The following is a 57,671-nucleotide window of genomic DNA, read 5'->3' on the forward strand; positions in this document are numbered from 1 at the left end:
TAGGGCTGTTGGGGTATGTTCTCTGGCAGTTTGTGCAGGCAATTAAAGATCCAGAGCACCAGGACAGCGGAGCAGCAGCCATCGGCAGACGCCTCGGCTACGCGGCTAGCGGGCTAATTTACAGTGGCTTAGCCTTCTCTGCTCTAAAGCTAGTCTTTGGCAATTCTTCGGGCAGCGGTGGTGGCAGTGAACAGCAAACGGCCACATTGCTCTCGCAACCCTTTGGTCGATGGTTGGTAGCCGCCGTTGGCGTAGCCAGTGTGGCCTACGGGTTTTACTCGTTTTATCGGGCCTATTCTACCGAGTTTCGTCGCAAGCTTAAGCTGTCTGAGATGAGCGCTAACACCGAGAAGTGGATCACTCGCATTGGCCGATTTGGCTATGCTGCTAAGGGAGTTGTCGCCGTCATTATTGGCTATTTCTTTATTCAAGCGGCCCGGGCCGCTGATGCCAGCCAGGCCGGCACCACTGAAAGCGCTTTACAGGCCATTCAGAAACAGCCCCACGGAGCCTGGCTCATGGGAATCGTTGCCCTTGGTCTGGTTGCCTACGGCATTCATCTTGAGGTTCAGGCCCGCTATCGCCGTATTTCCCCTTAGCACCTCGCTGTATCTAGGTACATTGCCGACAAATAGAGGTGCTACCATACACCTCTTCTGGTTGTGGCGATAAGTAGTTGAACGCGGCATGGCACGTTGGGTAGCAGCTCAAACTTTCAGGCAGGGTTGGTATCGATTTTGGCAAGACTGCCGCAAAGTGCCTCAAGCGGTATGGCGGCGGTGGGCGGGCACGTTAGCAATCGGTCTAGGGCTGTGCGCGTTGGTCACTTTGGCACTCACCGTCTGGGCTAAGGGGCATGTCGACCAGGGTCTACAGGAGTGGGATGCGCGGCTGCTGCCAGTGCTGGCTGAGGGGGTGCCGCTGAGTTTTTCGAGGGCAATCACCTGGGAATCGCCGGGTAATTTACTCGGTGTGGTGCCTGTAGTGGGGGTATTTGTGGGGGTGATGGTGGCGCGATCGCGCCCTCTCCTGGCCGCCACTATGATGGCCGCCTACGGGCTACAATTTGCGCTGGTGTGGATTGGCTGGGGCTACTGGAACCGGGAGCGGCCCGATTTGGTGGCCGGTGGCATCGCGGCTCCGGGTCTGCATTCGTTTCCGTCGGGGCATGCGGTGGTGGTGATTACGGTCTATGGGCTGCTGGCTTACCTGTGGTGCCAAGCCTCTCGCAGCTGGATTGAGAGACTGCTGGTTATCCTGGGCGTGGTGTTTTGGATTGGCCTGATTGCTGGCTCACGCCTGGTGCTGGGGGCTCACTGGCCCAGCGATATAATCGTGGGGGTCATCGTTGGGTTGCTGTGGCTGACAACGGTGATTGTGGCCCTAAAACGGGTGGAAGACGCAATTTAGCGGCAGGACGAGGGGAAATTAGGGCTGGAGCAACTCGGCGATCGCCCGCAGTAGGGTCGCAGGTTCTACTGGTTTAGAAATGTGCCGCTGAAACCCGGCGGCGAGGGATTGCTCTCGATCAGTCTCTCTGACGTAGGCGGTCAGTGCGATCGCCGGCACCTGTCCGCCCTGCTCGACCGGCAACGCTCTAATCTGCTGCATCAGCATGTAGCCATCCATGTCGGGCATGCCGATGTCGCTGACTAAAACCTGGGGTCGGGCCTGCTTGAGAGCAGCTAAGCCTTCCTTGGCCGAGGCGGCAGCGACGACATGGGCCCCGGCCTGTTCTAGCAAGAAGGTGATGAAGGTGCGGGTATCGTCATCGTCATCCACTACTAAGACTTGAGTGCCTGGCAGGCTTAGGGAGGGCTGCTGGAGGGGGAGGTCTGGCTGGGCCAGGGCCTGGTGGGCGAGGGTTGGTAGGCTGACGGTGAATGTCGCTCCCATGTTTTCGCCAGGGCTGTCCGCCTGAATGGTGCCGCCGTGTAGCTCGACTAGGTGGCGCACGATCGCCAGCCCCAAACCCAGCCCGCCAAACTGTCGGGTCGTAGCGCTGTCGGCTTGGCGAAAGTAGTCAAAAATCAGCGGTAGAAACTCAGGCACAATGCCCTTGCCCGTGTCCTTGACAACGATTTGGGCCTGATTGACGTCACCCCGCACTAGACACACATCAATCCGCCCGGTAGCGGGGGTAAATTTAACGGCGTTAGACAGCAGATTCCACACCACCTGCTGTAGCCGGGTGGCATCGCCCGAGACCAGGCCAACGTCAGTTTCTAGGTGAGCTTCGATGTGAATTGACTTAGCGTCTGCCGCCAAGCGCACGGTTTCGATCGCGGCCCGGATGATGGTAGCTAAATTGACCGGGCTGGCCGAGATCTGGAGCTTGCCCCGCAGCATGCGAGACACATCGAGCAGGTCATCGATCAGTTCGGTTTGCAGCTTGGCGTTGCGCTCAATTACCGAGAGCGCCTGTTTGGTTTTGGTTTCGTCTAGGGTGCCGTTTTTGAGCAGGGTGGCCCAGCCGAGAATGGGGTTGAGGGGCGACCTGAGCTCGTGGGAGACCACCGCCAGAAACTCATCTTTGGTGCGGCTGGCGGCTTCGGCGGCGGCGCGGGCCGCCTGCTCCTGCTGGAGCAGCTGGCTGCGCTGCTGCTCTAGTTGTTTTTGGTCTTCAATATCGGTGGCGGTGCCAAACCACTTGAGAATTCGCCCCCGTTTTGTTTTGAGCGGTACGGCCTGATGCAGGTGCCAGCGATAGACGCCATCGGCCCGGCGCATGCGGCCCTCGGCCTGGTAGTTGCTGCCCTGCTGCTGGGCGATCGCCCAGTTTTGGCTGAGCACGGGAATGTCGTCGGGGTGCACTACGGCCTGCCAGCCGGTTGTTTTGATCTGCTCTGGGGTGAGCCCGGTGAAGTCGCACCAGCGCTGGTTGGCGTCGAGCAGTACCCCCTCGGCGTCGGCCGTCCACACCAGCTGAGGAATGGACTCGACCAGGTAGCGGTAGCGCGCTTCGCTCTGGATCAGGGCTTCTTCGGCCTGGCGACGATCGCTGAGATCGTTAATTAGCGCCACAAACCCTTCTACAACGCCCTGGTCATTGACGCGGGGCACGTAGGTGGCGCTCAGGTAGCGGAGGCTGCCGTCCTTAAACAAGATCGATCGCTCAAAGGTCACCTGCTGTCCAGCCAGCACCTGCTCTATGTAGGGGCGCACGTTTTCGTAGGCGGCGTCTCCCACCACCTCGCGAATGTGCTTGCCGTAGAGGTCGGTGGCAGACTGGCTAAACCAGTCTTCGTAGCCTTGGTTGTTAAAGCGATAGCGCTGGTCAGCATCGATAAAGGCAATCAGCGCCGGCACGGAATTGGTGACCAGCCGCAGCTCGGTTTCGCGCTGCCGCAGGTTTTCTTCTATGTGTTTGCGATCGCTGATATCCAGCACTGAGCCAATGTAGCCTTTGAACTGACCGTCTGCCCCAAACCAGGGGCTAGCCGTATCGATTGCCCAGCGATAGGTGCCATCCTTGGCTCGCAGGCGATATTCCAGCTGAAAGCCTGCCTGGTGCTCATTAGCATTAAGAAATGTCTGGCTAGATGTTGCTTGGTCGTCTGGGTGAACCACCTCTAACCAACCCAGTCCCAGCCCGGTTTCCTCAGTTTGCCCGGTGAAGTCGTACCAGCTTTGGCTGAGGTAGGTGCAGTAGCCGGTCGAATCCGTCACCCAGACCATGACGGGCGCGTTGTCGGCCATGCTGCGGAAGCGTTCTTCACTCTCGCGCAGATTCGATTCCATGCGCTTGCGATCGGTGATATCAATGGCAGCGCCGTAGAGCACCTGCCCGTTTGAGTGAAACCGAGCATTCCAGAGAAACCAGCGGTAGGAGCCGTCTTTGTGGCGATATCGGTTTTCAAAGGCCAACGTTTCGCTGCCGGCAAACCCTTGGCTAGCTTCCCTCACCGATGCCGTCACGTCGTCGGGATGGACAAACTCTACCCAGGGGCGAGCCAGCATCTCCTGAGTAGTCCAGCCGAGAATGCGCTCAAAGGTAGGGCTGACCCACTGAAAATAGCCGTTAGAGCCAGTGATGACCTGCAGATCTGAACCCACCGCGAGAAATCGCTCCCGGTCCAGCTCAGCTTTTCTGCGATCGCTGATATCGGTAAACAGAATGGCAAACCGATGGCTCTGGGGTTTACCCACAACAAAGGCGTTGACGTCAAACCAGCGGCCTATAGCCGCAGATTCATGCTCAAACCGATGGGGCTTCCCTGTCAGCACAATTTGGCCATAGGTCTCGACCCAGAAAGGCTCCAGGTTTGGCACCAGTTCCCGCGCCGTTTTGCCGATCGCGCCTTGCAGCCCCGTCAGCGTTTCAAAAGCGGGGTTGACCTCTAAAAAGCGATAGTCCACTGGTTTGCCACTGTCGTCAAACAGCATCTCACAGGCACAAAAGCCCTGATCCATCGACTCAAACAGGGTGCGATAGCGATACTCACTGTCGCGCAGGGCCAGGGTGGCGCGATCGCGCTCAACGGCAATGCGGGCCATCTGGTTGCCGAAGCTGGCCAGCTGGTATTCCCACAGGGTGGGCTGTCGAGCCTGGCCAAAACAGAGCATGAGTGACCCCACGGGCCGCCCCTCCAGGTCTAACAGCGGGGTAGAGTGGCAGGCGCGAATGCCGTGGGCCAGGCAGAGATCGCGCCAGGTAGCCGACCAGCGATCGTCGTTGGCAATGTCTTGGCAGGTAACGGGCTGCTCCGTATACACCGCCTCACCGCAGGTGCCGATGTAGAGGTCATTAGTGGGGGCACCCTTGAGTGCTTGGCCAAAGGACGGCGGAAAGTCTGGGGTAATCACCCCAACAAACTGCTGCTGTTGAGTATCGCTCAGCAGCACACCAGCCCGAATCTGGGGATTGAGCCGCGATACCGCGAGGCAGACGGCGGTCAGACAATCCTCCAGGGGGTGCCCTGAGGCAACCAGCTCTAGCAGGCGGTTTTGCTCTGCCAGCAGCAGCTCGGTCTGCTTGCGTTCGGTGATATCGAGAGCGGTGCCCAGCAGCTCAATCGCCTGCCGCGATTCGCCCTCCCCCGCAAAAAGAGCTTGACCACTGGCCATAATCCAGCGCTCGGTGCCGTCGTCCCACACAATGCGGTAGTCAATTTCGTAGGTGCCCATCGATGACGGTTTCAGAGCCGCACTGACGGCGCTGATCACCCGATCGCGATCGTTGGGGTGCACCCGCTCTGTGATCTGGGCCAGTGACAGCGGCGTCGCTGTCTCGCCCCAAATTTCCTGCATGCGCTCGTCTAGCTCGACCAGATTGGTTTGCAGGTCGTAGCGCCAGGTGCCCAGCTGCGCCACCCGAATGGCCAGCCGCGATCGCTCCTCACTCCGTTGCAAAGTGGCTTTAGCCTCTTGCCGCAGCTGCGCCAGCTTCAGGGTGGCCTCAACTTTAGCCAACAGCTCCCGCGCCGAAAACGGCTTAATCAAGTAGTCATCGGCCCCTGCCGCCAAACCCTCAATGCGGGACTCTTCCCCCGCGCGGGCCGACAGCAAAATAATCGGCAACTCCTGGGTCTGACTGTCGCTCCGCAGCTGCCGCAGCAGCTCGAAACCGTCGAGCTCGGGCATCATCACGTCCGTCAGCACCAGGTCGGGGCGCTGCTGGCGGATGGCGGCGATCGCGGCTCGGCCATCCCTAGCCGTCTCGACGGTGTAATGCGGGCTCAGCAGCCGCTCGACGTAGTCGAGCATGTCGGCGTTGTCGTCGGCGAGGAGGATGTGGGGGAGTGAGGGGGTGGGGAAGGTGAGGAGGGTGAGGGAGGGATTTTGGGGCTCGGTGGGGTGCCAGCGCAGGGCTTCTTGGAGGTAGGGGGTGGCTCCGGTGGCGGTGGAGGGTTGGGTGCGGGGGCTGTGGATGCGTTCGCTAGGTAAATGGTCAGACCCGGTGGGCAGGGTAATGGTGAAGCAGGTGCCCTGGTCAACCTGGCTAGTGACCTCGATGGTGCCGCCGTGCAGGCCTACCAGCTCTTGCACCAGCGACAGCCCGATGCCTGAGCCCTCGTGGGTGCGGCCCCTGGCTCCCTGCACGCGGTGAAAGCGCTTAAAAATATGGGGCAGATCCTCGGGCGGAATGCCCGTCCCCGTGTCTCGCACCTCCAGCTGAATCTGGTCGGGGCTACCGTGCAGAGCCACCGCAATTTCGCCCTCAAAGGTAAACTTCAAGGCGTTAGAGAGCAGATTCAGCACGATTTTCTCCCACATGTCGCGGTCCACGTAGGCAGGGGTCGCCAGGGGAGGGCAGTCTACGATCAACCGCAGTCCGGCCTGCTCCACCGCCGACTGAAAGACCCCCGCCAGGTCCGTTGTCAGCTGGGCCAAGTCGGTAGGTTCATAGCTGGCCTCAATTCGCCCCGCCTCAATCCGAGAGAAATCGAGTAGGGTGTTGACCAGCTTTTGCAAGCGCAGCGCGTTGCGATAGACCAACTCCAACCGCTGCCGCTGGGCGGCATCTTGGGTGTCTTGCAGGGCTGCTTCCACCGGCCCCAGCATCAGGGTCAGCGGCGTGCGAAACTCATGGCTCACGTTGGAGAAAAAGACCGTCTTGGCGCGATCGAGTTCGGCCAGCTTGTCAGCCCGCCGCCGATCTTCCTCGTGGGAGCGGGCATTGGCGATCGCCGCCGCAATCTGCCCGGCAACCTGCTCAAAAAAATCGCGATAGACCGCGTCCACGCGACGGCGGGGGTTGGCTACCGCCACTAATACCCCCACGGCTTTGGCCTGCCCCGGCACCAGGATGGGCAAGACCATGGCTTCCTGGGGGGGCTCCGGCCAGGGGCTGCCCGGCAGATGGCCAAAGCGGCTGACCAGGTCATCGATGGTATGAGCCTGACCGGTCTGCGCAACTGAGGCGATCGGCCAGCTTCCGGCCTCATCCTCAACGGTCAGGTCAACCTGATCAGGCATCGTGGGCAACCCCAGGGCAGACCCAGTGCTCCCGCCGAGATGGGCTGTTTTGCCATCGGCGTTGACGATATAGAGCAGCGCCAGCGGCACGTCGGCCGAGCCAGACTTAAGCGCCTCTGCCATCAGGCCACAGGCATCGTCAACGGTCTTGGCGCTGCCTGTGCGCGAGGCCAGTTCGCGCAGCAGTTGGGCGCGGCGATCGTTCAACACCCGATAGGTGGTTTCACTGACCACGTTGAGAATGCCGTCAATTTTGCCGCCCTCCCCTTGAATCGGGTTGAACGTATAGTCAAAAAAGCATTCTTCGTCATAGCCAAACCGATGCATCACTAACAGCGTGTCGCTGTAAAACACGCCCTCGCCTGTAGCAAACACCTTGGCAAAATCTGGGCTAATGTCGTCCCAAATCTCGGGCCAGACTTCGTCGGCCGGGCGGCCCAGCGACCAGGGGTGCTTGTCTCCTACGATCGGTCGCCAAGCGTCGTTGTAGAGCAACCAGCAGTCTGGTCCCCAATAGATAGCCATGGGGAAGCGGGAATTCAGGCAAATGCTCAGGGTCGATCGCAGACTCTGCGGCCACTGCTCAACCGCGCCCAACGGTGTTTTTGACCAATCGTAGGAGCGCATCAACGCCCCCATCTCACCACCGCCCCCAAACAAATGATCAGCCGCCTGCTGATGCTGGACCATTTACAGCTCTCTCCTATCCATACCCAAACAAGCCAGGGGCAACCAGAATCTTCAGCCTCTAATCGACTGAGACGATGACAGCGATCGAGGCACCTTCCAGCTTTCGGTTTCCTCAAGCTGCCCGTCCTAAATTGCCCGGAAGTAGTGGTCTAAGTGTTGGCTTGGAAAAAAGAGTATTTTATAAAAAGAGTCTGGCTAAATGAACGCAAGCCGCTCAAAAAGCCTAAAAGAGAAGCTGTAGTTTTCTTGGGATTTAATTTATTCTCGTTATAAGATTAGCAGCAAGAATCCGTCCGAAGAGAGATAAAGTACCGCCAACCCATGTACCTAAGTTTTCACCGCTGCCTAGGCTGCTGCCCAGGCATTGATGCCCCACCGCCAGTCTAACCGAGCTTTGAGGCTGGCAAATGCTTCATGGTTTCTCTAGCTATAGAGCAAACCGTGACCGCTAAACACCACCGGAACGTTGAAAATAGAAAAACCCGGATTGCAGTAGCCCGATCGCAAACCCTAAAATGCCGCCCAGATTTACGATCGCCTGCAGCTCACTGCGCACAATGCCCTGAATTGCCAGCTCCAGATCCTTGGCCGAGGTGCCCCGCACCCGGTCGATAATCACCTGGTCAATATTTAAAATTGGAATGATCTGCGCCACCAGTGATTCTAGATCCCGCTCTAGGTAGCGCTCTAAAATCAGCGCCAACTCTTCACTCACCGGGTCTAAGGACTGGGTGATCACCTCAGAATTTTGCAGGCGATTGAGCAGCTGGGTAGCCAGGGTTTCCCAATTGACCGAGTTGCCTAGATTTCTGACGAACTCTGGCCCCAGGGTGCGGATGTAGCCCTGCAATGACTCGCGCAGGTTGCGGCGCACCTGGCGCACCGTTGACACGGGCAGATTTTGCAGCGACACCCGCTGGAGTGACTCTTTCAAACGCTTCTTGAGCTGAAGGGCCACCACTAGCTCGGCAATGCGCGCGTTGCTGACCTCTCGCTCGTCGAGGCAAAAGGCCCGCAGGCGGCTCAGGGCGTTGCGCACGCCAAACAGGTTGGCCACCACCCAGTAGGTGCCGCTAGTGCGTTCCCGAAAGATGGTGTCGATCACCTGAATGTTGCGATCGGTGAGAAAGTCGACGGTCAGCTGGCGCAGCTTATCAGGGGGGAACACGCCGCTGAGTAGCCAGGTGGCGATCTGGTCAGCTTGGTCGGCCGTGAGCTTAAAGTCGAGCAGCACCTGGTCAAACAGCTGGTTGAGCTGGGGCTCTAAAAAGTCTTCGCGCCGCGCCCAAACGCGAACCAGGCGAGGCAGCGTTTTGCCAAACAGGTCTTGCAAAATCGCCCCGGCAATTTTGGTGGTGCGGTCTTGGGCGCGGCTCTGCACCTGATCGAGGGCGAGCTGCAACAGCCACTTGATAGCCGCCTGGGTGCGATCGGTCTGCAGCAGCCGCCGGGCCAGTTTTTGCAACTCCTCAGGGGTAAGCAGTGACCCCATAATGGTGTCAGAGATGCGCTGGGCCAGCCGCTCCTGGTTGCTGGGGATTAGCCCCGGGGTAAAGGGCAACCGCCGCTTGCCCAGGTAGATAGGGCGGTAGGGGCGAAACAGCATTTTAATGGCGATGTCATTGGTGAAATAGCCAATGATGCCGCCCACAATGGGCGGCGCCAGCAGTAGCCACAGCTCAGACCCGGTCATGGCAACTCACCACCAGCACCCCCATTAGCCCCCCGGCAATGGGGTAGTGAACGGCCTGCTCAAACCCAGCCTGGCGGGCGAGCTTCACCTGTTCTGGCCCGGTTGGGAAGCGATCGACGCTGGGGCCGATATAGGCGTATTCGTCGGTTAACCCCATTTGCTCAGCGGTGGGTACTACTAACGTTTCTAGGTACCAGCGCTGAAACTGCTCGGCTACCCAGCCCTGGGGTCGATGAAAGTCGAGGATGGCGGCGCTGGCACCGGGCTTGAGCACCCGTCGCAGCTCGGCTAGCCCCTGGGGAATGTCGGTGAGGTTGCGCAGGCCGTAGCCCATGGTAGCGGCATCAAAGGTGTTGGCCTCAAAGGGCAGGGCCAGGGCATCGCCCTGCACCCAGTGCAGCGGAGCGGGCAGGTGGGCACGGCGGGAGCGCTCCTCAGCGACCGCTAGCAGTTCCGCCGAGAAGTCAAGACCGTACACTGCACCTGTGGCGCCTGCTTGGTGGGCCAGCAATAGCGCTAAATCGCCGCTGCCGCAGCAGACATCCAGCACCTGCTGCCCGACAGCGGCACCGCTCCAGCGTACGGCCATGCGCTTCCACACCCGGTGCAGCCCAAAGCTGAGGCGTTCGTTCAGACTGTCGTACACCGGGGCAATGCGATCAAACAGGCCCTGAATATCGGTAGCGGTGGGTGGGGCGGTTGGGGGTGGCTGGGCAAATCCCACGGTGAGTGCAGTAGAAGAGTAACCTTTACTGTAACGCTGCCCCTGTCCCTCAGCCACGGTAGTTCGTAGTGTTTGTTACATCTGCGATCGCAATCGGGTCAGCCGTGGCAAATTTGGGGACACCGCTGAGGTCCTAGAGATAAGGTTCTGTCTCCCACCTCAAGCTTTAGACCTGACACCGCCTACCTCATATTCTGCCCACCGCCCTAGCGCAGCGCTATAGCGTATTGCAGTTGGCAATTTGCACCTGCCCTGCCACCGCGATCGGCGTTGGAGCGGGGACGCCTGCGGTACTGCCTTGGCAGATGGCCGTGCCTAGTCGGGCCAAGCCGTTGGGATCAACGGTGGCAAAGACGACCCCGGCATAGCCTCGCAACGCCGGGTTGGTAGGCATAGCTTGGGTGCTGGTAATTTCTAGGCCGGCACCTCCGGCGGTCATCGTATAGGTGTAGTCGGGGGGAGCATTCTCCCTAGCAAAACCCAGCTCGTCGGTGGAGGTGGCAAAGCGAGAATGTTCTACAAAAAATGCCTGCTGGGCTCGATTGACCGTACCAACATATTTCAGCGCTCTGGCCTGTTTGGAGCGGGCCGCTTGATTGAGAAAGCTAGGAAGGGCTACAGTTGCCAAGACCCCGAGGATCACGACCACAACCATTAGCTCAATGAGGGTAAACCCTCTATCCCTCTGAACAGAGATCGAGGATGGGCGATGGGCAAACTTATAACGGCTTAGGTCAACCATAGCAACGAAAATCAGGATAGAAATTGCAATGCCGTCTACGCAATTTCTCGTAGAAAACCGGGAATCTTTGCTGAGTTTCATCTGATCTTTAAAGCGGTTGCGGGCCGCTGCGAAGAAAAACCCAAAGACAGAAATTATGCTTTGGTGAGGCCTTCAGCTCCGAACAAACGCCTAGCTCTGCCAAAACCGTCTAAACTGTCTGACTATAGCTGTTGAACCTGAGCGATTTGGACACTCTTTCCTCTACCGGCCCAAGCCCTGACTGCCTGCGTGTATTTATGACGGGGGCCAGCGGTTGCATTGGCCACTATATTCTGGAGCTGCTGCTGGAGAGCGATCGCTACGAGCTATTTTTGCTGCTGCGTCACCCCGAGAAGCTACAGCTGCCCGTGCAAGGCAACCCCAGGGTGCACATTCTCCAGGGTGGCCTCGAAAATATTGAACCCTTCGCTGACCTGCTACCTACCATCGACATCGCTATTCTGACCGCTGCGGCTTGGGGTGGCGACCCCGCCTACGTAGAAGCGATCAACGTTGAGGCCAACCTGGGGCTACTGGCCCGCCTCGATCGCGATCGCTGCCAGCAGGTGATCTATTTTTCCACCGCCAGCATTTTGAGCCAGCGCAGCGAACCTCTGCCCGAAGCCGGGGAAATTGGCACCGACTACATTCGCACCAAATACGAATGCCACCACCGCCTAGGTGAGCTGCCGGTCTACGACAGAATTACGACGGTGTTTCCCACCCTGGTATTTGGGGGCGACAAAGAAAAGCCCTACTCCTTTATCTCAGCAGGGCTCAAGGATGTCACCCGCTGGATCGGCCTAGCGCGCTTCTTTCGAGCCGACGCGGGGTTTCACTTTGCCCACGCCCAAGACATTGCCACCGTGGTGAATTATCTCGTCGAGCACCCCTCTACCCAGGGCTACCGCGAGTACGTGCTCGGCAACCCGCCGCTGACAGTGAACCAGGCCGTCGAGCAAATCTGCGACTACTTTGGCCAACGCATCTGGTTTCGTATTCCCCTGTCGATGTGGTTGACCGATGTGCTGATTAAGCTATTTCGGGTGCAGATGGCTCCTTGGGACTATTTCTGTCTGCACTACCGCCACTTCGTCTACGCTGGAGCCGTCAGCCCGGCCAGCTTTGGCATGGAGCCCTACTGCTCGACCTTAGCCGATCTAATGCGGGTGCATGGTCTGCCGGGGGTGCGGCGGCGGAAGAAGATTAGGGGGTGAGGCGGATAGGGAAGATGAGGCAGCTGGGGAGGATAAGGCAGGTGGGGAAGTTAGCAAACTGAGTTCTCTCTTCCCTCATCCCGCCATTCCCTCATCTTCCTCATCCCGCTACAGCTCTACTTCACCACAAACTGATAGGGCATCAGCATATAGGCGCCACGGGGATCGTTGAGGGCGCGCAGGATTTGGGCATCGTCAACGAACTGGAGCACCTGGGTCGTCAGCGGGTCGTGGGTCTCGGTCTGGGCGACTTCGGTGCTGAAGAAGCCGCGCAAGAATTGCTGCAACTCGCTGGGTTCAGGATATTCTTGCAGACGCCAATCATCGCCCAGCTCGGCCAGCTCAACAGCGGTGGTAATCGCTGCATTCACCCCCCCCAGCTCGTCCACCAGGCCCAGCTCGAGGGCTGCTTGGCCTGACCATACCCGGCCCTGAGCCAGCTCGGCCACCGCCGGTCGCGCCAGGTCGCGGCCTTCCGCCACCCGGTCGAGAAAGCTGTCGTAGATGGTGTCGACGGTGCGCTGCAAAATCGCTAGCTCAGCCGCGGTTTTGGGCCGGGTGCTGGAGAAAATATCGGCCAGCTCAGAGGTTTTGACCCCGTCCCAGTTGACCCCTACCTTGGTACCAAGCTCTTCAAGGTTGAGAAAGATGCCGTACACCCCGATGGAGCCGGTGATTGTCGTGGGCTGGGCCAAAATGGCGTCGGCCTGGGAGGCAATCCAGTAGCCGCCGGAGGCCGCCACGTTGCCCATCGACACCACCACGGGCTTACCCGCCTCGCGCAACAGCTGAACTTCGCGCAGAATTATTTCCGAGGCGGTGGCGCTGCCGCCGGGGCTGTTGACCCGCAGCACCACGGCTTTGACCTCGTCGTCCTGGCGCAGCTGGCGCAGCTGCCGGGCCAGAGCATTGCCCTCAATAATGCCGGTCTGGCTAAAGTCGCCGTCGCCGCCGTCGACGATGGGGCCTTCGGCGTAGACTAGAGCCACCTGATTGGCGGAGCGGCGGCTGGTGAGGGGGTCGTCAACGGTGGCAGCATAGCCTGCCAGGCTGATCTGGCGAAAGTCGAGGTCGCTGTCTTCTACCTCCTTATCTCCCTCGCCGGTCAGCTCCCGTAGGGCGGTGATCACTTCGTCTTCGTATGCGATCGCATCGGCAAGCTTCTGCGTTTCAGCTTCGGCCCCAAACAAAAACCCTTTAGTATTGGCGATGGTTTGCAGCTGTTGGGTCGACAGGTCGCGCGGTGTGGCGGCGGCAGTCAGCAGGTTTTGCCATACATCCCCCAGCAGGCGCTGGGTTTGCTCTCGCTCCTCGGGGCTCATGGTGTCGCGAATCAGCGGCTCGACCGCCGACTTGTAGCGGCCCACGCGGGTGACCTGCACTCCCACCCCCAGTTTCTCCAGGGCGTCGGCCTGGTACATGGTCTCGGCGTAGAGGCCGTTCATTTCGATCTCCCCAAACGGGTTGAGGTAGATCGTGTCGGCCAGGGCAGCCACCGCATACTCCCGCTCGCTCCAGGAGATGTCGTAGGCAAAAATCGGCTTGCCCGCCGCTTGAAAAGCCGCGATCGCTGGCTGTATTTCGGTTTGGTTAGCTAGCCCAGCGCCCAGCGCGGTGCTGCCTTTCAGGTAAAGGGCTGTGATGCGATCGTCGGTGGCTGCCTCTTCGAGGGCCAGCACTGCCTGGCGCAGGGTCAGCTCGCTGGGAACCTGGGTGCCAAACACCAGGGCGCTGGGGTCAATCGCCTCTGGCGAGTCAGGAATCACCGTGGAGAGGTCGTAGACCAGCACTGTGTCTTTCTCGACGGTGGGGGCATCGCCTTCTTTGCCCAGGCCCGCCACGATCACTCCCACTAGCCCCACCGCCCCCAGAGTGAGCAAAAAGCCCAGCAGCAAACAGAACAAAATCGACCCAGTCAGGCTGGCCAGGGTGTACTTCAAAAATTGCCGCATGGGGATAACGCTAAGGGGTTAAAAAGGCAAACTATCGATATACGTCAGCGTCTTCAGCGTCTTCGTAGGTGTCTATAGCCGCGTCGTCGGGGGTTTGACTCATTTCTTCTTTAAAGCCGCGCAGGGTTTTGCCCAGGGCGCTGCCCAGTTCAGGAATTTTCTTGGGGCCGAAAATCAGTACGGCCACTCCGATGACGAGAACGACTTCAGTCCAGCCGAGGTTAAACATGGCGCTAGGGAGGTTGGAGGTTTGTCTAACTATACAGCCTGGGGCCAGAGGCCGGGCCAGAAACCGAACTAGGGGCAACTAGCACCCCAGTTCGAAGCCTACACCGCCGCTGTCTCAGGGGCGAAGCGGAAACCCGCCTGACGAATGCGATCCATGGCGACAGCGAGGCGATCGCGTTCGGCAATTAGGCTGACGCGAATGTAGCCCTCGCCGCCCGGGCCGAAGGCGTTGCCGGGGGTGACCACCACCCCAGTTTCTTGCAGCACTGAGAGGGCAAAGTCGGTCGAGGTGCTGTCGGGGGGGCAGGGCACCCACAGGTACATGGTGGCCTGGGGTTTTTCCACCGTCCAGCCCAGGGAAGCAAACTCGTCGACCAAAAAGTCGCGCCGCGACGAATAGCGCTGCTGCACCTCTTCTAAGTAGTGGTCGGGCAGCGACAGGGCTGTTTCTGCCGCCCGCTGTAGGGCCGCAAAAATGCCGTAATCAAGGTTGGTCTTGAGGGTGCGCAGGCCCTGAATAATGTGGGAGTTGCCCACTACAAAACCCACCCGCCAGCCGGCCATATTGTAGGTCTTTGACAGGGTGTGAAACTCAACACCGACCTCCCTGCCGCCAGGAATCTCCAGTAGGCTGGTGGGTTGGTAGCCATCAAAGGCCAGCTCGGCGTAGCAGAGGTCATGCACCAGCAAAATCTGGTGGCGGTGGGCAAACTCCACCGCGGCCTCAAAGAACTCACGGGGGGCCGTAGCGGCGGTGGGGTTGTTGGGATAGTTAAAAAACAGCGCCTTGGCCCGCTGGGCCACCTCCACCGGAATAGCGTCGAAGTCGATTAGCCAGTTGTTGGCGGCGGTGAGGTGCAGGTTGTAGATCTCGGCCCCAGCGATCGCCGGGCCGCGGAAGTGGGCTGGGTAAGCCGGAGTCGGCACCAGCACCAGGTCGCCAGGGTTAATAAACGCCATGGCTAGGTGGGTAATACCCTCTTTAGAGCCCAGCAGGGGTAGGGCCTCAGCGGTGGGGTCGAGGGCCACTCCGTAGCGGCGACCATACCAGTCGGTGATGGCGGTGCGGAAGCTGGCGGTGCCCTCAAAGGGCGGGTAGCCGTGGGTGGCAGCGTCGCCGATCGCCGCTCGGGCAGCCTCCACTACTGGCGCCGGGGTAGGGCCGTCGGGGTTGCCCATGCCTAAGTCGATTAGATCAAGTCCCTGTTCGCGGGCGCGGGCCTTGAGTTCATCTAGGCGGGCAAACACGTAGGGGGGTAGAGCGCTAAGGCGGTGAGCGGTGGGCATCCAGTCGAGGGTCATGGCTGCACCTCCGGGGCAACACTAGAGGACGAACGGGCAGAGGCAGAGGCGCGGGGCTTTTCGCGCAGTTCAGGACACAGAGGCGACACCATAGCCGCCATTACCGCTTCGGGGGTGACGGTAAACGGCAGATGGTGAATGTCAGACCCCTCGCGGCAGGCAAACTCGGCCACCTGCTGCAGCTGGCTCAGGGTCATGTCTCCCAGACCCAGGTCAGCCAGGGTTTGGGGCAACCCGGTCGCCTGATAGAAGGGCAACAGCTGCTGCCGAGCGGCCCGCGCCAGGGAAGCATTGCCCCCCATCTCTTCGAGGCGCAGTTGCACCAAAATGCCGTAGGCTACCTTTTCGCCGTGGAGAATGCCGTGGCTGGCGGGTAGCTGAGTGAGGCCATTATGCACCGCGTGGGCCGCCACGGTACGGCACTGGGCACCGCCGATGCCCCCCACAACTCCGGCCAGCAGCACCGTGGCATCTACAACCTCCTGCCACTCGGGACCGCCCCACTGGCGCAGGGCCGCTGGGGTTTTTTGCAGCAAAATGTCGCGCAGCACCCGCGCCTGCTGCACCGCCGCCACCATTAGGGTCTGCTGGCTAGTGCCACTGCTGATCGCAGCCTCGTACCACTTGGCCAAGCCATCGCCAATGCCTGCCACCAAGGTGCGTTGGGGTGCAGTGCGAATCAGGGCGTAGTCCAGAATAAGAAGATTAGGGCAGGTGTCTAGGGCCACGTCGTAGCGGAAGGCTCCCTGGTCAGAGTACACATTCGACAGCGCTGTCCAGGCGGCGCAGGTAGCCCCAGAGGTGGGCACCGTCACCACCGGCTGATTAATCTGGTAAGCCAGCAGCTTAGCGGCATCGAGCGCTTTGCCACCGCCCATACCAATCACCACATCGGCCTGGTGCTCCGTGGCGACAGAGTGCAGGTGGGTCAGGGTCGCTTCGCTACAGTCGTGGCCGTAGGCTACCGTCTGAGGCTTTAGGCCCGCTTCGCCCAGGGCCTTGACCAGGGGAGCAGCTAGTTCCAGACTGTGGCTGCCGCCAACAATCAGAGGACGCTGCCCCAGCCGGGCGATTTGTGCAGCGAGCCCCCCAGGCATCGCTGCCTGGGCCGTCAAAATGCCGTCTCCTCGAACAACCTGGGCCGGGGAAATGGCAAGGGTGGGCAGTTGAGCGGTGGTCATAGGTGGAGAGAGAGGGGATGGGTAGGTGGGTAGTTAGAAATAGTGAGCCTAGCTTTGGGTTTGGGTTGGGAGCTTAGCCCAGGAATCGCGGTTGAGCTGCACCTGAAACGGTTCCTCTGAGCCCTTGGGATTGGGCTGAATTTGGCCTAGGTAGAGCAGCCGAGAGATGCCATCGGGGTCATGGACGACGGTGCGGGCGCGAATGGTGGCGACCTGCCCTGGCAGACCTAGCCGGTAGGGCTTAAACAGATTGCTGGCGGCCTGGTTTAGAGTGGCATCCAGCGTCTCAGGGGTGATGGTCGGCGGTACCGTAATTACAATCTGGCTGGCTCCGGAGTCGTAAACCGTGGTGTAGGGAATGGCGCCGGGCACAGCAATGCGGCTAAAGGGCTCAAAACTCAGCCCCAGCAGCCCCACGGTGAGCACGGCGGCAAACCCCGTTGCCCCTACCAGGCGAAAACGCAGACCCCACTTCAGCCCAAAGGCCAGCGCCGTCAGCGCCGCCAGGGCTAGAGTGCCAATGCCAGCCCACTGGGTGGCAGTTAAGAATTCAGCGGGGCTGAGCATGGTGCGATCGCATCCTATAAACTGAGACGGCCAAAGTATTCACCAGAGTATCCAAGATATCGCAGAAGGCCTGGCCCAATCGGGAAAAGCCTTCCACTACGGCGATGCAGCCTAGACTTATAGCCATCCCAAAACCACGGCCCTGGTATCTAGCAATACCCTTTAATACCCGATCCTATCAGCAGTTTTCCAGTCTTTGCGAAGCGGGGCGAGAACTGGAGTTGGTGGCGCAGCCTCTCCAAAGGAGAATCGCGGTGGCTGAACGGGCAATGGCGCAGCCTCTCCGAGAGAGAATCGCGATCGCCATCACCGCTGTTCCAGCGAAGCTCAACTAGAGCCGCAAACCCCTTCCTTAGTTACCCCTATATTCCACTACACCCCACCATCAAAACTCAATAAATTAGGTTGTAAACCTACCCAAGACAGGGTAAAACTTGAAGCCGTAGCAATAAACAACGGCGGCAGCGATGACACAGGTAGCAGAGATGGGCATAGGTAAATGGCGACGGGGCATGGGTCGGGCAGTGCTCTTGTTGCCGCTGCTGCTGTTCGGCTGTGGGTCATCTAAGGTCGCCCAGTGCAACCAACTCGCCGAAGTGGTCAACCAAACCCAGGGCTTCATGCAGGAGTTTGAAGCCGAGATTCAAACCTTTAGCGAGAGCGCCGCCCAGGTCAAAAACCTAGATGACATCAAGCTAGCCGCCAGCCAGTACACCACTGCCGTCGATAAAGTAGTCACCAACCTAGACGGGCTGGTCGGCGATCTCCAGTCCACCACCCTGCGCGACGAAGACCTCAGCAAGTTTAGAGACGACTATGTAGGGGTTGTGCAGGGCTTCAGCACCGCCCTCACCGATGCCCGAGAAGCCATGGATCTCGTGGTGCAGGTCGAGTCAGAGGCCGAACTGCCTGCCAAAATCGAAGAATCTCAGCAGCAAACCATGACAGCGGTATCCTCCATCGAGACCCTCTCCCAAACCGAATCACAGTTGATTACTGAGGTCAACGGCTACTGCGGTGCCGCCCAACCCGCCGACACTGGGTCGTAGCCTCATTTTTGGAGCCAATGCCTGCGGCCTTCTATAAACGAGAACGAGCTTGCGACCCGTAGCCGTCCTGGGCTTGCCCTACTCCAGCGTCGAGCCGCCTAGGTCTGGGGTCTATTTTCCAGGCATTAAGCCTCAGCGATCGCTTAGATACACAAGCGGGTAAAGTTCATGCCCTCATGCCCAGGTCGGGCTGAATGAAGACTGACTCCAATTTCTTGGCAGGAGACGATTAACTTCTGAGCATTTTGCTCCCCATATGAAGCATTTTCTTCAACTAAACCTATACTTTGAATTCTGATTAAACCTGCCAATATAGAAAGCCGCAAGAGCGATGAGCTTGGGCTATGTTGGGGGCATAGTAGCGCTCTGCAGCTAAGGGCTGCGGCCGTGGAGCACACTCTGCGCCTAGACCAAATTAGGTTAGCTTTGCAAGGGCGGGTGGGCAAACGGTGCCCGATGCTTACTACTCAATGCTTACCTGTCCAGTGCTTGTATTGGGTTTCTAAATCACTGAGTAAGGCAATTTTAAGCAGCTCAAACGCGGTTGTTTTGTCCTAAGTAGCCATCATCGTCACCTTGGTGTTATCGGTAAGTTACTGAGGCTAAAAATTCTGTAATTTACCTAGTCTGAGTAATTTTTATCCTGTGACCCACCCGTCCCAAGTTCCGCCCGATTTGAAAGATGACTTGCTGCGAGCCGTAGACAGTAGCCCCGCAGACTGGATTTTGCTAAACCTCGCCCTCAGCACCATGAAAATGGGCGGGCACCGCTACGGAGCCTTTTTAGACGCCGCTACCACCGCCGCTAAACTGGCGATCTACAGCACCTTTGTCGAACAGGGCAACAATATTCGCAAGACGGGCTTTTTGTACCACGTTGAACCCAAGCGGGTCAAAGCCATCGTGCAAGAGATTCAGGTTGCCCTAGCGGAAGGGCAAAGCCTCAAGGTACTCAATTCAAAGGAACCCTATTATCTCATTGCCCTCCCGTTTCTCTGGCAAGAGCACTTTCCCTGTGCCCCTGGCGCGACGCGGGTGCGACTGCAGGGGCTGACCCCCGGCGAGCGCAAGACCATTGAAGAGAGCCTGCCCTCCAGCGCCCCTCGGGCCCGCATTTTGGACCAGGTCGAGTTCGCCGAGCTGATGGAGCTGCTCCATCAGATGTCCCAGGAGGAGCTGCCCTCAAGCCAGCGCATGCCCTTTAGCGATGCCCTGATGTTGCACATTAAGTTTCGGCTGCTGCACTCTGGCACCGTGATTCAAATTGACTCTCCCCTAGTAGATATTCCGCTGTATGCCCTGGCTAGCGAGTCATACTCGCCCAAGGGAGAGCAGGAGCGAGTCTTCGCCATGATTGACGATGTGGCCAGATTCTTCAGCTTGCTACAGGCCTGGGTGCGAGAAGATGAGGGCGTGCTGCGGGGGGTAGAGGTGTTTGATGTCGCCCCCCAGGACCGCAATGCCGCTCTGGAAGAACTCGATGCCATGCTGCGGGCCTGGGCCGACAAGTATCACCAGGACGGCGGCCTGCCCATGGTGCTTCAGTTCGCCGCAGGCCGCCGCGAGCACGACTAGGGGCCTAGGTCGCAATTTAGTGGCAACGGTTGAAGCGGAGGAGCTGAGGAAACGATGAGCTTAATCAGTTAGGTACACGGCTGGCTGAACGCATAACCGGTTAACCTGCCAACCTTTAACCCTGTGAGCTCCATTATTATTCGCCCGAAGAAATCGGCCAATCTCACCTCCAGGTTGAGCTAAGCTGAGAGTATCGTAAAGAAATGTAAAGCTATGGGCCATACCTCTTCATCGTCTGGCCGCAGGGTAGTGGTGGTTGGCGCTGGCATTGGCGGATTGACCGCAGCGGCCCTGCTGGCTCGTCGAGGTTATGCGGTGCGGGTGTTTGACCAGGCCCGGGTGGCCGGGGGCTGTGCCTCAACCTTTAAGCGGCGAGGCTTTACCTTTGATGTAGGGGCAACTCAGGTGGCAGGGCTAGAGCCCGGAGGCATTCACCATCAAATTTTTGGCGAGCTCGATCTGCCGCTGCCGGAGGCGACCCCCTGTGACCCGGCCTGTGCCGTATTTTTGCCCGGCGAAACTGAGCCCATTCAGGTATGGCGCGACCCTGTGGCTTGGCAGGCCGAGCGCCAGAGGCAGTTTCCGGGCAGTGAGCCCTTCTGGCAGCTGATGCAGACTCTGTTTCAGCCCAGCTGGCGGTTTCAGGCTCGACAGCCGGTATTGCCTCCCCGCAGCCCGTGGGATCTGTGGCAGCTCACTCAGGCCCTGCGTCCCGATACCCTGGTGACGGTGCCTTACACCTTCAGTACGGTGGGGCAGGTGCTGAGGCAGATGGGACTGGCGGACGATTCGCGCAGCGATCCCTCTGGGAATCGCCGCCTCAAGACCTTCCTCGACCTTCAGCTCAAGCTCTACTCCCAGGTGAGCGCCGATGAAACGGCAGTGCTCTACGCCGCTACTGCCCTCAGTATGTCTCAGGCACCCCAGGGGCTTTGGCACCTCCAGGGCAGCATGCAGGTGCTCAGCGACAGTTTAGAGAAAGCCCTGGTGCGTGATGGTGGCTTGCTCCAGCTCAACCACAGGGTGTTGCAGATTCATAGGGCGCAGGGTCGAGTGAGCGGAGTAACGGTTGCAGATCAAAAGACGGGCAAAACCTGGGTAGAACCCGCTGACCACGTGGTCGCCAATGTAACGGTACAAAATTTGGTGCAGCTGTTGGGCGATCGCGCTCCCCAGGGCTATCAGCAGCGGGTTGAGGCGCTGCCCGAGGGCAACGGCGCTTTTGTCCTATACCTTGGGGTAGAGGCGGCAGCGATTCCCGATGGTTGCCCGCCCCACCTACAGTTTCTCTACAGCTACGACGGCCCCATTGCCGAAAACAACACTCTGTTTGTGTCGGTCAGCCGCCCCGGAGACGGGCGCGCTCCTGAGGGACGAGCCACCATTGTGGCTTCATCGTTCACTAACCTTGCTCCCTGGTGGCAGGTCAGCGACTACGAAGCTATGAAGCAGTCTTATACCAATAGCGCTCTGCAACGGCTAGCTGGCTATTTTGACCTACGGGCCGAGCATCTGATTCATGTTGAGGCGGCTACCCCCCGTAGCTTTGCCCACTTCACCGCTCGCGACCAGGGCAGTGTCGGTGGGTTGGGTATGCGGGTAAATACTTTCGGCCCCTTTGGTTTTGCTAACCGCACGCCAGTGGCCGGGCTTTGGCTGGTAGGCGACTGCACTCATCCTGGTGAGGGGACGGCAGGGGTAAGCTACTCGGCCCAGACCGTGGTGAGGCAGATTGTGGCTCACTAAAGACCCTTTGAGAGCTAGTGTGTGGCAAATCCTCAAGAAAACTTTAAAAAAATGCATCCTGCTTAGCGGCGAAAACTGACCCTGTCCTGGGTATTATTGACTAACTATGCCCGTACTCCGGGTTGGTCTAGGTAAAACTCGCTACCTGGTCTATCGGCAAACCCGCTGTGGCTAGGTCATCTCTGTTCCTGGAAGCGCAGCCTATCCGCGCCGCCATTGGTTTTGATAGGGTGCCTTCGTCATCTACCGCTCTTTCAATCAGGTCAGCAGCATGAGTCCCTGGGATTCCTTAGATTCGTGGTCAAACTACTCCAGTCGGCCCCCCGCTAACTTAGAGGACTTGCTCTACCAGCACTGGCAGTACTGGCGCAAGCAGGAGGCTCCCCATGAGCTGATCGCGCGGTTTCGCAGCCTGTTTTTGGATGTGGCCAACTATCCCGACAGTTCAGTGGCCAGCGCCCTCCTCAGTCTCTCTGAGCAAGAGACCGCTAACCGCGAGTTTAAGTATGTGCTCAACCGCTGCTGCTACACCTTGATCAATCTTTGGTACACCCAGCCCCGCGACCATTGGGCCATTCCAGAGCTAGTGCGGCTGTTTGAGGATCTGCCCCCCGCCAATAGCACTAACCCCAAGGCCCAAAAGGTCTACGGCTTGGTTAAAGAATTTTCCCAGACTGAGCAGTATGCGTCTCTGGTGCGGCTGCAGCAGATTATGTCTTCTGCTCGGGAAGCCGATGTCTCTGCGGCGGCGGTGGTTGAAGATCAGCCCTTGGCCCACCGCATTCGCCACTACCCCTTTCTCTACGACAACAGTTTGCTGACTAAGGACAGTGGCCAAGAGCAAAAGCAAAATATCAACGACCTGCGCCGCCGAGCCGAGACCGACCTAGGCATTCGCTTGGCCCGCTACCATGCTCAACACCAAACTTCTGGTCGGGTTGGACAGGTGGTCAACCCCACCTTGCTCGATGCCGATGGTCTAGAGCAGGCGCTGAGCTTTTATACCGGCAAGATTGATGGCCGCACCCATCGCGACCAGGCCCGTTGGTTTGCCACCTATAGCAAAACCGTGCGATCGTTTCGCGACTTTAAAGATGAATTTGTTGACTATTTAATTGGCCCGATCGCAGCGGCAGAGCCCAAGTACAGCGGCAACCACTTCACCCGCAACCTGCGCCAGTACCTACGCGAAACCCTAGCGGAGTTCGACAACCAGCCGTTGAACAGCTTTATTTTAGTTGAGACCTGTCGCCGTCTGCTCAACTTTCTGGTGGTCGATAGCCCCCACCGGCCGGTGTTTCGCAACTTTCGCCACCTGGTCAACGATGTGGGCCATACCCTAACTATGGGGCTCCTGCTGCGGCTGGTGCTGTTTTGCTCGGCCGCCAAACCTTGGCTGGAGCGCTGTTTTTCGGTGCTGTTTAATCTGCATGAGCGCCGCATGTGCAAAGAGGTGCCCTGGTTGGTCACTAGCCTAGAGCATGCCAACGTGGCGCTGATCACCAACTTTAGCGATGTAGGCTACCAGTTTTAGGTCGCCCTGGGATGAGTCAGGCAATGGCTTTCCCCCTGGGGCTGGTCAGGGAAGTCTGCTCTGCACTGAACGGTTAGCTCTGGCCTCCGCTGTTGCTAGGTAGAGGGCTGGAGCACGGCTGTAGTTTGGGATGATCGGGGCCAGGTTTAAGGAGGAGAAGGTTGGCAAAGGGCTGGGCTGGAGTCAAGGGAGTGGCGATCGCAGCTATAGCAATAGGCCTGATCCTGCGTTTCTCTAACTTAGACCGCAAGGTCTACTGGCACGATGAGGTCTATACCAGCCTGCGGGTGGCGGGCTACATGGGGCCAGCCGTAGAGAATGCCGTCTTAGACCGTCCTGAGCTGACCGCGGCCGACCTGTTGCAATACCAGCAGATGCCGCTAGCCCCCTCCCTGGCCGACTGCTGGGATGCCCTGGCCAACCACCCAGAGCACCCGCCGCTGTATTATCTGGCAGCCCACGGTTGGGGACGGCTGTTTGGGGCTTCGGTGGGTGACTATCGGGCGATCGCGGCGATTTTTGGGGCGATCGCCCTGGCGGCTATGTTTTGGCTGGGGCGGCAGCTGTTTCCGTTTAACCCGCCCGTGGCCTGGCTGGCCACAGCCCTGATGGCGGTGTCGCCCGTGCAGGTGATCTATAGCCAGGAGGCCCGCGAGTATAGCCTGTGGGCGGTGGGGCTGCTGCTGGCCCACGGTGCCCTGGTGCGAGCGGTGCGGCTCAACCAGCCGATAGGCTGGCTGGCCTACGGTCTGGCCCTGGGGCTCAGCTGGTATGGATCGCTGATGACCGGATTACTGGGGCTGAGCCACCTGGCTTTTATGGTGCTGACCCAGCGCCAGCGACGGCCCTGGCTGGGGTTTGTGCTGGCCCACGGCTTGGGCATTGGGCTATTCATCCCCTGGATTTGGACGATTGTGCGGCGGTGGGGTCGGTTAAAAGAGGTCACGGCCTGGACAGATGACCCTCAGCCTTTAGACTTTTTGGCGAAGCTGTGGGGGCTGCACTACAGCGCCGCCGTGGTTGATCTTAATCTGCCGATTGACCACGCCTTTACGGTGGTTGGTCCGGCCCTGGTGCTGGGACTAGTGGCTGTCAGCCTGGTTCAGATTGGGCGGCACTATCCCCGTTCCACAGCGGTGTTTTTGGGCTGCGGGCTGCTGGTGCCGCCCCTAGTCCTGATCGGCGGCGACCTGGTGCGCACCGGGCAAATTTCAACCAACACCCGCTACTTTTTTCCGTCGCTGCTGCTGGTGCCGCTGGCGATCGCCCCCCTAATCAACGCTGGTCTCGCCGCTGCTGCGCAACGGTCTAGGGCGATGGGGGCAGCACTTCTAGCCCTGCTGTTGACGCTGGGCATCGTCTCTGGAGCCATCAATAACCGTGCCCTCACCTGGTGGAACAAATCCCTGAGCTATTCGAACTTGGCGATCGCCAACTACCTCAACCAGCAGAGCGCTCCCGTGGTTGTCTTTGGCGAAAGCGGTATCACCCTGGGAGAAGCCATTTCCCTCAGCCACTACCTCAACCCCGACACCGCCCTGTGGTTGCTGCCCGGGAGAACCTTGCCCCCGCTGGCCACTCTGCAAGCTGTCGCCCAAGGCCAACCCAGGCTGTTTTTATTTGAGCCGCCGTCGACGCTGCTCGACACGGTGCCGTCAGGATGGCAGACCGCTCCAGCCGCCGATGCCACCGGTTTCGCTCCCAATGACGTGGTGCAGCTCATTCCACCGCAGGGGTCTTGAGGACTAGCTGACGGCGGGAGCCTGCATTTGCAGACTGCCAACGGTGGCATCCATCGTCACTGGGCCGCCAATGGGCAAGGTCCACAGCGGCTCTACATGGCCAATCCAGGCACCCGCGTAGGCCGGGATGCCGAGGGGTTTGATGTGGTCTTGCAGAATGTCATTTAGGGTGAGTGAGCCATAGCCTTCGCCGGGGCCGCAGGCGGTGCACTGGCCAAACACAAACCCCGCCAGACCGTCGAGCACGCCGGCCAGCTTGAGCTGGGTCAGCATGCGATCGATGCTGTAGGGAGCTTCACCGACGTCTTCTAAAAACAGAATCGCTCCGGTGGTATCGGGCATGTAGGGCGACCCCACAATGCCAGAAATCACCGAAAGATTGCCCCCCAGCAGCGGCCCGGTGGCGCGGCCCGGCGTAATGGTGTGAATGCGGCCCTGGTCGCGCATCAGTCGGTCTTGATCGGCACCCAGCAGCGGGTTGGTGTAGGTGAGCGTTTCACCGTTGATCAAAATGCGGCGCAGCGGTTCCACTTGATCGTCTCGCCAGGAGGTCAGGCCGTGGGGGCCGTGGAAGGTGACCAGCCCCGTCTGGGCGTAGAGGCCGAGCAGCAGGGCCGAGATGTCGCTAAAGCCGATGACCACCTTGGGGTTGGCGCGAATCAGGTCGTAGTCGAGGTAGGGCAGAATGCGGGCGCTACCCCAGTCGCCCCGGATCGGCAGCAGCGCCTTGACTGCCGGGTCGGCGAACAGGGCATTCACATCGGCGGCCCGCTCGGCGTCAGTGCCCGCCAGATAGCCGTAGCGGGCCAGGGCGTGGGGAGCGACGCGGGGCACAAAGCCCAGGGCTTTGACGGCGTCGACTACCAGATTGAGGCGATCGCCCTCAAAGGTGGCCCCCGCTGGGCTGACAATCCCCACCGTATCCCCCGCTCGCAAGCGCGGCGGCAGCAGGGTAGGACGCCCTTGGGCCTGCACCGCCCGCTGCCCCAGCGCCACCCCAGCTGCCGCCACCCCCAGCCCGCCCAATAGCTGTCGCCGTCGCATACGCGCTACCCTAAAATTCTTGCAACACCACTGCCGAGCATACACCGGAGTCCCCCCGTGACCGCACAACCTCCGTCCTCGCCCCTGCCAGCCCTCGGACCCGACGACTGGGAACAGCGCTATCAAGAGGGCACCCCCCGCTGGGATCTGGGTCACCCTGCCCCCGCCTTTGAAACGCTGCTGACCGCTGCGGATGCGCCCCAGCCAGGCCGCGCGATCGCCCTCGGTGCCGGACGCGGCCACGATGCTCTCTTCTTTGCCCAGCAGGGGTTTGAGGTCACCGCCGTCGACTTTGCCCCTTCGCCAATTCAGTCGCTCAGAGAGCAATCCCAGGCTCAGCAGCTCTCCCTCAACCTGCTGCAAAAAGACATCTTCGACCTGACCCCCGACCTGGCGGGTCAATTTGACTATGCGATCGAACACACCTGCTTTTGCGCGATCGATCCCTCCCTGCGCCCTGCCTACGCGGCGTTGGTGGCCGAGTTGCTGGTACCAAAGGGTGAACTGCTGGCCGTCTTCTTCACCCACCGGCGCTCCGGCGGCCCTCCCTTTGGCACCACTCCGGCAGAAGTGCGCCAGCTCTTTGAACCCCACTTTGAAATATTGACCCTGGAGCCAGTGACGAACTCCATACCCTCGCGGCAGGGGGAGGAGCATTTTGGGCGATTGCGGAAGCGGGGATGAGGGGGATGAGGGGATGAGGGAGACCTTAGCTTACTTCCCCATCCTCCTCACCTTCCCCATCCTCCATACCTTCCCCACCCTCCTCACCTGCCCCATCTTTCTCATCTCCTTATACTAAAGAAGACCGTTCACCCCGAACTTTCCCCATGGATTTAGAGCAGATTTCTGCCCAGCTTAAAAGCGAAGACTCGAAAGACCGCATGTTGGCTCTGGCCTCGCTGCGGGATGTGCCCGCAGCTCAGGCGGCTCCGCTGATTCGGCAGGCGCTGCACGACAAAAACCTGCAAATTCGCTCGATGGCGGTGTTTGCCCTGGGCATTAAGCCCGATGAAGAGTCCTTCGATATTTTGATCAATCTGCTCACCTCTGACCCTGACTATGGCATTCGCGCTGACGCGGCTGGGGCGTTGGGATATTTAGAAGACCCCCGAGCGTTTGAGACTTTGGTGCGAGCGTTTTACGAAGATACCGACTGGTTGGTGCGCTTTAGTGCGGCGGTGTCTCTTGGCAACCTCAAAGACCCTCGCGCCCACGATGTGCTGATGCAGGCGTTGCAAAGTGACGAGGTGGTGATGCAGCAGGCGGCGATCGCGGCTGTCGGCGAGATTGGCGACCTGGAAGCGGTCGATGAAATCCTCAAGTTTGCCCAGTCGGAAGACTGGCTGGTGCGCCAGCGCTTGGCCGAGGCCTTGGGCCACCTGCCTACGCCAAAAACTGAGCCCGCCCTGCGCTACCTCGAAAAAGACTCTCAGTTTCAGGTAGCCGAGTCGGCGAGAATTTCGCTCACCCGACTGCACAACCGCAAGGGCAGTCAGAGCGTGTAGTTCTTCAAGCTGTACAGAAGGCGTTACCCCTAGGCGATCGCGCGCAGGGGTTAGGGAATTTGGCCGTAATGGTAAGCCATAACCGCAGGCCGACATAAAGAAACGGAAGGCGATTGTAGAGTAACGGCAGGCTGGTGCAAAGGAACAGGGGGCTGGTACGGAGTAACAAGAGGCCGTCATAGAGTAGCGACAGACCGTTATAGAGTAACGGCAGGCTGGTGCAGAGTAACAAGAGGCCGTCATAGAGTAACGAGAGGCCATTACAAAGTAACAGGGGGATGTTACAGAGTAACGAGAGGCTGGCGCAAAGGAACGAGACACGGGTGCAGAGAAATTGCTGGAGTTTTGGCAGTTCTGAATGCTCCAGCGTTGGAACTATTGCTGGGTTAGTGAGCTTTACCGCAACGTCAGTAAGCTTCACTATCGCCTCAGATTGTTGAACGGGCTGCTCAATGTGCCAAGTTGCGATCGCAGTGAGTTTGAGGATGGCGATCGCGGCCCCCGACGGCATGGGTAGGCCTTCGGGGGCTGAGGCTTTACTCAATCAGCACGGTTTTGGTGGCGATCGCCATCCAGATGGTGCCTGCCGCAGAGGTTGCGCCGGGGGTGCCGCTGGTGGGTGGTACGGGGATGGGGTCGCTCCAGTCGTTGGGGTCGGTGTAGCCGAGGGCGTGGAGGATTTTGATGGTGCGATCGATGCCTGCGAGGCTGCCGTAGAGCATGTGGCGCACCCGCTCTGGGCGAACTTGGGGGGTGCTGGGTGAGGACGGCGGAAGATTCGATGCGCCGCTGGCATCGGGTTTGAGATATTCAAACATGGGTTCTGTTTCCTTTTGGTGATGGAAAGAAACAGAACGCGAAAACCCCAGCCACCCGCAGCATGAAGTGCAAACTGAGGGGGCTAGGGTACGATGGGCCTAGCCTCGCAATCTGCCTGTTAGATTTGCGGGGTTAGCTGTCTGTTGGTGCCGCTAACACCTTCAGGCAGCGCTAAGATTTTCGAGTTCTGCGTAACCACCGCTCTGCTGAACGGCTTAACGAAAGAGAATACTGATACAACCGCTCCCCGTCAACCGTAGAGAAGACCTGATTCAGGTAGGTGGACAGAAACAAACATGTGTACCTTATCTGTAGGTTGTGGTTGAGTAACATTGGCAAAGCCTAGCCAAAAGCAACAACCAAACATCTGCACGAGTTAACCCTGTGCTAGCTCATAGCGCATTTTCCGGAATCAACAACCAAATCAGTGTATAACCCGGCAATTCACGGAGGGCAGCTAAATGTTGAGCATGTCGCAAGAAGCTTTAACTATCCTGGCTAGGGTTGAACTCGTTGCCGTATGGGTTGCTGCTGTAGCATTGCCTAGCGGATTAATTAAATCGTACCAAATTCGGAAAAAGCGAATTGCAATTCGTGCCTACTCTGAGCGTGTGGGGAAGCTACTCCGTGCTCGCCATGGACTACAAGAGAATTATACTCCTGCCCAAGTAAAGGGGATGACAAAAGAATGGGGTTATAGTACTGGCTACGACCACTATGCACTAGCAATGTACTGTGATTATGCTGACTTTGAAGACTATTATCAGGGAAAGGGAAAACGCTACAACTATCAAACGATGCGACGTGAAATCAGCCGTTGCTTATTTCACACAGACACCAACTTTAGCGTGGCTGATGGAATTGAAGCGATAGCACAGGCCAGCGAAAAGCGCCTTGCAATTCAAAGGTATATTAAGCATATTGGTCCCGAACTTCGTAAACGATATGGAGTTCAAAAGAAATATACCCCTGAGCAGATTAAGCAAACTGTCAGCAGTAGTCGATACAGTTCAGGCTACGATTATTATGCATTTGCATTGTATTGCTCCCATGATGATTTTGTAGACTATTACAAAAGTGTGGGTGAATCATGTGATTACGATTCGATGCGCAGCGAAATCTCTGACTCCTTTGGTTCTTTTCGAAACGACACCACATTTGATGCCTGTGATGTGATTAACCTCAGCGATCGCATCGATAGCGCCCACGATGCAGGCGAAAGTAGCTCTTGGTGGTCTAGCTCATTTGATTCTGACAGTGGAAGCAGCAGTGGTGGATATGATTCTTACAGTGGGAATGACTGAGCGCGATCGTAGATCTCCTATAGGTTGAGTTGACGAAGGGAACCCAACTCCCCCAATATTTTCTTGCCCAAAGACCTAACCCTAAGCGCACAAATTCCTTCACCTATTTGTTCAAAAATACACGGGTACTACTATGTCGCCAATTAGTTTTGTTAGTCAACCAGGGAGCATAGTTGTCTATGCACTGGTTATCAGCTTGCTTGTCGCCTTATTTGTCGCCCTGGTTTTTTCCATTACAGCAGGGATGAAAAACTCCGAGGCGTACAAACTTGGCTATGAAAAACTACAAAGCAATATAGAAGCAATCAATGCGCTTGGTGCGCCCATCACAACTGGTGCGCCTAGGGGGAGTATTGAGACTTCTGGACCTATAGGGAAGGCCGACTTATCGTTCTCTGCGGAAGGCTCGAAATCGAAGGGTACAGTGTACTTGGATGCTGTCAAAGATCTCGGGATATGGAGAATCAATCGTATTGAGTTGGAGGTCAGAGGCCGTGAAGGCAGAATTGACCTTAACCAATGAAATGGTTAATGCGATCGTCAACCTTATCGAATGTAGTCCTCGTGATGTCCTCTAACTACTCCGCCGATAGACTCTAGGAACGTGCCCAATTGCGAATTTTAAGCAAGGGCGATCTTAAATCTTCTGTAATGCGCTCGCAGATCTCTTGTAGGTTGGGTTGACGAAGGAAACCCAACAATCCCAGAAAAATTGTGAAAACGTAGGTGTCGAGTTTTCTCCTAAGGGAGATGCTTCGCGAACGCTAGCTCAACCCAACCTACTAACTACTAACTTAGTTCTTTGTAGCGGTATTATGAGTGCAAGTTTTTGGAAGGCTCCAGCTTACGAAGTTCCGATTGATAAAGCAGTCCGAGTTGAACTGCTTAGGCTGCATAACCGGGATATCATTCCGGAGAACGGTTGGCCAGAATCCTTTTGGAACTATGTCCAAGACCGTAAGTTGCTTGATGGCGAAGAGGCACAACACGTTATTCAATTATTTCAAAAGCTCTCTCCAGGAGAACCAGCTCGGTGCCATATGCCACCGTGGGGATTAGCATTCTACGACGAGACGGAACTTTTGTTCACAACTACACTTTGCTTTGAATGTTCCAACGCCTACATTTACACAGTTCATGGCAAAGATATACGTGCATTTGACGTTTCTGAGACCCATGCTAAAGAGTTGCTAACTTTTCTAAAGCAGGAATTTCCTCTTAGTTAAAGTGAGGACATCGCAGATCTCCTGTAGGCTTGGGTCTACGTAGGAAACCTAGTAATCTAGCTATACTGTAAGGCAACTCAGCCATAGCAGCTCTATTAAAAGCCCTATGTTAAGCCTGGTCTATCCCCACATCGAAAAAATTGATCACCAGCCCGCAAGGTTGCAGCGCATCCCTCGCATTCGCGTTGCCCAAATTGTAATGGATTACCTCGCCTACGGTTGGTCAGTCGAAGAACTCTGCCACCAGCACCCCTACCTAACCCCAGCCGAAGCCCATGCCGCTATGGGTTACTACTTTGACCATCAAGACGAAATTGACCAAGAAATTTCTCAAGAATGGCATGACACCCAATCCAGCATGGCCCAAGCACCCAAATCACCGTTCTACACTCGCATGAAAGCTAGAGGGCTGCTGTAAGTGGCGATCGCTCTTTATATGGATGTCCACATTCCCCAGGCGATCACCAACCAATTGCGTCGTCGGGGCATAGACGTACTGACTGCGTTCGATGATGAAGCTCAAGAACTGCCTGATGATCAACTTTTGTCGAGAGTAACTCAGCTTAATCGAATCCTCTTTACTCAAGACATCCGCTTTCGCGTTTTAGCCGAAACCTGGCAAACAGAAGGAAAACTCTTCTCCGGGTTAGTTTACGGCCATCAACTCGGCGGCACCATTGGCCAATTCGTCAAAGACTTAGAGCTAATCGCTAAAGCTTCAGAGCCCGATGATTGGAAAAATACAGTGGAATATATTCCTTACAAGTAGTCATCAGAGGGGCCAAACCCCCACTGGCTGCAATGTCAACTATGGACTACCGAAACTACATCACCATCGAACCCAACAAGCGCGGCGGTCAACCTTGCGTACGCGGTTTGCGAATCACCGTCTACGAAGTGCTTGAGTATCTAGCTTCCGAGATGACCGAAGCTGAAATTCTTGATGACTTTCCCGACCTGACGCGAGAAGATTTAAAGGCCTGCATTGCCTACGCTGCTGACCGCGAGCGTCGGTTCATGACCGCTCCTCTATCGGCATGAAATTACTTTTTGGTGAAAACCTATCACCCTAACTGCCAAATTGCTTGAGCGACCTTTTCCCAAACTCGCTTCACATTCGCGATGTAGGCCTGAAAGCAACGATTGACCATCGAGAATAGACCCAGGAAAGATTCCCACACTCAATGGTCTGAAGCCGCTAGAATTTCTCTGACCCGACTGCACACCAGCGGGCAGCACCCTACTTCGTTAGCGCACTATGCCTACGCTCTCCCTGCCCCGACTTCAGCTTCAACCCCTGGGCCATCGGCGATCGCGATGGTTAGGGGCTGTGGGCGGCATGGCGATCGCCCTCACCACCGCCATCGCCGCACCCGCCCCCGCCGCCCAAAACCCGGTGATTCAAGTGGGCATCGTCCAGCGCTTTGGCGAAAATCTGCAAGACCGCATCACCCTCGAAGCCCTGCCCGGCGAGCAGCTCACCCTCAGCTTTGACACCCAGGGCCAGCCTCAGACTGTGACTGCAACACGGGTTGTGATTGGCCTCACCCCCGAGCAACTGCCCGAGGCCACCCTGGGCGAGCGCGTGGTGCTCAGCAACCACCGCAGCTTTGAGACCGCCGAATACAGCGCCCAGCAGTGGCGCGATCGCGGCATTGAGCCCGAGATTGCCCAGCCCGGCAGCTGGGAAGTGTGGGCCAACCGCGAAACCTACGACAGCCCCCTAGTGCGTCGCCTGCTGGTCAAAAACCTGCAAGCCCAGGGATTTACCGAAGTCTTTCTCGACAGCGAAGTGGTAGGCCAGATTCCCCGCACCTACTTCGAGGCTAACGGTTATCGCTATGGCCGCGACACTCTCGACATTCGCGCCAACGGCGGGCGAGTGCGGGTGACCCAGCCCGGCGAGCCGCCGGTCACCCGCGTCTACGGTGGCACGCTGCGAGTGCAGCCCAACACCTACGGTACCTACACCCTGGTCAACAGCGTGCCGATCGAAACCTACCTACGCGGCGTGGTGCCCCACGAGATTGGTGCCAGTGCGCCAGTGCCCGCCATTCAGGCCCAGGCGGTGCTGGCCCGCACCTACGCCCTGCGCAATCTGCGCCGCTTCGCTATCGACGACTACGAACTCTGCGCCGATACCCAGTGCCAGGTGTATCGGGGGCTGACCGGCACCGCGCCCGTAGCCGACCAGGCCATTCAGGCCACCCAGGGCCAGGTGCTCACCTATCAAAACGAGCTGGTCGATGCCCTGTATTCTTCCACCACGGGAGGCATTACCGCCGCCTTTAGCGACGTGTGGGATGGCCCCGATCGCCCCTACCTGCGGCCGGTGGTCGATACCGTCAACGGCCTGTGGGATATCAACCAGTATCCCCTCAGCTCCGAGGAAGCGATTCGCGCCTTTATGGCCATCGACAAAGGCTTTAACGAAGACACCTGGGAGCTGTTTCGCTGGCGCAACGAGAGCCCCCTGGCCGAAATTACCCAAGACTTAAAGACCTACCTGGGCCGCCGCCAGCACCCGATGGCAGGGCTGACCCAGGTGCGATCGGTGCGCGTCTCAGAACGGGCCGACTCAGGTCGGGTGCAGGCGATCGACATCGAGACCGACCTGGGGGTGGTGCAGCTAAAAAAAGATGAAATTGTGCGGGTGCTCACGGCTCCCCGCAGCCTGCTGTTTTATGTCGAGCCCATGTATCAAACCCCAGCCGCCGTGGGCACGGCTCCCGTACCGGAAGGAACGCCCCCGGCGGCCAGTTCACAGATTATGGGCTACCGCTTTGTGGGCGGCGGCTGGGGGCATGGCGTTGGCTTGAGCCAAACCGGGTCGTATCGCCTGGGCAGCTTGGGCTGGGCCTATCCTCGCATTCTCCAGTTTTACTACCCCGGCACCACGCTACAGCCGATTGGCGAAAATCTGACGTTCTGGCGTGAGCCAACGTAGGCGTGGAGGGTAGGCAAGGCGCTACTAGCCCAATACCTCTCGCAGCATTTGGCGGTGCTGGCTGACAGAGGCCAGGGTGTTGGCCGTCATCAGTCCACAGGCGGCTACTGCTGGTAGACCGATGCCGGGGAAGGTGGAGCCGCCCACGCAGAGCAACCCCTCTAGCGGGGTCTTTGGCCCTGGGAAGAGGCCATTTTCAACTGAGATGGCAGGGCCGTAGCTACCTCGGTGGCAGCGCAAAAAGCGTTCGTGGGTGAGGGGAGTGCCAACCAATTCCACCTCCACTCGGCTGCGCACATCGGGGATGATCCGCTCTAGGGCTTGCCAGAGGGGTTTTGCCCGTTCCGCCTTGAGCTGGGCATATTCGGGGCTGCGGCGATCGCATCCCTGCCAAAGTTCGTAGGGCTCAGTGGCCGGGGTGTAGACATGGATGGTGTGCTTGCCCGGTGGGGCCAGCGACGGATCGAGCACCGTGGGAATCGACATGACGATAAGATTCTGCGGAGCGTCAATGCCTCGTTCCCAGTCGTCGACCGTAATGTAGTGGCAGGCCAGGTCAGAGGGCAGGCCCTCACCGTCGATGCCCAGGTGCAAGTGCAGAAAGCTAGGGCACTCGGGGGTGGCCTGGCGCTCTTCTACAAAAGCCTTTGGCAGGGCTCCATCGGGCACCAGCTTCAGCGTGTCCCAAATGGAGGCGTTAGAGATTACGGTGCTGGCTTTGAGGGTTTCGCCAGATTTCAGGGTGACTCCGATCGCACGTCCCTGATCGACCAAAATTTCGTTGACGTGAGTGCCCAGCCGCAGAGTGCCGCCATACTTCTCTAGACCACGCACCAGAGCCTCGATCAGGGCAGCGCTGCCGCCAATCGGATAGTCCAGTGTTACGCCTGGACGATACCACTCGGCAAACATAAAGGCCATTTCGGCGGTGCTGGTGCCCTCGGCGGGTAGGCCCGACAGCAAAAAGCACAGCATATTCATCCAGTTGCGGATGAAGGGATCGCGGGTGGTGCGATCGAGTACGGTGCTGAAGGGTCTGCTGGATTGAGTGAGCGCTGGAGCATTTCGCAGCAGTTCCCAGGCGTAGGGGGCGGCGGTTTGCACGGCACCCAGATCCAACCTGAGGGCGGCGGGGGGCAGAGCGGTGGCTGCTTTGCCCAGGGGCACCATCGCCTTTTGTAGACTCCGCCATTCTTTGACGGCAGTTTCACCCCGCAGCTCACGTAGCACGTCAGCGAACTGATCGTTGCCCACGGTGGTGTCAAAGTCGCCCTCGGGCAGGCGCACGCCCCAGGTGTTGTAGTTGGCCCAGGTGACGCTGTCGCCTTCACCCACCGCATCGAGCACGTGGCGCAGGGGGTTAGTAGAGGCCCGATACGACATTCCCGAGTAGAGGGATGGACCCGAGTCAAAGATGAACCCCTGGCGCTCAAAGCCGTGGGCGGCTCCGCCCGCAATGGTGTGGCTTTCGCAGACGGTGACGCTATGGCCGTAGCGGGCCAGCAGTGCCCCGCAGCACAGACCGCCAATGCCGCTGCCGATCACAATGACATCGGCGGTCTTAATAGACGGCATCGCCCCTAGCTCCCAAAATAGCCCTGGATGTTCTCGGGGCGAAATTTGCGCAGAATGGGGGTGGCCTGGCGCACTACCGCCTCGGAGCCGCGCACCACCACTATAAACTTGCCGTCGTCGAGTCGGTTGCGGTACGAGAGGGCATCGCCACTGCCGATAATGCCCATGCCGCCGCCAATAAAGTAGGCTCCCATCGAGCCCCCAATCGCCCCGAGCAATCCACCAATGATCTGGTTGCCCAACCGCCCCGTAAAGGCAAAGGTATCTAACCCAGTAATGATGTTGAACATGAACCCAGCGGCAAACCCAAAGGGCACCAGCCACGCCGCCATCAGTCGAATTTGATTCCAGGCCTGGTCGGCGGGGTCGACAAGCCCGTATTCGTCGGCGCTTTTGAAGCCTTTGCCCAGAATGTCGAAGTTATCTGTGGGCAGACTGGCTTCTTCAAGGGCGCTGTAGGCTTCTTCGGCTTTGATGCGATTGTCTAAAACGGCAACCAGGTAGTTCATTTGCAAAAGACAATGGGGCAAAGACAGTTGGGTGTGAACCCAATAGTTATTATGCCGCGTCGATGTTCATCCCTAGGGGGGCGTTGGCCGCTAAACCTGACCGCCGGGACAAACCGTAGACCATTGCTCCAGGTTGGCCCTGGCCTGAATGAACCCGGCAAGCTCGCCCCGGTAGGCAATCAGTCGAGCGCGATCGGCGGAGGTGGGCGGCACCAGCACCACCAAACGATCAACCGAGGCGGCGGCGCAGGCCCAGTCGCTGGCTTCTACAGCGGCGGCTAGGTTTGCCTGGCGCTGCGCGATTTCGGCCTGTTTAGCGGCCTCGGCCCGCTCCTGGGCGATGTAGGTCTGCATGTTGCGAACACCGGCGGTGGCGTAGCGATCGCCCGGTCGAAACGTCAAAGCCCGGCGAAAGTTGATCAGGGCTGTGTGGTAGTCTCCCAGCTCAGCGGCGGAGTAGCCGGCCAGCATGGCATAGCGGTAAGACTGCGATCGCGTCTGTTTCAGGCGGCTGTCTAAGCTAAACTCTTCCGCCGTCGGCGTTGGCGTCTTCGCCAGAGCCGGCCCTAGCCCGCCGCTGACCAGGGTTGCCCCGAGGGCTAAACCCACCGCAATTTTGCCCACCATCTCCATTGCTGCCATCCTTGTTGCTGCCTACGCTACACGACCGTTTAGGGTAGCGAATTTTTCGCCTGTCGCGGCACAATCTGTGCGCTGGTTTCTGAACGGGAGCCTAGACACCCTAGGCTATCCAGGTGATTTACAATGGGTTTAGCTAGGGAGAAAATACCAGTTGTGGTTGTTCCAAAGCCTCGCGCTATGCAAATGGTGGTTACAAGAGCTAGCCTTCATGCCCCCAAGCAAGATGCTACCTATTGGCGTAGCCAACCCCACACAGACAGACTAGAAGCTCTAGAGTCTATCCGGCAGCAATACCACCTCTGGAAATACGGTGCTGAACCAAGATTTCAAAGAGTTTGTACAGTCCTTAAACGATAATGAGATGCGCTACCTAGTGATTGTCGCCAACTAGCGTACCCGTATGAGTAGTGCCTTTTGAGGGCAGTTGCGCTTAAATTGGGGGCAACCTACGCGAAGCTACACCCTTGTCAGAGACAGGCCAGTACCAGGGCAAACGTCTGAGCGCTACTGAAGTCACCCGCCTCTACGCCGCCGGAGAGCGTGACTTTCGCGGTGCCGTACTTCGGGGATGCTTTTTGGGCGGGGTAGATCTATCGGATGCAAATTTTAGCAGCGCAGATATTCGCAGCGCAGTTTTCTCTTGCTCAAAATTACGAAAAGCCAATTTCTCAAAAGCCACAGGAGGAATTGGAAAAAGACTAAAGTTCATGCAAGTTTTCATTATACTCTGGCTTGCAACTTTCTCTTTCGCAATTGCAACTGTAATTAGGGATAACTACTTAAAAGAATATACTTTGATAGAGGAATTGGTAAAAGAGCTAGATCATGTCAAGCTAATAACATCAATCTCATTAATATTGACATCTTTTATTTTTATCCAAAAGGGTTTCGGGGCAAAAGCATTGATTACTTTCTCCATAGCTTCATTCGTAGTCAGCCAAGTACTGATAGAATCCTTAGGGCCTGATGTTGCCTTGGGCAACTTATTTATGCTTGGATTTTTTCTCGTGCTCTTGATTGGGGCTCCATCTCTAGTTGCCCCCCGTAACCTAGCCTTAGCCATCATCAGTGCCTCAGCATCGCTGCCAACATTCGCTTCGATTCAGACAATCGGGTTGTTCTTTGCATATTCACTTTATCGTGGAGACGAATATGAAGACTTGTTTGTGGCCCTAGGGGATGCTTGGGGTGCAGCAGCTTTTGTCCTAGTCATCACAATATACGCAATACTTTTTTATCTAGAGCAGGAATTTCTTTTCATATCAAGAATTCTAAGGGCATTTTCGTCATCTTTTGGAACAAGATTTCAGGGCGCTGACTTGAGTGAAGCTGAGTTTTCTTTTGCGTTCTTGGGAGATGTAAGCTTCAATCAAGCAAATCTATTTCAGTCTAGATTTCACGGCGCTAAGGGATTAGGGTATGCTCAGCTAGAAAATACAAATCTTTTTGATTCGCGTGTTCTTAAGCTAATCACCACCCTCAATGGCATCGATCAAGATTTGAGTAATGCCGACCTGCGTGGCGCTAACCTGGCAGGAGCTAAGCTCCACCGGGTCAATCTTACTGGCGCAAACCTCCATGGGGCTCTACTACAATCCGCCGAACTTCACGGGGCAAACCTGTCTGAGGCCAACTGCATCGGCACTGATTTCACCGCTGCCCACCTCACCGGGGCCTGCCTAGAAGCTTGGAACATCGGCAGTACCACCGTCTTTAAAGACATTGACTGCCAGCATGTATTTTTGCGAGAGCAGCCCGACAGTCGGGGCGATCGAGAGCGCCGTCCCCACAACCTCGACAAAGACTTTCAGCCCGGCGACTTTGAAAAATTCTTCAAAGATATGCTCGACACCGTGCAGTTGCTCATCCGCAACGGGGTAAATCCCGACTCGTTTAAGGCCGCGTTTCAGAGCATCATCGAAGCGCACCCAGAAATTACCGCTGACTCCATTCAGGGCTTTGAGCGCAAGGGTGACGATGTACTAGTTACCATTCAAGTGCCCGAGGGCACAAGCAAAGCCGATATTGAGCGCACCTGGGACGAGGTGTATGAAGCCCGCTTAGCTGCTGCCACCGCTGCCGCCCAACTCGAAGCTGAAAAGCGTCGGGGTGATGATCTTAAAGACGTTTCCCTCGGTTTCAGTCGATTTTTGTCTAGCTTTCAAATCAACAATATGAACAATCCTATCAGCACTGGCGACGGCAGCTTCTACGCAGGCGGCGACGTCAAACTATCGAGCAGTATCCTTAACCTGGGGCAAATTAGCGGCCAAGTCACCAATCAGATCGACCAAATTCCTGCCCCCGCAACCCCCGACCAGCTCAACCTGCGCGATATTCTCACTCAGCTCAAAACAGCTGTAGAAGCCGACGCTGAACTCAGCGACGACGAAAGAGCCGAAGCCCTGCAAGCTGTAGGCCGCATTGCCGCCGCAGGCACCGAACCCAACCCCGACGACAAAGCCAAAGGCATCGTCAAACGCGCCGCCGCTACCCTCAAAGGCATGACCGAAACCCTAACCGATGCCTCAAAGCTGGCTGAGGCCTGTACCAAGCTGCTGCCCCTAGTGCTCAGTCTGTTTGCTCTGGTCTAGACTGGCCGCTCAGCATCCCTGTCCATCAAAAACCAGGCCAGCCCGTACAATTAGAAGAAGTATCTATTCACCCGCACGAGTACCGCTAGTCCATGACTGACGCCGCCGTTTCTACTGCCGCCACCTCCGCCGATATTGCCGCAGCGGTAGAGCAACGGCGCAATTTTGCCATTATTTCTCACCCCGACGCCGGTAAAACGACGCTGACCGAAAAGCTGCTGCTCTACGGAGGCGCTATTCAAGAAGCTGGGGCGGTGAAGGCCAAGCGAGCCCAGCGCAGCGCCACCTCCGACTGGATGGAGCTGGAGCAGCAGCGGGGGATTTCGATCACCTCCACGGTGTTGCAGTTTGCCTACGGCGGCTACACCATCAATTTATTGGATACGCCGGGCCACCAAGACTTTAGCGAAGACACCTACCGGACGCTCGCCGCCGCCGACAACGCGGTAATGCTCGAAGACGCCGCTAAGGGTCTAGAGCCGCAAACCCTGAAGCTGTTTGAAGTGTGCCGCATGCGATCGCTGCCCATCTTCACCTTTTTCAACAAGATGGATCGCCCCGCCCGCGAACCCCTAGAGCTGCTGGATGAGATTGAGCAACGGCTGGGTCTGCAAACCTACGCGGTCAACTGGCCGATCGGCATGGGCGATCGCTTCAAGGGCGTGTTTGACCGTCGCCACCAGCAGATTCACCTGTTTGAGCGCAGCATCCACGGCAAAAAAGCGGCCAAAAACACGGTGCTAGATATTGGCGATCCGCGCATTGAAGACTTGCTCGACCAGGACCTCTACTACCAGTTTAAAGAAGAGCTGGAGGTGATCGAAGAAGTGGGGCCAGAGCTAGATCTAGACGCCGTTCACGCCGGGCAGCAGACTCCGGTATTCTTCGGCAGCGCCATGACCAACTTTGGCGTGCAGCTATTTCTTGATGCCTTTCTCGACTATGCCCTCAAGCCCTCGGCCCACAGCAGCACCCTGGGCGAGATTGCCCCCACTAACGAAGACTTCTCAGGGTTTGTGTTTAAGCTCCAGGCAAATATGGACCCCAAACACCGCGATCGCATTGCCTTTGTTCGAGTGTGCTCTGGCAAATTTGAGAAAGATATGGTGGTGAGCCACGCGCGCAGCGGCAAGTCGGTGCGGCTGTCGCACCCCCAAAAGCTGTTTGGCCAGGGCCGCGAATCGCTGGAAGAAGCCTATCCGGGCGATGTGATTGGTCTAAATAACCCCGGTGTGTTTGCGATCGGCGACACCATTTACCAGGGCAAGCGGCTGGAGTACGACGGCATCCCCTGCTTTTCGCCGGAGATCTTTGCCTACCTCAAGAACCCTAACCCCTCTAAGTACAAGCAGTTCCAAAAGGGCGTGTCAGAGCTGCGCGAAGAAGGGGCGGTGCAGATCATGTTCTCCGCCGACGAGTCGAAGCGCGACCCCATTCTGGCGGCGGTGGGGCAGCTTCAACTAGAGGTAGTGCAGTACCGCCTGCAAAACGAGTACAACGTCGAAACCCGCATTGAGCCGCTGCCCTATGCCGTGGCCCGCTGGGTCGACGGCGGCTGGGAGGCTCTTGAAAAAGTGGGTCGACTGTTCAACACTGTTACCGTCAAAGACAGCTGGGACCGCCCAGTTCTCCTGTTCCGCAACGAGTGGAACTGTCAGCAGATTCAATCTGACCACCCCGAACTCAAGCTCAGTGCGATCGCCCCCGTAGTCTCCGGCAAAGAACCCGAAAGTCTCTAGAGCTGAGTGCCAGCCGTCTGCCGCCCCTTCGACTTGACTCAAGGGGCAGCAGACTGGCAAAAGGGCAACCGCTTACAGCAGCGGCGTCACGTCTTCGCCACAGTCGTCAGCCAGGTAAGACAGGGCACGAAAGCGTAGCCCCACCAGCTGCTCGTACAGCGGGTTGATTTTGCACATGGGCGGAATGTGCACCAGCTTTTTGTTGAATAGCACCACATCGCGCTCAAAGGGGCACTGGGAGGGAATCAGTTTGCACACAAACCGGGCCAGGCGCGGGTCGTGCACCTCCAGCTGGTCGAGCCATTCGCGGGCGGGCTTAAGAGGGTCGATTTTGCCTACTGTTGGGGGGCGCAGTTCGGCAGCAATCTCGTCATTTTCAGGTTTGAGACTGTAGATGGTCGATCGCACTGAGCTAAGGACGGTGTCTTGCAAATTCAGCGCCTGGCACAGCGCCTGGAGCTGCAAGTCTTCCTCTACCGAATACACGCCGTCGGCCAGCGCCACCATCACCGCCATCCGCAAAAAGTTCTCGGCCACTTTAGGGTCAGAACCGAGCACCTGCGCCACCTCGGCGGAGGTAACGGGTTCAAAATGCTCAAAATCGAGTTCGGGGGCCAGTTCGTCTTCGGTAATCGCGGTGATTAGCGCCTTCTCATCGTCGTCAAAATCGCCGTCGGCCCAGGCCAGGGTGAGCAGCCCTCGGAGCCAGACCTTAATCTGCTCCTGGGTGTAGGGAGACTGAGTGACTGCGGGCATAGATCCTCCTCAAAAGTCAGTGCGATGGTCACGGCGCAACCTCTTCAACAGGCAAAGGCCTAAGACTCTCTCTGCAGAACCATCGTGGTATCAAAAGCCACAAAGATGGGCAAACAGGCTGTAGCGTTTTAATCTTAGCGCTGCTACTTTAAGACTGCCCTAAGCTAGGGCAGTTTCCCACTGTAGGTGCGGAGTGGAAGCCAATCCAGTAATTATTAGACGACACGGGTAGGGATCCGGCTTTCAGACAAATCGAAGATGAGCTGTGCCGCTAGCCGCTGGGTTGAGATGCTGCAATATCTCTTCCTCATTTTGTGATTGCGGCGAGCGCACCTGCCCTCAAAGGACGAGGAAAACAGAGCGTAAAACCTTTAATACTCCTGTGTTCTGCAAACTGGGGTAGCTGGATTACTATCCTATATCCTAGCCATTGGCTGATTGAATATTCGGGGGTTAGCCGTCTATTGGTGCCCGTACACTCCAAATAGCAACAAGATCTTCGATCCTCGGACAGTTGACTTTTGAAATAAACAGGTTAGCGTAAGATGCCACTGATGCGATCGCTTCTCGTCAACCATAGAGTGAAGTCTTTGTGTATCACACAAGTCATGCACCATTAAGGGAAAAGGGATTGAACTCGCATGTTACTGTTGACTCTCAAAACCTGTCTGGATTGTTGTAGGGAACTACTAGATCCAATTAATTGTCAATCAATTAGACTCTGGCCTTTTGTTGGCGAATAAATCTCTATTTCGCTGTCACTGAATTCTATCTATTGCTCAAGCAAAATTCCGTGTTCCACACAATTTCAGCTATGAATCAAAAAACTTCATATTTTTAACCGCACGCGACGCCATCGAAATCTAGTGGTTTAGATATAATTTATCAAAAATATTGGAAAACCCATGGCCATAGATATACTCAATCTAAACGCTAAGCATGGAAAAGCAAATAGAGAAAGAGTGCGTGGGCTGGACACACTTCGGTTTTTTCTGGCACTATGGGTTGTTTTTGGTCATCTTGGAATTTTTCCGATAGGAATAGACGAAAACAACGTTCTAGGTAAAATATTTGCAGGAATTTACGGCAACTTTTTTTCTGCTCCTGCCGCAGTCATCGTATTTTTTGTTATTTCTGGCTTTTGCATCCACTATCCATTCCGAAACAATAAGAAGCTACTTCTAATTCCTTACTTTGCTCGTCGGCATTTGAGAATCTGGGTGCCTGTCATAGCAACACTTCTGATCGGGCTGCCGCTTGGGGTAAAGCTAACTTTATTACAAAATTCTATCCTGTGGAGTTTGCTAGCAGAAGAAATCTACTACCTAATTTATCCTGGTCTCTTGCTTTTGAGGAGGAGGTTCGGGTGGCGGAACATTCTCATCGCATCCTATATTATGGCCATTTTGGTCATCTTAAGTGACCCTTTGGCAGGCAATTATCCCTCATATGGACCCTATTTGAACTGGGTTTTGGGATTGCCATGCTGGTTGTTAGGCTGTTGTTTGGCAGAAGAAACAGACAGACTGTTCACTTCCGACACACAGCTTAAAGTCAATATCTGGAATTGGCGGCTTGCCGCTTGGTTTCTAAGCTTTACTTGCAGTGCTTTAAGATTTCACTCGCCAATTAAATATCCTTGGACTTTAACTCTGTTTGCTGTTTTCGCTTTCTTCTGGCTAGAAAAAGAGGTTTTATACTATCGAATCAATGCTCCCGTTCCCTTATTTGAAAAGGCGGGTAAAGGTAGTTACTCGATTTACCTTGTTCATCTACTTGGTCCTGCTCTTTATACATATTGGTCACTACCCACGTTTTCGCCCGTCATGCACTGGCTAATACAAATTATATTTACTCTGCTTCTATGCTATGTCTTTTACTTGTTGGTAGAGAAACCTTCTCATCTACTGGCCAGGGCAGTGGCAGAAAAGCTATCTCCTAACTCGTCTAAAACAGCTACAACCCAAGTACGTAAACAGCAGTCTTAGGGCGCATTGTCGGCCCAAGATTTTTAGCTCTCCTCACTTGCCGTTTTAACCCTGAGCGCACCATTCCAATTCTTATTTAGATTAATGGAGGCGATCGCCTCCATCTAGATTTTGCACCCAGGTGGACGCAGCGAGCCAGGGTTGAGATAGCTTTAACTTGCGATCGCCATTTAACCTACTTAAATATCTAGCCCCGGGAGCAAACTAGACTTTTATGGGTTTCTTATCGTTTTTGCTTACCCTCGAAGGAGACTGAGTAGTTTAGTATCTATGCCAAGACCGTCCTCCACGAGGTAAACCATGAGCAATTACACAACCGCAGAACTGCAAACCCTAGTCAAGGCCCCAATGATGACTGGGCTTTCGGTGGCCATGGTTGATATGGGCATTGTCTCTACGGCCATTGAAGCGGCGGCGATGTCAAAACAAATTGCTGGGGCTGCCCAAAAATATCCCACCAACTCCATCATTCAAGCGGCTTTCTCAGAAGAAACCATGAAGAGCAATCAGGTCAAGCTCGACAGGCCTGATATCAAGCCCGAAGATGTCAAATCGGGAGCCATGATCGACAGCGCGATCGCCGACATTAGTGCCGCTCTAACCCTAGTAGACGGCAAAGCCTCTGCTGAGGAGGTTGCTGAGTACAAGCAGTTTGTCTACGACTGCGGTGCCGCTGTCGCCGCTGCGGCTGGTGAAGGGCTGTTTGGTACTGGCAGCAATAAGGTCAGCACCGCTGAAGCTGCCGCTTTGGCCAAGTTTAAGGTGGCTCTGGGCCTCTAAGATGGGGGAGGGGTGCGGTGCGTGACATGTATAGTCTGCGGCAGCCGAGACTTGGGAACCGCCTTAAAGTGAGTATCCAATCAGAAGCGCACTGGAGAGATGGTGCTCGATCAGCCTTAGGGGCGCTACGGTCAAATACCGGTTTGATCTTGCAGACTAGACAAATACCCCGATTACTTTTGGTAAAGGATAATTTTTGCTTACCCAAGCTTTATGTTTCTGTGCCAAGGTCAACGATAATCCCCAAGTAGCCCTAGAGCGTTCTAGGGCGTTTGCTATTTGTCTATTTAAGGAGAAAATTATGAGTTTTACCCGCTGGTTGCGGCGGCTAGCACCCCTCATGGTGTGTCTAGTGCTGCTGGTTAGCGCTTGCACTTCAGCCCCATCTAAATACGACCAGGTGCAAAAAGACACTACTGGTTTTGGTTCTCCTGCGGCGGTCGATAAAAAAGCCGAAAAGGGCGGTACCTTCAATGCCTTTTTCCCTGACAACCAGGACGGCTACAACGTCATTCCCTACCAGGAGAAGAAAGGGTTTGCGGAGTATAAGCTCGAGCAGGATGGCAAGACCGTAGCTATGCTCACTATCAGCGATACCACCAGTGTGCCTGGCTCAGCGGAGAAATACATCACTGCTACCCAGTCCATCAGCGGCTTTCCAACCGTGGAGCAGGGCAGCACCGCCAGCGGGGTGCTGGTGAACGATCGCTACCAGGTCAAGGTGCTCTCTCGCGATCCCTCTTTTACCAAAGAAGACCGGGCAGCCTGGCTACAAAAGTTTGACCTCCAAGGTCTAGCTCAGCTCAAAGGGGCGATTAACCCCGTTGCTAAACCCTCTGCCGCGCTGCCCCAGGCCCCTACCGCCGCACCACCCTCCGCTCGGCCCAAGGATGGGTTTAAGTTGCCCCGGGTGAAGCTGCCGAGTCCGTCTCCCAGTCTTCAGCCTGCCTCTTAATGAGTCAGCAATGCAAACGGCGATGACGGCGATCTAGAAACCAGGGCAGACCTAAGGAGTAAGTTGTGAGCAAAAAAATCTACGAAATTGTCGATAAGCTTCCCACTGGGGGCTTGACCGTGCGGGCGCTGAAGACCCTCGACACCTTTGTGCCCGGTCAGTGGAATAATCTGGTGGGCTTTGACAACACCATCAAAACCGTCACGGGCGAAACTGACCCGGCCATGGTGCAGGCGATTGGCGAACGGGCGATCGCCCTCTTCAACGACAAAAAGCAGGGCTACCAGAGCGCCCTCTGGCTTTACGAAACTGTTGATTCCGCCTCCGGCTTGCTAGGGGCAGCGGCGCTAGCCAACCGCATTGGCCAAGACACCTTCTTGGGCTTTCTCAAAAACCTCTCCCCCAAGCCCGAAAAAGCGCAAACCATCGACCTGGTGGTGAAGCTGGTGGCTGAGGTGGTGGCTTTCTGCAAAATCAGCGGCATCCCCGGCGACAGCCTGGGCGACTTTCTCGCCGCCCTGGGCGACTACAGCAGCGAGTCGCTGGTGCGCATGGCTGCCTTGGTCAGCTTTGACGGCATCATTCCCTTAGGAGCCGACTTTTCGACCAAAGCGCTCAATGCCATCAAGGGCATGGGTGCTAGCGATCTTGAAGCCAATCAAACCTTCAAGGGCATCAAGAACGAAATTCCCGGTGGTAACGACAAGGCTAAGCTCTCCTTTATGACCGAGAGTTTTGAATCGACCAAGGGTTGGATGGACCGCTTTGTGACTGACCACAACATCACCCAGAGCGGTTTGGTTGACAATCTGGGCGGCTTCATCGAAGGCTCTAAGGGCAAGCTCGACTACCTGGGCGCGTTCCTTGATATGTCGGTGAAGTACTACGAGCACACCGGTACCCAAACCCTGGCTCGCCGGTTGATCGAGCGCGCTGTGGCTGAGATCTAGCTTCCTGGCGTAACTATGCTTGGTAAAAACCTAGACTTTTCGCTAGCCAAGTAAACTCAAAAGTTTTGCTCCTGACGCCCGGCTGAGAAAATTCAGCTGGGCTTTTTTGTGACTATGGGCAGCTCCACGCTCTGTACGGAGAACATATGAACCTATTGATACACGGATTACCGAATGGTAATTTAATACAAATGTATTAGTGCTGAGTTATGACTCTTCTCCCCTCAGAGCGCTGTTTGCACGATTGTTTGAAGCAATGGATTGATCTATACGGTTACTCCCCCTCCATTCGAGAGATAAAATCGGCTTTGCCAAAATCCTCCACGTCCTTTGTTCAAGACTTGTTGAATAGGTTGCAGCAGAAGGGGTTCATCGTCAGAGTTCAGGGTCAGGCGCGATCGATTTGCATGCTATACGGTGAGTTGCCCCTAAAAGGAATCGTTCAGGCAGGCTACCTCACGGAGCATCCCGAAAGATTTTTTGAGCGCGTGCGGCTAGACGGCAAGCGTTATCGAGAAGGCGACTACGCCCTCCAAGTTAGCGGCGACAGCATGGTGGATGCCCAAATTCTCGATGGCGACATTGTAGTTGTGCGCCCCACTGAGGACATTTGGGCCATTCGACCTGGCCAGATTGCTGTGGTTTGGCTTGACGGTGAGGGTACTACCCTCAAGCACGTTTACTACAGCGAAGGCGAAACCCAAATTACGCTTAGTCCTGCCAATCCGGCTCACCTAACCCGCACCTTAGAGCGTTCCCAGGTGGAAGTTCAGGGGATTTTGGTCGGCCAACACCGCCTTGATGAGGGCCTCTGGGTTGCTGTAGATGCCGATTGAGATTTCTGAAATTTTTTAGTCTTACTTCAGGTTCGCCTATTCCTCCGATTGATTGTTAGGCAGTTCCAATGGGTTAAGTCTGTCGTCTAGGGGGGTAATCAACTGCTGATCGACCTCGACCCCAGCATTCACCATAAATAGGCGAAAGGGTTCGCCCTGACTGAGGTAAGTGTCGTAGCCCGATCGCAGATACAACCCATACTCAGGCCGGCGGGCCACGTAGCGGCCGACAAAGGCTAGGCCCAGGGCGTTCAGGTAGCGATCGACCACCTCCGGCTCGGCCAGAGTGAGCCCCGGCAAGTTAGACAACAGTTGCGATAGACCCGCGTCTAATGCTGAGACGTCAATATGGGCCTGCCCTTCGATTAGCGCCAGAGAACGACTCTCGGTGGTGTACCACGAAAAGGTGCGAAACTGCTCAAAAACGGCGGGGGTCGCAGGGTCGTGGCTGCCCGCAATCACCATCACCGGCACGTTTACCGCCGCTAGCCCCTCGGGGCCAAAGACGCTGCTGTTGACCGGGTTGACCAGCAGCACCGAGTTAACCCGCGGGTCACGAAAGCGGTAGGTCTCCCGAGGCAGCTCTAGCGCCTGACACTGCAATAGCAGTGACACATTTAGGTAAATGAAGTTGCCATCACACACCTCCTGGAGATGGTCAAAGTTAAGCTCGGCCCCGGCTACCGCTAATGCCGTATAGCCCCCTAACGAGTGCCCTCCCACCCCCACCTGATCGAGCTTAAGCCGCCCCTCAAACTCTGTGGGGTTGAGCCGCTCTAGCTCGTTGAGCACAAAGGTAATGTCGAGGGGGCGATTGATAAACTCCTCCACCTCAAACACATCGCTGCTAAGGCCCGCCTGAAAGTCAGCCACCTGCTGCCGGTCACTGCCGGGATGCTGGGGCAGCACCACTACAATGCCGTGGGAAGCCAGGTGAGAGGCCCACTGATGCCGCGCCTCAGGGCTAGAAGTGAGCCCGTGGGAAAATACCATCACTGGAGCCTGGCCGCGCCATTGGCGGGGGCGCACCACATCCACATAGAGCTGGCGATCGCGCTGGGTATCGGTCAGCTCAAACCGCTGAATTTGCACCCTCGCCGGGCCGGGAACAGTTAAATCAGCCAGGCTGGTATAGTCGATGGCAGGCTGCTGAGCGGCCTGGCTAACCGTGATCTGCTCCAGCTGAACAATCGAATCGGTGGTGGCATTGACGATACGCTCAACGGCGCTGGCCACCGCCTGGGCATCGTTGAGCCTGATCTGCATATCGGTGGGCAGCGATCGCACCACGTTGATAGCCGACAGCCCCTCCGGCGAATTTGCTGCCTGAATCAGCGCCGCCCGCAGCGACAGCTTGCCGTTGCCACCAGCACGGGTCTTGAGGATTACCCCTACCTGATCCAGCAGCTCTTCGCCTAGGTTGGTGTAGAGAAAACGAGACAGCAGCACCCCGTCTACCTCTAACGGGCGATCGAGGTTTTGGCGCAGTTGAGCCACTTCGGCCTCGCTCAACCCAACTAAATCGACGTAGAAGGCCAGATCATCGGTGAGTTCTCCTGTCTCAATCAGGGTTTCGAGGGAGCTGGTGCTCACCGATCGCTCTACCGGGCCGTAGCTAAAGAAAATTTCTTCCGCCGCCTGCACCGGCAGCCCGCTCAGCAAGGTCAATCCCAAACTTAGCCCGCCCAAAGCCAAGATTCGAGGCCGCAGCCATCTCCCGACAGGTTGCCAGGTCATGCCGTCACTCCAAAAATGTTACTAAGAGCTGCCCCTACTCAATTGTTACTCAGGACTCTATCTCTTTGACTCTGCCTCTGAGCGGAGTCGAAGGGGCTGACCATGTACCCACCTACCCACTACTGTGTGCGCCAGTCCGCATCTACTGATCGCAGCCGCCGCAGAATCACCATGTTTGGCCCCACCACCGGGTTGCGGGCTACCACCACGCCCTCGGGGTCGCGCAGTTGCAGGGTGCCAAATTTGAGCCCCTGGGCCTGGGCATAGATGTCTTGGGCTACGTCGTTTTGCTGGCTGGTCAGCAGGCCGTACCAGGTTTCGGCCACATTCACGCCCAGGGTATTTTCTGGCAGGTTGACCTCCACCGATTGAATGAGCCCCGCTCCATAGGAGCGGCTAATGCTGCTAACCCGGTTTTGAATATCGGTAATTAAACTCTGCTCGGGCGTAGGTTCAATTACGGGCGCGGGGGCCGAGACGGGCGGCTCTGCGATGGGGACGGGGGCCGCAAACAGGTCGTCAACATCAGGGTCTGCCGCCGTAATTTGAGGCAAGGGTTCTGAGGCTATAACAGGTTCGCCTCGCCTCGCGCCCAAGGGGTTCCAGAGGGCCAACAGCAGCATCAGCAGGCCTAGGGCAATGGCGGTCAGCATGCCGTCTGAGAGCTGCCGCTGAAGATCGGGGGGCAGCTGCGATCGCACCCACCGCAGCCCCTTCTTCCACAGGGTTGCCCCCTCGGCTAGCAGCAGCAGCAGTTGGTCAACCACACCTAGCTCCTTCGGTTGGTAGGGGATGCCGGTATCGGCCCAGATATCTTCTGCCGGAGCCACTGGCCGGACACGGTTGTAGGCGGCTCTGTCAGGCATTTGACGCCGGCCAATGTCTATGGGCTGAGGCTCTGGGGTCGGCACCGGCAGCGGATCTTCTAGATCTTCTAAATCGCTGTCAGTCCAGGGGGCGGGGTCTAGCGAGGCAGCGCGACCGTTGTCTGGGGTGGTGCTGTAGGGGGGAGCGTTGTCAGCTTGACCAGAGGCGCGATTGTCCTTCGGACCCGTTTGGCGATCGCTAAACACTGGCTCTGCTGGAGCAGCCTCCCCGCCCAAATCTTGTCTGGCCAGCTCGGCAACGTCACTGTCGACGGCCTCAAGGGGTGCAGAGTCTTCCCCAGCCTCGGCGCTGGTGTTCAATTTGGGGGATGCTAGCCCATCACTATCTCCTTGCCCCGCTCGACCGGTGTTGCGTGGGGGCGGAATGGGCGGAATCTCTGGGGGAAAGTTGGGATCTTGGGATGTCATGGGTTAGCCCACTTGGCCACGATTACCAAAAAATGCTGCGGGGGTTAGGCCCCAAAGGCCGTACCCTCTCAATACTGCCACGTTTCCCAAAGATCTTAGGGCAGAAATCTGCGGGCCAAGCACTCAGCCTGGCTCGGCAGGACCCTGGTGCAAAATCAGCCGATTGCCGTCGGGGTCGTAGGCATAAACCTCGCGACCGTGGGAGGCCGTCAGCACAGGGCCAGGGGGCGCACAGCCTAGGTGGGTGAGGCGGGCGATCGCCCCGGCCAAATCCGTCACCTCTAAGCACAGACTCATCGCGCCACTGCTATGGGCAGCAAACTGAGCTACCTGGTCAGTTTTGGGCTTAAAAATCGCTAATCTCAGCCCCGGTAGCTGAAACTCGGCGTAGCGATCGCGCTGGTAGGGCTGGGCCGCCTGATGGAGCAGTTCGCCATAAAAGCCTACCAACTGCTCAAAATTCGCGCTGGCTATGGCTACAAAAGCACTGGTGCAGCCTATAGATGCCTCGGCCAAAGCCTTCTCCACTAGGATTTTCTCAATAATCCGTGAGTCAGCGGTGGGCATTGCCCACCCTACTCCCTGATCCATCTATCCCTTCACTGCTCCCTAGTCCAGCTCCCACTCCGTTGCATACTGCAACATCAGCGGCGGCAGGTGTAAGTCCTTGGGTGTCTTGCAGCGGGCTTCAAACACGCCCAAAATATCCTTCACGCTAGGCTTGCCCTTGCTGCTGCCGGTAATGCCGCTGGCAATGATGACTGCACAAGACCCGTTACACTCCCGCTGCCAGGTATTCCAGCGCTCTAGCAGGTGGCGATCGGTGCTGCCGTTGGTTTCGTATTCGGCGAACAGGTGCAGCTCGCCATCGCCGGTTTGTAGCATGCCCAGCTCAAAGGCTTCGCCGCTAAAGGGGTCGCTGCCGGGGTTAAAGCACACAGCCTGCACGCCCTGGGCCTCTTGCAGTTGCTGGATCAGGGTCTTGGCCTTGGGGCGTGAGGTTTGAATCAGCACCACCGGCAGATCGGGGGAGTCAGCGGTGCCATTGTGGGTCCATTTGCCCTCTAGGCCCTGAAAGGCGATCGCCGAGTCATGGCGCAGATCGTTGAGCACTTGCTGCTGAAACTGAGTGAGGATGATGATCGCCCCCTCGGGCACATAGTCGTCGCGCAGCACCGGAAAATTAACCAGGCCCTCGGGGCCGTCGTCGCCGAAGACATCATCGGCGTCGGCGGCCAGCTCTGCGGTCACTTCGGGCAGGGTTTTAACCGTCACCTTCAGCGGCGACGCGCCACCATTTTTCTCGGGGTTAGGGATTTTGTAGCTACTCTGGAGCGCCTTGAGGGGAGGCTTTTCGAGCTGAGCTCGGTAGCGAGTGATAAAGCGCTGCAGAGCCTCCAGCACCACCAAAAACGTCGCTCCTTCTTCGTCGGCGAGCTGGCTGCGCATGCCCTCTAGGGGGTGAATGCTGCCAAAGTCGGGCTGCACTGCCTCAGGGGCTGAGGCCAGCCAGCTCGCTGGCTGGGGCATGTTGGGGAAAGGTTCGTCGTCAAACAGCTCAAAGTTGAGAAACAGGCAGTCTTGCTCTAAAAAGGCTTCCTGCATCTGCTTGGGCGACTGCTGCCCCATCAGCACCCGCTGGCGAAACTGCTTGAGCGAGTCGAGGGAGCGGTACATCAGCAGGCCATACTCCACGCCGCCCATACCCAGCATCGACACGTAGAGGGTTTCGAGATCCCAGGTGTTTAGCTCCACGGCTAGCACCTGCTGCTCGTTGAGGGTGTTCCAGGGGGCGAGTTCCCAAATCTCCATGGCCTTGTCGAGCATGGCCTCGGCGTAGCGAGGGGGCAGCTCGGCCTCGGTCATCTCGGCCGACTGCTGGAGAGCGTTGAACAGCTCGTCGATCAGGGGCAGCTCGGGGGCGTAGTCAATGGCGATATCGAGCCCCTGGAGCGCCCCCCGCAGATAAAACTGAATTTCGCGATCGCTGACCACAATCTTGTGCGGCCGCGCCGGGGCCAGGTTGCCCTGGGGTGACTCGATCGCCTGTAGCAGCGTGCGCACTACCGGCTCGTAGCCGCAGGTGGTGGGCACAATGGTCAGCCCCCGCACCGCGCCGTGGCTGCTGTCCACCCAAAGAATGCAGTCGCTGGTTTCGGTATGGCGCTGGCGCAGGCCGCCGTCGTCATCCATCAAACCGCCCACCGAACGGCGATCGCCCTCCCATACGCTTGCTACACGGGGCAGCCGCTTCAGGCGATCGATGGTAATGCGGTTCAATCGAGTCATGGGCTAACGATAACGACAGATGGAACAAATGGTTAGGCGACCGCTGGCTTGGGCACAGCTTTGGTCAGCATAGCCAAGTTTAATCATCAACTGCCCACAGCAACTCAACCGCGAGCCCTTCAGTGCAGTCCCCTAAGTTGAGATACTGCACCTCGGCTAGCATCCCTCCTAGGGCAGGGGAAGCTCGGAGCGGCTGCTATAAACTATAGAAATTCTTGACGGTATCAGCTAAGCCTAGACGACGAAAGTGTTAGATTTCAAAACAATTTGGCCTGCTCTAGCTGCGGTTGGGGTGACTCTGTTTATGATGGTAGAAGCTGTACTTACATCGAAAGGTTGCAATGGCTCAAGCCACCGAACAAACCCGAGGCATTTTGATGTCGGAAACGGCCCTGCGGCACGTTAAGGCTCTCCAGCAGTCCCAGGGCAACAAAGAGCTCTGCCTGCGAGTAGGGGTGCGCCAAGGCGGCTGCTCTGGCATGTCCTACACCATGGATTTTGAAGACCCTGCCAACATCAATGAACACGATGAAGTCTATGACTACGACGGCTTTCGCGTGATCTGCGACAAAAAGAGTCTGCTGTACCTCTATGGGCTCATGCTCGACTACAGCGACGCGCTGATCGGTGGCGGTTTCCAGTTTACCAACCCCAACGCCGTCCAGACCTGCGGCTGCGGCAAGTCCTTCGGGGCGTAGAGACACCCCACGGGGCTACACTATATGCTTTGCTGGATATCGCTCTAGATAGTTCATAGACCATGACTCAAACCGTAGAAACCCTGTTCGATGAGGGCATCGAGCGCTACAAAAAGGGCGAAGATCCCGCTGAGCTGATTCCTGTGTTCAAGGAGGTGTGCGATCGCGCTCCTAAGAGTGCTGCCGCCTGGGCCTGCCTGGCCTGGCTCTACCTGCTCACCGACAAGCCCAACGCCGGCCTCAAAGCAGCCCAAAAAGCCGTCAAGCTCAACCCTCAAGATCCTCAAGGACGGGTAAACTTAGCGGTGGCTATGCTCGACTCGGGTAAGCCCGGTGTGCGCGAGCATGTCGAAATCGCTAGCCAAGTGATGACCGTCGCCGACGACCTGAAACAGGAAGTCATGGACAGTATCAATGACGGTCTGGTTCGCAAGCCCGACTGGAAGAGCCTGTCGCGCGTTAAGCAGTGGCTTGAGTAGTTAGGTCGATGGGGTAAGCCCTTGTTCCCCCAACCGTTGCGCAAGCGCGCCCCCGATCGATCGGGGGCGCGCTTGCGAGTTATTGCCCGTACCATGCCTGTCGCCACTGCGTCATCTGGTCGATTTCAGCCTGCTGAGAGGTAATGATCTCGTCGGCTAGGGTAAGCAACTCAGGCCGGCTACTCTTCTCCTTCAAATCCTCCGCCATCGCTACAGCTCCCTCATGGTGAGGAATCATCGCGTTGATAAAGCGTAGGTCGAACTCGTCATCGGCTCCGGCTAAATCCATATCCATGCGCATAGAGCTAATCATTTCCTCGCTCATAGCCATGTCGTGCTTCATTTCGGCGTGGTACATCATCGGCTCGGCAGGGGCATCAGGGTACCATTCGGCCCGCCACTCCTTCATCTGGGCAATCTCTACCTGCTGGGCTGCAATGATGTTTTCTGCTAGCTGGCGAATCTCGGGTCTCTGGGAGTTCTCCAGTGCCGCTTCGGCCATCACCACGGCGCCCTCGTGGTGAGGCGTCATGCCGTCGATAAAGCGCAGGTCGTAGGTAGCGTCGGCTGGGCCTAAATCCATCCCGTGACCGCTGTGCATCATCTGCTCTTCAGCCCTGTCTCCAGCGGTATGACCTTCGTGCATGGCTTCCATGTTGCTAGTGCCGCAGGAGGCTAGCGGTACCAGGGTAGCCAGGGCTAGCATCGTCGCTATAGGCTGTCTCAAACGCATAGTTCGTCTCCCAAATGCCTGATGTTTCAAGCCTACACATTCCAGCCCGCTGTAGAGTCAAGGGCTGAGTGAGCAAGATATATTTCCTTGTCCAGCATTTAATTAATATTTTGTTACGAAATCGAGAGGAGTGATCCCGCCGTACTGTAAATTTTGTTAACAAAGCCCAGACTGATTTATTTCAAATTGTGTCACCTAAACGCTCGAATCCTTATCTGGCAAGGTTTTCTGATACAAACATGAAAGACATCACTGATTTTGCTTTCATTACGAAATATTTCCTACACAAGCCCCAGAGTCTGCCAGCAGTTTGCCCTGCTCACTGCTGCTGATTCTGCGCCCGCAGCCTTCTCATCCCCAGACTTAGCCGCGAAAGGAGTTTTACTGCATGTTCACCCACGTCAAGCCCACTGTTCGCCACATTGCCCCCGATGACCTCAACGGGCGGCATCTGGTTAAGGTGGTCTATGTGGTTCTAGAGCCTCAATACCAGAGCTCTTTGTCTTCGGCCATCCGGTCGATCAACGCCAGCAACTCTCAAGTAGCCTTCGAAGTCAACGGCTACCTGATTGAAGAACTGCGCGACGCCAACAACTACGCGGCGTTCAAGCAGGATGTGGCCGAGGCTAACGTATTTATTGCCTCGCTGATCTTTATCGAAGACCTAGCCGACAAGGTTGTTGAAGCGGTTGCCCCCCTTCGCGATGGCCTCGATGTGGCTGTGTGCTTCCCTTCTATGCCCCAAGTCATGCGCCTCAATAAGATGGGCAGCTTCTCCATGGCCCAGCTCGGCCAGTCGAAGAGCATGATCGCCTCCTTTATGAAGAAGCGGAAGGAGAAGTCCGGGGCGGGCTTCCAAGATGCGATGCTGAAGCTGCTGCGCACTCTGCCCACGGTGCTTAAGTATCTGCCGGTCGAGAAGGCCCAGGATGCCCGCAACTTTATGCTCAGCTTCCAGTATTGGCTGGGCGGTTCCCCCGAGAACCTGGAAAACTTCTTTCTCATGCTGGCCGATCGCTACGTGATCACCGACAGCCAAATTGAGGGTGCTCCCCAGCCCGAAAGCCTCGATTACCAAGAGCCCGTCACCTATCCCGACATGGGCATCTGGCACCCCATGGCGCCGCACATGTTTGAGGACATCAAGGAGTACCTCAACTGGCACGCCTCCCGCCGCGACATTTCTGAGGATCTCAAAGATCCCCTTGCTCCTACCATTGGTCTGGTACTCCAGCGCACCCACCTAGTGACTGGAGACGAGGCCCACTATGTGGCCATGGTGCAGGAGTTTGAGTACTTGGGCGCGAAGGTGATTCCCGTGTTTGCGGGCGGTCTAGATTTTTCTAAGCCCGTGAATGCCTACTTCTTTGACCCGGTAGACAATACCAAAACCATTGTCGATGCTGTGGTTTCCCTCACCGGCTTTGCCCTGGTGGGCGGCCCGGCCCGGCAGGATCATCCCAAGGCGATCGAAACACTCAAGCGCCTCAACCGCCCCTATATGGTGGCGCTACCCCTGGTCTTTCAAACCACCGAGGAGTGGGAAGACAGTGACCTGGGCCTGCACCCTATTCAGGTGGCGCTGCAAATGGCGATTCCTGAGCTGGATGGGGCGATCGAGCCGATTGTGCTCTCGGGCCGCGACGGTCTGACCGGACGGGCAATTTCGCTCCAGGATCGGATTGAATCCATTACCCAGCGGGCAATGAAGTGGGCCAACCTGCGCCGCAAGCCCAAGCTCGACAAAAAGCTGGCCATCACCGTCTTCAGCTTCCCCCCCGACAAAGGTAACGTGGGTACCGCCGCCTACCTGGACGTATTCGGTTCTATCTACAAAGTGCTGGAGGCGATGAAGCAGAACGGCTACGACGTGCAGGATCTGCCCGAGTCGCCCCAAGCCCTGCTCCAGGAAGTCATCCACGATGCCCAGGCCCAGTACGCTAGCCCCGAGCTGAACATTGCCTACCGCATGCCCGTGCGCGAGTACCAGGCCCTGACCCCCTACGCCGAGCGCATGGAAGAAAACTGGGGGCCACCGCCGGGCAACCTGAATACTGACGGCGAGAACATGCTGGTTTACGGTAAGGCCTTTGGCAATGTGTTCATCGGCGTGCAGCCTACCTTTGGCTACGAGGGCGACCCCATGCGGCTGCTGTTCTCCCGCTCCGCTAGCCCCCACCACGGCTTTGCCGCCTACTACACCTACCTGAATAAAATCTGGGGTGCGGATGCAGTGCTGCACTTTGGCACCCACGGGTCGCTGGAGTTTATGCCCGGCAAGCAGATGGGCATGTCGGGCACCTGCTACCCCGACAACCTGATCGGCAGCATCCCCAACCTCTATTACTACGCCGCCAACAACCCCTCCGAGGCCACGATCGCCAAGCGCCGCGGCTACGCCGAGACTATCAGCTACCTCACCCCTCCTGCTGAGAATGCGGGTCTCTACAAAGGACTCAAGGAACTGAGCGAGCTGATCGGCTCCTACCAGAGCAACAAGGAGAGCGGTCGGGCAGTGCAGATTGTCAACGCCATCATCGAAACCGCGCGGATCTGCAACCTGGACAAGGATGTGGAGCTACCCGAAGGCGATACCGGCGAACTCTCTAACGAAGAGCGCGACGGCTTAGTGGGCAAGATCTACATCAAGCTGATGGAGATCGAGTCGCGGCTGCTGCCCTGCGGTCTGCATGTGGTGGGCAAGCCGCCTACAGCCGAGGAGGCGATCGCCACGCTAGTCAACATCGGCAGCCTCGATCGCGAGGAAGACGGCATCAAGAGCCTGCAGCGACTCATCGCTGAGAGCATTGGGCGGGATATCGATGACATTTACGGGAATAGCGATCGCGGCCACCTTGCCGATGTTCAACTCCTCTACGACATCAATCAGGGTGTTCGTGCCGCTATCTCCGCCCTCGTCCACGAGCAGATCGACGCCGAAGGGCGCGTTTCCATGGTGTCGCGGCTCAACTTCCTCAATATTGGTCGCAAAGAACCTTGGATCAGAGCTCTCCATGAGGCGGGCTACAAGAACGTCGACGCCGATGCCATCAAACCCCTGATGGAATACCTGGAGTTCTGTCTTGAGCAGGTCTGCGCCGACAACGAACTGGGCGCACTGCTGCAAGCCCTCGAAGGCGAATACCTGCTCCCCGGCCCCGGCGGCGACCCGATCCGCAACCCTGATGTGCTGCCTACCGGCAAAAACATCCACGCCCTCGATCCCCAGTCCATCCCCACCACCGCCGCCGTGCAGTCGGCCAAAATCGTGGTGGACAGATTACTGGAGCGCCAGCGGCAGGAGAACGGCGGAGCCTATCCTGAAACCATTGCTACCGTGCTCTGGGGCACTGACAACATCAAAACCTACGGCGAGTCTCTTGCCCA

49 protein-coding genes (2 of these 49 cut by a window edge) are annotated in these 57,671 nt (G+C 57.2%); 28 read left to right on the forward strand and 21 right to left on the reverse strand.

Annotation, left to right across the window (positions count from 1 at the left end):
• A protein-coding gene (locus H6F75_RS04990) for a DUF1206 domain-containing protein (protein ID WP_190749829.1) crosses the window boundary here: on the forward strand, positions 1 to 599 show its 3' portion. It extends 223 nt beyond the left edge of the window; the window shows 599 of its 822 coding nt (coding positions 224-822); the start codon falls outside the window, past its left edge; its stop codon occupies positions 597 to 599.
• Positions 600 to 687: 88 nt separating this feature from the next.
• Positions 688 to 1,410, forward strand: a complete 723-nt coding sequence (locus H6F75_RS04995; RefSeq protein WP_199303757.1) for a phosphatase PAP2 family protein — start codon at positions 688 to 690, stop codon at positions 1,408 to 1,410.
• A gap of 18 nt (positions 1,411 to 1,428) precedes the next feature.
• Here the strand turns inward: H6F75_RS04995 and H6F75_RS05000 are convergent, their stop codons facing one another.
• The 4 genes from H6F75_RS05000 to H6F75_RS05015 form a co-directional block, all read right to left on the reverse strand.
• Positions 1,429 to 7,608 carry a PAS domain S-box protein gene (locus tag H6F75_RS05000; protein ID WP_190749831.1) on the reverse strand — a complete coding sequence of 2,060 codons (6,180 nt, stop codon included), beginning with the start codon at positions 7,606 to 7,608 and terminating at the stop codon, positions 1,429 to 1,431.
• Positions 7,609 to 8,056: 448 nt separating this feature from the next.
• A complete protein-coding gene (locus H6F75_RS05005; protein ID WP_190749833.1) occupies positions 8,057 to 9,301 on the reverse strand; it encodes a DUF445 family protein in 1,245 nt (414 codons plus the stop codon).
• Positions 9,288 to 10,025 (reverse strand): bifunctional demethylmenaquinone methyltransferase/2-methoxy-6-polyprenyl-1,4-benzoquinol methylase UbiE, encoded by a 738-nt coding sequence (ubiE, locus tag H6F75_RS05010; RefSeq protein WP_190749835.1) that lies wholly within the window; start codon positions 10,023 to 10,025, stop codon positions 9,288 to 9,290. The genes H6F75_RS05005 and ubiE overlap by 14 nt, the downstream gene beginning before the upstream one ends.
• A 217-nt stretch (positions 10,026 to 10,242) precedes the next feature.
• A complete protein-coding gene (locus H6F75_RS05015) occupies positions 10,243 to 10,767 on the reverse strand; it encodes a type IV pilin-like G/H family protein (protein WP_190749837.1) in 525 nt (174 codons plus the stop codon).
• 227 nt (positions 10,768 to 10,994) lie between these two features.
• Between H6F75_RS05015 and H6F75_RS05020 the strand changes: the two genes are divergently transcribed.
• A complete protein-coding gene (locus H6F75_RS05020; protein ID WP_347710609.1) occupies positions 10,995 to 12,005 on the forward strand; it encodes an NAD(P)-dependent oxidoreductase in 1,011 nt (336 codons plus the stop codon).
• 116 nt (positions 12,006 to 12,121) lie between these two features.
• Here H6F75_RS05020 and sppA read toward each other — a convergent pair whose 3' ends face one another.
• The 6 genes from sppA to H6F75_RS05050 form a co-directional block, all read right to left on the reverse strand.
• Entirely contained in the window at positions 12,122 to 13,957 is a 1,836-nt protein-coding gene (gene sppA / locus H6F75_RS05025) for a signal peptide peptidase SppA (RefSeq protein ID WP_190749840.1), read from the reverse strand.
• 31 nt (positions 13,958 to 13,988) lie between these two features.
• Positions 13,989 to 14,186, reverse strand: coding sequence for a twin-arginine translocase TatA/TatE family subunit (locus H6F75_RS05030; protein ID WP_190517404.1), 198 nt, complete (start codon positions 14,184 to 14,186; stop codon positions 13,989 to 13,991).
• Between the two features lie 98 nt (positions 14,187 to 14,284).
• A complete protein-coding gene (locus H6F75_RS05035; RefSeq protein WP_190749842.1) occupies positions 14,285 to 15,487 on the reverse strand; it encodes an aspartate aminotransferase in 1,203 nt (400 codons plus the stop codon).
• Positions 15,484 to 16,668: an iron-containing alcohol dehydrogenase family protein gene (locus tag H6F75_RS05040; protein ID WP_190749844.1), complete on the reverse strand. Its 1,185-nt coding sequence runs from the start codon at positions 16,666 to 16,668 to the stop codon at positions 15,484 to 15,486. The genes H6F75_RS05035 and H6F75_RS05040 overlap by 4 nt, the downstream gene beginning before the upstream one ends.
• A 48-nt stretch (positions 16,669 to 16,716) precedes the next feature.
• Positions 16,717 to 17,235 (reverse strand): Ycf51 family protein, encoded by a 519-nt coding sequence (locus H6F75_RS05045; RefSeq protein ID WP_190749846.1) that lies wholly within the window; start codon positions 17,233 to 17,235, stop codon positions 16,717 to 16,719.
• A complete protein-coding gene (locus tag H6F75_RS05050) occupies positions 17,219 to 17,362 on the reverse strand; it encodes a hypothetical protein (protein ID WP_190749848.1) in 144 nt (47 codons plus the stop codon). Before H6F75_RS05050 ends, H6F75_RS05045 begins: the two co-directional genes overlap by 17 nt.
• A 340-nt stretch (positions 17,363 to 17,702) precedes the next feature.
• Between H6F75_RS05050 and H6F75_RS05055 the strand changes: the two genes are divergently transcribed.
• The 5 genes from H6F75_RS05055 (at position 17,703) to H6F75_RS05075 (ending at position 24,881) form a co-directional block, all read left to right on the forward strand.
• Positions 17,703 to 18,284 (forward strand): hypothetical protein, encoded by a 582-nt coding sequence (locus H6F75_RS05055; protein ID WP_242019695.1) that lies wholly within the window; start codon positions 17,703 to 17,705, stop codon positions 18,282 to 18,284.
• A gap of 645 nt (positions 18,285 to 18,929) precedes the next feature.
• Entirely contained in the window at positions 18,930 to 19,859 is a 930-nt protein-coding gene (hetR, locus tag H6F75_RS05060) for a heterocyst differentiation control protein (protein ID WP_190749850.1), read from the forward strand.
• 213 nt (positions 19,860 to 20,072) lie between these two features.
• Positions 20,073 to 21,605: a C-3',4' desaturase CrtD gene (gene crtD, locus H6F75_RS05065; protein ID WP_190749852.1), complete on the forward strand. Its 1,533-nt coding sequence runs from the start codon at positions 20,073 to 20,075 to the stop codon at positions 21,603 to 21,605.
• Between the two features lie 271 nt (positions 21,606 to 21,876).
• Complete coding sequence (locus H6F75_RS05070) at positions 21,877 to 23,139, forward strand: hypothetical protein (RefSeq protein ID WP_242019696.1); 1,263 nt, start codon at positions 21,877 to 21,879, stop codon at positions 23,137 to 23,139.
• A 161-nt stretch (positions 23,140 to 23,300) separates the two neighbouring features.
• Complete coding sequence (locus tag H6F75_RS05075; RefSeq protein ID WP_190749854.1) at positions 23,301 to 24,881, forward strand: glycosyltransferase family 39 protein; 1,581 nt, start codon at positions 23,301 to 23,303, stop codon at positions 24,879 to 24,881.
• 3 nt (positions 24,882 to 24,884) lie between these two features.
• Here H6F75_RS05075 and H6F75_RS05080 read toward each other — a convergent pair whose 3' ends face one another.
• Entirely contained in the window at positions 24,885 to 25,925 is a 1,041-nt protein-coding gene (locus H6F75_RS05080) for an LD-carboxypeptidase (RefSeq protein WP_190749856.1), read from the reverse strand.
• Between the two features lie 57 nt (positions 25,926 to 25,982).
• On the opposite strand from H6F75_RS05080, the gene H6F75_RS05085 reads away from it, so the two are divergent.
• The 3 genes from H6F75_RS05085 to H6F75_RS05095 all read left to right on the forward strand — a co-directional run bounded on the left by H6F75_RS05085 (position 25,983) and on the right by H6F75_RS05095 (position 27,950).
• Entirely contained in the window at positions 25,983 to 26,609 is a 627-nt protein-coding gene (locus tag H6F75_RS05085; RefSeq protein WP_347710610.1) for a methyltransferase domain-containing protein, read from the forward strand.
• Between the two features lie 146 nt (positions 26,610 to 26,755).
• Positions 26,756 to 27,433 (forward strand): HEAT repeat domain-containing protein, encoded by a 678-nt coding sequence (locus H6F75_RS05090; RefSeq protein ID WP_190749859.1) that lies wholly within the window; start codon positions 26,756 to 26,758, stop codon positions 27,431 to 27,433.
• A 358-nt stretch (positions 27,434 to 27,791) separates the two neighbouring features.
• The gene (locus H6F75_RS05095; protein WP_190749861.1) at positions 27,792 to 27,950 is read left to right on the forward strand and encodes a hypothetical protein; all 159 of its coding nucleotides are present in this window, start codon (positions 27,792 to 27,794) and stop codon (positions 27,948 to 27,950) included.
• 19 nt (positions 27,951 to 27,969) lie between these two features.
• Here the strand turns inward: H6F75_RS05095 and H6F75_RS05100 are convergent, their stop codons facing one another.
• A complete protein-coding gene (locus H6F75_RS05100; protein ID WP_190749863.1) occupies positions 27,970 to 28,251 on the reverse strand; it encodes a hypothetical protein in 282 nt (93 codons plus the stop codon).
• A gap of 462 nt (positions 28,252 to 28,713) precedes the next feature.
• On the opposite strand from H6F75_RS05100, the gene H6F75_RS05105 reads away from it, so the two are divergent.
• From H6F75_RS05105 to H6F75_RS05135, 7 genes are all read left to right on the forward strand, one after another.
• Positions 28,714 to 29,556, forward strand: a complete 843-nt coding sequence (locus tag H6F75_RS05105) for a DUF6559 family protein (RefSeq protein WP_190749864.1) — start codon at positions 28,714 to 28,716, stop codon at positions 29,554 to 29,556.
• Positions 29,557 to 29,689: 133 nt separating this feature from the next.
• Positions 29,690 to 30,079, forward strand: coding sequence for a cytochrome c oxidase assembly factor Coa1 family protein (locus H6F75_RS05110; protein WP_190749866.1), 390 nt, complete (start codon positions 29,690 to 29,692; stop codon positions 30,077 to 30,079).
• Positions 30,080 to 30,371: 292 nt separating this feature from the next.
• Positions 30,372 to 30,782, forward strand: coding sequence for a hypothetical protein (locus H6F75_RS05115; protein WP_190749868.1), 411 nt, complete (start codon positions 30,372 to 30,374; stop codon positions 30,780 to 30,782).
• A gap of 106 nt (positions 30,783 to 30,888) precedes the next feature.
• Positions 30,889 to 31,200 carry a DUF433 domain-containing protein gene (locus H6F75_RS05120; RefSeq protein ID WP_190749870.1) on the forward strand — a complete coding sequence of 104 codons (312 nt, stop codon included), beginning with the start codon at positions 30,889 to 30,891 and terminating at the stop codon, positions 31,198 to 31,200.
• Positions 31,201 to 31,551, forward strand: a complete 351-nt coding sequence (locus H6F75_RS05125; RefSeq protein ID WP_190749872.1) for a DUF5615 family PIN-like protein — start codon at positions 31,201 to 31,203, stop codon at positions 31,549 to 31,551.
• 41 nt (positions 31,552 to 31,592) lie between these two features.
• A complete protein-coding gene (locus tag H6F75_RS05130; protein ID WP_190749873.1) occupies positions 31,593 to 31,823 on the forward strand; it encodes a DUF433 domain-containing protein in 231 nt (76 codons plus the stop codon).
• A gap of 217 nt (positions 31,824 to 32,040) precedes the next feature.
• Positions 32,041 to 33,729, forward strand: a complete 1,689-nt coding sequence (locus H6F75_RS05135) for a SpoIID/LytB domain-containing protein (RefSeq protein ID WP_190749875.1) — start codon at positions 32,041 to 32,043, stop codon at positions 33,727 to 33,729.
• A 24-nt stretch (positions 33,730 to 33,753) separates the two neighbouring features.
• Here the strand turns inward: H6F75_RS05135 and H6F75_RS05140 are convergent, their stop codons facing one another.
• The 3 genes from H6F75_RS05140 to H6F75_RS05150 all read right to left on the reverse strand — a co-directional run bounded on the left by H6F75_RS05140 (position 33,754) and on the right by H6F75_RS05150 (position 36,455).
• Positions 33,754 to 35,304 carry an NAD(P)/FAD-dependent oxidoreductase gene (locus H6F75_RS05140; RefSeq protein WP_190749877.1) on the reverse strand — a complete coding sequence of 517 codons (1,551 nt, stop codon included), beginning with the start codon at positions 35,302 to 35,304 and terminating at the stop codon, positions 33,754 to 33,756.
• Between the two features lie 5 nt (positions 35,305 to 35,309).
• A complete protein-coding gene (locus tag H6F75_RS05145; protein WP_190749879.1) occupies positions 35,310 to 35,813 on the reverse strand; it encodes a hypothetical protein in 504 nt (167 codons plus the stop codon).
• Between the two features lie 90 nt (positions 35,814 to 35,903).
• Positions 35,904 to 36,455, reverse strand: coding sequence for a hypothetical protein (locus H6F75_RS05150; RefSeq protein WP_190749881.1), 552 nt, complete (start codon positions 36,453 to 36,455; stop codon positions 35,904 to 35,906).
• Between the two features lie 1,499 nt (positions 36,456 to 37,954).
• Here H6F75_RS05150 and H6F75_RS27975 point away from each other — a divergent pair.
• Positions 37,955 to 39,049, forward strand: a complete 1,095-nt coding sequence (locus H6F75_RS27975) for a pentapeptide repeat-containing protein (protein WP_242019698.1) — start codon at positions 37,955 to 37,957, stop codon at positions 39,047 to 39,049.
• A 92-nt stretch (positions 39,050 to 39,141) separates the two neighbouring features.
• Positions 39,142 to 40,788, forward strand: coding sequence for a peptide chain release factor 3 (gene prfC, locus H6F75_RS05160; RefSeq protein WP_190749885.1), 1,647 nt, complete (start codon positions 39,142 to 39,144; stop codon positions 40,786 to 40,788).
• A gap of 72 nt (positions 40,789 to 40,860) precedes the next feature.
• Here the strand turns inward: prfC and H6F75_RS05165 are convergent, their stop codons facing one another.
• Positions 40,861 to 41,544 (reverse strand): Mo-dependent nitrogenase C-terminal domain-containing protein, encoded by a 684-nt coding sequence (locus tag H6F75_RS05165; protein WP_190749887.1) that lies wholly within the window; start codon positions 41,542 to 41,544, stop codon positions 40,861 to 40,863.
• Between the two features lie 905 nt (positions 41,545 to 42,449).
• On the opposite strand from H6F75_RS05165, the gene H6F75_RS05170 reads away from it, so the two are divergent.
• The 5 genes from H6F75_RS05170 to lexA all read left to right on the forward strand — a co-directional run bounded on the left by H6F75_RS05170 (position 42,450) and on the right by lexA (position 47,053).
• The gene (locus tag H6F75_RS05170; protein WP_190749889.1) at positions 42,450 to 43,532 is read left to right on the forward strand and encodes an acyltransferase; all 1,083 of its coding nucleotides are present in this window, start codon (positions 42,450 to 42,452) and stop codon (positions 43,530 to 43,532) included.
• A 300-nt stretch (positions 43,533 to 43,832) separates the two neighbouring features.
• Complete coding sequence (locus tag H6F75_RS05175; protein WP_190749891.1) at positions 43,833 to 44,312, forward strand: hypothetical protein; 480 nt, start codon at positions 43,833 to 43,835, stop codon at positions 44,310 to 44,312.
• Between the two features lie 301 nt (positions 44,313 to 44,613).
• Complete coding sequence (locus H6F75_RS05180) at positions 44,614 to 45,267, forward strand: hypothetical protein (RefSeq protein ID WP_190749893.1); 654 nt, start codon at positions 44,614 to 44,616, stop codon at positions 45,265 to 45,267.
• Positions 45,268 to 45,332: 65 nt separating this feature from the next.
• Positions 45,333 to 46,217, forward strand: a complete 885-nt coding sequence (locus H6F75_RS05185) for a hypothetical protein (RefSeq protein WP_190749895.1) — start codon at positions 45,333 to 45,335, stop codon at positions 46,215 to 46,217.
• Positions 46,218 to 46,426: 209 nt separating this feature from the next.
• Positions 46,427 to 47,053, forward strand: coding sequence for a transcriptional repressor LexA (lexA, locus tag H6F75_RS05190; protein ID WP_190749897.1), 627 nt, complete (start codon positions 46,427 to 46,429; stop codon positions 47,051 to 47,053).
• A gap of 36 nt (positions 47,054 to 47,089) precedes the next feature.
• Here lexA and H6F75_RS05195 read toward each other — a convergent pair whose 3' ends face one another.
• The 4 genes from H6F75_RS05195 to H6F75_RS05210 form a co-directional block, all read right to left on the reverse strand.
• On the reverse strand, positions 47,090 to 48,790 hold the full coding sequence (locus H6F75_RS05195; RefSeq protein WP_190749899.1) for an alpha/beta hydrolase: 1,701 nt from the start codon (positions 48,788 to 48,790) through the stop codon (positions 47,090 to 47,092).
• A 119-nt stretch (positions 48,791 to 48,909) separates the two neighbouring features.
• A complete protein-coding gene (locus H6F75_RS05200) occupies positions 48,910 to 50,085 on the reverse strand; it encodes a hypothetical protein (protein ID WP_190749900.1) in 1,176 nt (391 codons plus the stop codon).
• 123 nt (positions 50,086 to 50,208) lie between these two features.
• Positions 50,209 to 50,676: a VOC family protein gene (locus tag H6F75_RS05205; protein ID WP_242019699.1), complete on the reverse strand. Its 468-nt coding sequence runs from the start codon at positions 50,674 to 50,676 to the stop codon at positions 50,209 to 50,211.
• An 18-nt stretch (positions 50,677 to 50,694) separates the two neighbouring features.
• Complete coding sequence (locus tag H6F75_RS05210; RefSeq protein ID WP_190749902.1) at positions 50,695 to 52,374, reverse strand: hypothetical protein; 1,680 nt, start codon at positions 52,372 to 52,374, stop codon at positions 50,695 to 50,697.
• A gap of 341 nt (positions 52,375 to 52,715) precedes the next feature.
• On the opposite strand from H6F75_RS05210, the gene H6F75_RS05215 reads away from it, so the two are divergent.
• Positions 52,716 to 53,072 (forward strand): iron-sulfur cluster assembly accessory protein, encoded by a 357-nt coding sequence (locus tag H6F75_RS05215; RefSeq protein WP_190749904.1) that lies wholly within the window; start codon positions 52,716 to 52,718, stop codon positions 53,070 to 53,072.
• A gap of 62 nt (positions 53,073 to 53,134) precedes the next feature.
• Positions 53,135 to 53,551 (forward strand): hypothetical protein, encoded by a 417-nt coding sequence (locus H6F75_RS05220; protein WP_190749906.1) that lies wholly within the window; start codon positions 53,135 to 53,137, stop codon positions 53,549 to 53,551.
• A 79-nt stretch (positions 53,552 to 53,630) separates the two neighbouring features.
• On the opposite strand, the gene H6F75_RS05225 is transcribed toward H6F75_RS05220, so the two are convergent.
• Positions 53,631 to 54,284, reverse strand: coding sequence for a DUF305 domain-containing protein (locus H6F75_RS05225; protein WP_190749908.1), 654 nt, complete (start codon positions 54,282 to 54,284; stop codon positions 53,631 to 53,633).
• A gap of 388 nt (positions 54,285 to 54,672) precedes the next feature.
• On the opposite strand from H6F75_RS05225, the gene H6F75_RS05230 reads away from it, so the two are divergent.
• On the forward strand, positions 54,673 to 57,671 hold the 5' portion of the coding sequence (locus H6F75_RS05230; RefSeq protein ID WP_190749910.1) for a magnesium chelatase subunit H. It continues 1,000 nt past the right edge of the window; 2,999 of the gene's 3,999 nt are visible here — the first part of the coding sequence; its start codon is at positions 54,673 to 54,675; its stop codon lies off the right edge, out of view.

The organism is Nodosilinea sp. FACHB-131, assembly GCF_014695395.1.
Taxonomy (GTDB): domain Bacteria; phylum Cyanobacteriota; class Cyanobacteriia; order Phormidesmidales; family Phormidesmidaceae; genus Nodosilinea.

Coding starts and splice junctions, on each gene's coding strand:
- H6F75_RS05215 (WP_190749904.1), top strand. CDS start 52,716: ATGGCTCAAGCCACCGAACAAACCCGAGGCATTTTGATGTCGGAAACG.
- H6F75_RS05220 (WP_190749906.1), top strand. CDS start 53,135: ATGACTCAAACCGTAGAAACCCTGTTCGATGAGGGCATCGAGCGCTAC.
- H6F75_RS05015 (WP_190749837.1), bottom strand. CDS start 10,767: ATGGTTGACCTAAGCCGTTATAAGTTTGCCCATCGCCCATCCTCGATC.
- lexA (WP_190749897.1), top strand. CDS start 46,427: ATGACTCTTCTCCCCTCAGAGCGCTGTTTGCACGATTGTTTGAAGCAA.
- H6F75_RS05100 (WP_190749863.1), bottom strand. CDS start 28,251: ATGTTTGAATATCTCAAACCCGATGCCAGCGGCGCATCGAATCTTCCG.
- H6F75_RS05210 (WP_190749902.1), bottom strand. CDS start 52,374: ATGACTCGATTGAACCGCATTACCATCGATCGCCTGAAGCGGCTGCCC.
- H6F75_RS05205 (WP_242019699.1), bottom strand. CDS start 50,676: ATGGATCAGGGAGTAGGGTGGGCAATGCCCACCGCTGACTCACGGATT.
- H6F75_RS05120 (WP_190749870.1), top strand. CDS start 30,889: ATGTTAAGCCTGGTCTATCCCCACATCGAAAAAATTGATCACCAGCCC.
- H6F75_RS05140 (WP_190749877.1), bottom strand. CDS start 35,304: ATGCCGTCTATTAAGACCGCCGATGTCATTGTGATCGGCAGCGGCATT.
- H6F75_RS05070 (WP_242019696.1), top strand. CDS start 21,877: ATGAGTCCCTGGGATTCCTTAGATTCGTGGTCAAACTACTCCAGTCGG.
- H6F75_RS05145 (WP_190749879.1), bottom strand. CDS start 35,813: ATGAACTACCTGGTTGCCGTTTTAGACAATCGCATCAAAGCCGAAGAA.
- H6F75_RS05055 (WP_242019695.1), top strand. CDS start 17,703: ATGACACAGGTAGCAGAGATGGGCATAGGTAAATGGCGACGGGGCATG.
- sppA (WP_190749840.1), bottom strand. CDS start 13,957: ATGCGGCAATTTTTGAAGTACACCCTGGCCAGCCTGACTGGGTCGATT.
- crtD (WP_190749852.1), top strand. CDS start 20,073: ATGGGCCATACCTCTTCATCGTCTGGCCGCAGGGTAGTGGTGGTTGGC.
- H6F75_RS05200 (WP_190749900.1), bottom strand. CDS start 50,085: ATGACATCCCAAGATCCCAACTTTCCCCCAGAGATTCCGCCCATTCCG.
- H6F75_RS05165 (WP_190749887.1), bottom strand. CDS start 41,544: ATGCCCGCAGTCACTCAGTCTCCCTACACCCAGGAGCAGATTAAGGTC.
- H6F75_RS05130 (WP_190749873.1), top strand. CDS start 31,593: ATGGACTACCGAAACTACATCACCATCGAACCCAACAAGCGCGGCGGT.
- H6F75_RS05225 (WP_190749908.1), bottom strand. CDS start 54,284: ATGCGTTTGAGACAGCCTATAGCGACGATGCTAGCCCTGGCTACCCTG.
- H6F75_RS05115 (WP_190749868.1), top strand. CDS start 30,372: ATGAGTGCAAGTTTTTGGAAGGCTCCAGCTTACGAAGTTCCGATTGAT.
- H6F75_RS05195 (WP_190749899.1), bottom strand. CDS start 48,790: ATGACCTGGCAACCTGTCGGGAGATGGCTGCGGCCTCGAATCTTGGCT.
- H6F75_RS05150 (WP_190749881.1), bottom strand. CDS start 36,455: ATGGCAGCAATGGAGATGGTGGGCAAAATTGCGGTGGGTTTAGCCCTC.
- H6F75_RS05170 (WP_190749889.1), top strand. CDS start 42,450: ATGGCCATAGATATACTCAATCTAAACGCTAAGCATGGAAAAGCAAAT.
- H6F75_RS05095 (WP_190749861.1), top strand. CDS start 27,792: ATGCTCCAGCGTTGGAACTATTGCTGGGTTAGTGAGCTTTACCGCAAC.
- H6F75_RS05005 (WP_190749833.1), bottom strand. CDS start 9,301: ATGACCGGGTCTGAGCTGTGGCTACTGCTGGCGCCGCCCATTGTGGGC.
- H6F75_RS05045 (WP_190749846.1), bottom strand. CDS start 17,235: ATGCTCAGCCCCGCTGAATTCTTAACTGCCACCCAGTGGGCTGGCATT.
- H6F75_RS05050 (WP_190749848.1), bottom strand. CDS start 17,362: ATGGCTATAAGTCTAGGCTGCATCGCCGTAGTGGAAGGCTTTTCCCGA.
- prfC (WP_190749885.1), top strand. CDS start 39,142: ATGACTGACGCCGCCGTTTCTACTGCCGCCACCTCCGCCGATATTGCC.
- H6F75_RS05040 (WP_190749844.1), bottom strand. CDS start 16,668: ATGACCACCGCTCAACTGCCCACCCTTGCCATTTCCCCGGCCCAGGTT.
- H6F75_RS05105 (WP_190749864.1), top strand. CDS start 28,714: ATGTTGAGCATGTCGCAAGAAGCTTTAACTATCCTGGCTAGGGTTGAA.
- H6F75_RS04995 (WP_199303757.1), top strand. CDS start 688: ATGGCACGTTGGGTAGCAGCTCAAACTTTCAGGCAGGGTTGGTATCGA.
- H6F75_RS05035 (WP_190749842.1), bottom strand. CDS start 15,487: ATGACCCTCGACTGGATGCCCACCGCTCACCGCCTTAGCGCTCTACCC.
- H6F75_RS05175 (WP_190749891.1), top strand. CDS start 43,833: ATGAGCAATTACACAACCGCAGAACTGCAAACCCTAGTCAAGGCCCCA.
- H6F75_RS05180 (WP_190749893.1), top strand. CDS start 44,614: ATGAGTTTTACCCGCTGGTTGCGGCGGCTAGCACCCCTCATGGTGTGT.
- H6F75_RS05110 (WP_190749866.1), top strand. CDS start 29,690: ATGTCGCCAATTAGTTTTGTTAGTCAACCAGGGAGCATAGTTGTCTAT.
- H6F75_RS05135 (WP_190749875.1), top strand. CDS start 32,041: ATGCCTACGCTCTCCCTGCCCCGACTTCAGCTTCAACCCCTGGGCCAT.
- H6F75_RS05030 (WP_190517404.1), bottom strand. CDS start 14,186: ATGTTTAACCTCGGCTGGACTGAAGTCGTTCTCGTCATCGGAGTGGCC.
- H6F75_RS05090 (WP_190749859.1), top strand. CDS start 26,756: ATGGATTTAGAGCAGATTTCTGCCCAGCTTAAAAGCGAAGACTCGAAA.
- H6F75_RS05000 (WP_190749831.1), bottom strand. CDS start 7,608: ATGGTCCAGCATCAGCAGGCGGCTGATCATTTGTTTGGGGGCGGTGGT.
- H6F75_RS05080 (WP_190749856.1), bottom strand. CDS start 25,925: ATGCGACGGCGACAGCTATTGGGCGGGCTGGGGGTGGCGGCAGCTGGG.